This is a genomic window from Acinetobacter sp. 778_lipA, assembly GCF_058242985.1.
In genome coordinates this window covers 1-57158 of sequence record NZ_JBZAYT010000002.1, presented here as the reverse complement: position 1 = coordinate 57158, position 57158 = coordinate 1, and the positions used below count along the sequence as shown (strand labels likewise).

Below are 57158 nucleotides of genomic sequence, written 5' to 3'. Positions count from 1 at the left end.
CTTAGCCTGTTGATTGCTTATATAAGTTTCAGTCTTCACAAGCTTTGCACCAAAACCCAAAGCTTCAAGTTTGGTGGTTATATTTTCATCTTTTTGATTATGTAGAACCTTTAAAGAACGGTTAGGTAAATCAAAGATGAGTTTTTGAACACCATCAATTGAAGATAGCGCCATACGAACCATCTGTTCTTCCGCAGAACAATCCATTTTGGGAACTAAGTATTCACTCATGTAGTGCGAATCTTTTAAAACGTCTTCAGTGCTTAAATTTTCTTTGGGATCAGAACCACAACAGGATTGAGCGGTATCTTCACAACTGTTTGAAGTGTTACAGCAAGGAGATGAAGATTTTTTTTCTTCCTCTTCACCACAACAGCTAAGCGTATTATCACAATTCTTTGAATTGTTTGCTTCTGCAATTGATGGATGATTTTCTTGTTGAGATTTCTTATCTTCGCATGGTGTTTCTTTACTACATCCACAACCACTCATAATTATACCCATTAAAAAAATTATAAACTTTGAATATTAGAATCCCTATAGTTACTATAGAGTCAAGAATCTTTGGAAATACTAACTCAATGCATTTAAAAATTGGTGAACTCTCTAAAAAAACCTCATGTTCAGTATTAACAATTAGGTTTTATGAAAAGGAAGGTTTAATTCCGGAACCGGAAAGAACGGAAGGAAATTACCGCCTTTACGATGTAGGCTATGTTGAGCGAATTAAATTTATTTTGAATTGCCGAACTTTAAATATGAGTTTGAATGAAATTCGTCAATTACTTACCTATAAAGACAAACCTGAGAAAAATTGTTCAGATGTGAATGAATTAATTGACTTACATGTCAGTGCTATCAGAGAAAATATAATCAAGCAACAAAAGCTTATTGAACAACTATCTGATTTAAGAGGTACTTGTGATGGTTTATGTACAATTGACCAATGTGGAGTTTTAAAAAATCTAGCTTGATTATCTAGACCTATGCTTTTTTCAAAAAATCGGCACTGTTGCAAATAACCACGAATGGTAAGCTGAAGACTGTTTTAGCTAAAGGTGCAGCATATGAATCCTTTCCATGGTCGGCATTTTCAGGGCGAAATCATTCTTTGGGCTGTGCGCTGGTATTGTAAATATGGCATTAGCTATCGTGAACTGCAGGAAATGCTGGCCGAACGGGGTGTGAATGTTGATCACACGACTATTTACCGTTGGGTTCAACGTTATGCTCCTGAAATAGAAAAACGTTTACGCTGGTATTGGCGTAATCCTACAGATCTGAGCTCGTGGCATATTGATGAAACCTATGTAAAAGTGAATGGACGATGGTCTTACCTGTATCGTGCAGTTGATCAACGGGGTCATACGATTGACTTTTACCTTTCCGCTAGACGGAACAGTAAATCAGCCTATTGTTTTTTAGGAAAGATCTTCAATACGGTGAAAAAATGGCAAATTCCACGGGTCATCAATACAGATAAAGCAGCGACCTATGGCCATGCTTTATCACGGTTAAAGCGAGAAGGAAAATGTCCAGTAGATATTGAGCACAGGCAGATTAAGTATAAAAATAATGTCATTGAATGTGATCATGGTAAGTTAAAGCGGATCATCAGGGCCACATTAGGATTCAAATCTATGAAGACGGCTTATGCCACAATTAAAGGTATTGAAGTCATGCGTGCACTACGTAAAGGACAAGCATGGTCATTTTATTATGGTCAGCCTCAAGGTGAAGTGTGTCTAATCAACAGGGTTTTCGGTCTCTAAGCACTTTTAAAAAGGAACTTCATCGACTCAAATCTCTATTTGCAACAGTGCCGCGACAACTCAGTTGGATGATTCCCTTGAGGCACCATCGAGTGATACGTGGAACCCCCAGCATGCCTATTTCGAAAGATAAAGCATCGGCCAAGAAGCCACGGCGCGTCTCCCGCAGCCATGCGCCTGGGGACAAATCGAATCTTTTTGGCACCGTCAAATTGGCCGGAGGGAGTGTTTGCCATTTTGGCATGGAAACTTGGTCCGAAAAACGGGTGATTCTGCTCCCTCATACTCCTAACCTGAATTATTCACCACACAAAGGATGAGAAGGCCTATTGTGTGCTAAAATGTTGTTGCAAAACAAACAGTTGCACATCAAACAGGTCTTCTCATGAGCTACCATATCACAACGCAGAGTGTGGTTTTCCAAGACTTGTTTCCCAAGCCGACTGGAAGGCTTTCCTGTGGCGCGGCATCGTTGCCGTCATTCTTGCCGCCCTGGCATGGCTGATGCCCGCTGAAGCGGTCCTAACACTGACCATTGTGTTTGGTGCCTACTCCTTTGCGGATGGCGTACTGGGGCTTTGGTCGGGCTATAAAAACATGCGTCAGGGTGAAAGCTGGGGCTGGTTGATCTTCAGCGGCCTCCTTGGCATCGCAACCGGGCTTATCGTCCTGGTCAGCCCGTTCGTCGCGACACTCGTGTTAACCGTGTTTCTCTGGACGATGGTTGCATTCTGGTCGATCACATCCGGCGTGATGGAGATCGTCGCGGCCTTTCGGCTCCGTAAGGAAATCGAGGGGGAATGGTTGCTCGTCCTCAGCGGTGTCATTTCCATCTTGCTTGGCGCTGCCGTCACATGGGTCTTGTTCACGACACCCGCAGGCAGTATTATGGCCCTCGGTTGGTTGTTGGGCGTCTATGCCGCAATCTTCGGTGTAACCATGATCCTGTTGGCATTGAAGCTTCGGAAAGTCAGCGCTTCGGACGACACGCTGGGGCCGAAACTACAGCCACTTAAAACGCGAGAACGGCGGCCAGGCACGTCACAGGACCTGGCTGCCTTTAAAAAAAGAGAAGCAGCGCTGCGCCAGCCGACCTTTCGTTGCAGAATAATAGGGAGTGCATATAAATGAATTTTTTGAATTTGCAGGTCACACAGGCAGAGCTCCTATCCGGCCTTATTTCCGTTTCCCAAACAGTTGCACAGATTGTGCTCGTCATGACCGTGGCGTGGCTCGTGTCCGCAGTGCTTTCGCGGGCCATCACACGCATCAGCAAAAGAACCCGCACTTCCAAGAGATCTGCAGATGAGGTCAAACGCATTGAAACATCTTTTCGTCTGATCCGTTTCGTCAGTCGGCTGGTCGTGTGGGCCTTGGCCGTGACCATTTCCCTCTCAATCCTTGGCATTTCTGTGGCACCGATCCTGACGACTGCGGGGGTAAGCGGCATCGCAGTGGGGTTTGCTGCGCAGAGCCTGATAAAAGACTATTTTTCGGGTTTGGTCTTGTTGCTGGAAGGGCAACTCCGCATCGGGGATATCGTGGATATTGGCGGTGTGGCAGGCCAAGTCGAAGAGATGACGTTGCGCTATGTGCGCCTGCGTCAACTCAATGGTGACGTGGTCTATGTGCCCAACGGAGCCATCACCAATCTGACAAATAAGACAACGGACTATTCGATGGCCGTAATCGATGTCGGTGTCGCCTATCGCGAAAACCTTCAGGAGGCATTGAACGTTATGGAGAGTGTCGCCCGTGAGCTAGCTTCGGAAACAACCTGGTCAACGAGAATATTAGCCGAGCCAGAGGTCTTTGGGGTCGAAACGTTGGGTGACTCTTCGGTTATCCTGCGTCTTCGCCTCAAGGTCTTGCCAGGTGAGCAATGGTCAATCCGGCGCGAATATCTGCACAGGATAAAACAGCGCTTCGACGAACTTGGCATCGAAATCCCTTATCCGCATCTGACGCTTTATGCCGGCCAGGACAAGGATGGAAAAGCCCCTGCCTTTCGGATCGAAGCTCCGGCTGGTGCCCAATGACACGGCCAAAATATACATATGAAGTGGAAAGAGATTTCTCGAACTGGGATGAAACGATTTTCGAGCGCTGTCTGCGGGATGGGTTCAATGTATTTGGCTCTGGACCAACCCCTATTCTCTTGCGACCCGAAAAGGAGACCGAACCTGCCCCTGACACCCGTTCGCTAGGCAACGACAGCCATGATTAAGAAAGGCCAACCCATGAAGCCACCGGTAAAGACGAGCTTTCGCGGCAGGGACGTCGCCTACCTGGTAATTTCCATTGTTTTAGTGGGCGTAGGTTACGCAGCCTACCGCGGCTTATACTTTGTTGGTGAAAACGTTCCTTTTGCCCAAGAGATGATCCTAGTGTTCCTGGGTGCAGCTGCCACTATCTATCTGACAGCTGTGCTCCTCAATCGCCAGACTGAGCTTGAGTTAAGAAAAGAAGGGCAAGTTCTTCTTTTTCAACAAAAGCATGACACATATATGCGCGTCATCGAAAAGGTTGCTGAAATCGTGGAGCGTGAACGTCATGATTTTGCGCTCATTGATGAACTCAGGGTCATCAGCCACAAGCTTGCCGTTGTCGGCAGCGCGCCAGTTGTCGAAGCGTTCCGACGCGTTCTTGATCTGCTTGTTGATGGACTTGAGGATGGCCAGTTGAACGGCAATGACGCAGAACAGGTGATGCATGCCGTAGCTGAAGTCACGATTGCGATGCGTTCGGACATCAGCAGCGACAACGACCCTGAAGCGCTTCGGTCGGCTGTAGAAACGATCATGGCGAACTCACGCAAGATCGAGCGGCTGGACGACATCGAGCACTCAAAGTCCAAGCCAGACGCAAATGCAGCCAACAATAAACAGAAGAAAGGAGATTCGAAAGATGATGCAAGGACATAACCGCCCGCCATTCGCACCAACAATTCCCGGAACCAACCTTCGTTCTCATGATGTGCCAACCGCCATCATTTACCGACCCGCGCGCGCGGCCGCCACGTCCGCGCCACGATCCCGACACTGGGTTCTGGAGTTCGAACCGTCACGCCCGCAGAACCTTGAGCCCTTGATGGGATGGACGACGTCTCAGGATCCTTACCGGCCTATCAGGATGACATTTCCAGATCGCGACAGCGCTGTCGACTATGCCCTCAAGAACGATTGGCGCTATATCGTGCGTGAAGATCGTCCGCGGCGCATCGGACCAAACCCTTGGGCGGGCACAAGCAGTCATCAGCTTTATCGCGGGGTCGATACTTCCAAGGAAGGGTGGGTTCAGATGGGGCAACCGACGATGTCGGAGCATCACCTCCCAAAAGGATACGGCGCATCCGAAAACACGGGAACGCCGCAGAAATCGGAGGCTGAGTTTCTCGATCCAGTTCTGGAGGCTGCCATCGAGTCCTTTCCAGCCTCTGATCCGCCGGCGTGGATTGGAACGACAGTATCCGGGCGAAGGGGCTGAAGTCGATGCATGGAACCGCCGAATTCCTGATTGCGGGTGCGACCCTGATTTCGGGCGCATTCATTGCCGTTGCCATATGCTCCCGTTTAGGTGTTCCTTCGATCGTTGGGTTTTTGCTTGCAGGCATGGCTTTGGGCCCGCACGGTCTCGAGCTTATTGATGGTGAAGCAACCCTTGGCGCTATCGGTGAATTGGGCGTGATCTTGTTGCTGTTCATGCTGGGGCTGGAATTCTCGCTTGGCAAGCTGATGGAGCTGCGGCGGCTGATCTTCGGTGTCGGTCTTTTGCAGGTCGCCACAACATCCGGTCGAGTATAGGAAGAATAAACACCTATATGAGAGTAATAAAGTTTCATCCTTTGTTGTGCATAAGTATTTGTTTTTATTGGTTCCAAAATTATATTGTATTTATTAAAGTATCATACTATAGGCAGGGCTAGTCTAAATTTAATTCTATCAAAATAAAAAAAGTTTCATACCAAAATTACAAAATACTGAAAATAATGAATATATTTTCTTTATTTTGAAAATTCGTATGAAACTTTATTACTAAGTATGATTATTTATTACCTAGTATTTAACTTTATTACTCAAAAACAGCTTGACTGCTTCGCTGTGCAGATCCATGACCCACTTTCCATCAAACTCCCGGTTGTAGTTCCACAAGCATCTCGCGAGTCTTGCCGGCCCGCTCCACTAACAAGACCACAACATCTCCAACGTTCTTGTCGTCTAGCCGGGCCTGTAATGTGGTGACGTCGTCGACGGCGATACCGTCGATGCTGATAACGCGATCGCCGGGCACGATGCCGCCTGCGGTGACCTTGATGCCGACGAGCCCGGCCCTGTGCGCCACCGAGCCCGGCGTCACGCGCAATACGAATACGCCCTTACTACCGGTCAGCGCCTGCAGACGCGCGTTGAGCTGCTCATCCACCTCGATGCCCAGCGCCGGACGGATGTACTTGCCGGTCTTTATGAGTTGCGGCACCACGCGCATGACGGTATCCACCGGCACAGCGAAACCGATGCCAGCGGACGCGCCCGAAGGGCTGTAGATGGCGGTGTTGATGCCGATCAGCCGCCCGGCCGAATCGAGCAGCGGGCCGCCGGAGTTGCCGGGGTTGATAGCGGCGTCGGTCTGGATCAGGTGATCGATGGCAGGCCCGCCCCCTTCGCCGTCGAGGGTGCGGTCGAGCGCCGAGACGATGCCGGTGGTGAGCGTCCAGTCCAATCCGAAGGGATTGCCGATAGCGAACACTTTCTGCCCGACCTTGAGGTCGGCACTGGTGCCCACCGGCACAGCGGGCGGGCGCTTGAAGCCGACGCCGATCTTGAGCACGGCGATGTCGTGCTCGGGGCTGGCGCCCACCAGCGCAGCCTGATAATCGCGACCGTCGGCCAGTTTGACCGTGGCAGACGATGCCCCCTGGATGACGTGGAAGTTGGTCACCACGTGGCCGGCATCGTCCCAGATGAAGCCGGAGCCGGTGCCGCGCGGCACGGAAAAGACATTGCGCGACCAGACGTCACGCACCAGTTGCGCCGTGGTGATGTAAACCACCGACCCGCGCGATTTCTCGAACAGTTGGATGGTGGTCTGCTCGTCTGCCGCCAGATCACCACGCGGTGTCACCGTGCGCTCGGCCGCTTCGCGCGGACTGAACCAGGCTTCGATGGCAGGCAAGAACTGCCACAGCAGCATGAGTGCGGCGATGCAGCCAGTGATGACGAGCCAGCGCCGGATGAATCGGTCCGGCGCCGGGCGGCTGTTGAGGTCGGGGTAGGTCATGCCATTCTCCTTGTTGAAATCAGCGCCAGACACCGCTGGCGCGCCAACGCGGTGGGCGTGGCGCCAAGGGGATGTCCGGCAGAAATGGGCTGGAATGAAGCGGTTGCGGTGCCATCGAATCAGCCAATTCCCGCAAGCGTTGGATGCGCTCTGTCGTCGCCGGATGCGTGCGCAACCAGGAGGGTTCCGGGTTGCCCCATCCGGGCAGCAACCAGGCGCGACTCTCCCGCTCGATCTTGGCGAGCGCCAAAGCCAATCCCTGTGGGTCGCCGGTCAATTCGGCGGTGAGCCGGTCGGCGTCGAATTCGTGCACCCGCGACAAACCCAGCAGCGCGAGCTGCGGCGAAACGGCCAGCAACAGCAGCGCCGGCCACTGGATAGCGACTGTGCCCCACAGCAAGGCCGGCAGGCTGAAGAGGAGCATGATTTGCCCCAACAAGGCCAGAAGATGGGTGAGCCGGCTGATGGAATCGGCCAGGCCCATGACACGCAAATCCTCGTTCGCAATATGCGCGATTTCGTGGCCGAGCACGCCGGTCAACTCGCGGGGCTCGCCCGTGAACAAGGGCTGCTGGCAGCGGCCACAGTTGGGATGTTCCGATAGCTTCGCAGTCGGTACGCGGTTGATGGACTGGCATGCGGGCAGACGAGGTGAAGATCATTCTTCATGGTTCGCCTCCTTGGACCACAGTGAGGCTGCCGCGCTTCGGGTCACAGACAATGCCGACCAATCAACGCCTTGGAGCCAATCGTTCCCGTCTTTGCTTACTCCGGCCTCTTCCAAATGAGCAGCGATGAACGCTTCGGCCTGCATGAGCCACCTTTGGACAGTATCTTCCTTACTAGGAATCAGCAGGATCTCAGAGACGCTGCTGGCATCCAGCCCGTCCACACGGATAAGCAGAAAAATGCGCCGCCACAAACGCGGCATGTCCTTCAGCAGGTCGAATGCGAAAGCGAACTCGCTCGACCGATCAACTAGCTCCTCCTGTTCCGCGATCGTTGCGGCATCGGGATGCTGACTGTCAGCGATGATATCGGCAAGCCTGAGTGTGTCATCGGGCTGATAAAATTCGAAGACTTCCTCTTCCACCATGGCCTCGGCGACGTCCTGGGCATCCGGTTCGACCGGCGCGTCCAGAGAAACGAATTCGCCAAATTGCCGGCTGTTTGCCACTTCGTGATCCAGGACGGCGAACAGATGTTTCAGAAGACCGAAGTAAGCCGCTTTTTCTTCCGGCACGGATTGCCATTCCACCTCAGCTTGGACAATCGCTTCATCCACCACGTCGCGCAGCGTCGGATAATCGCGCGGTAAATCGCCGACGGCCCGCAGATAAGCCAGCTCACGCCTTGCGACAGCCTCAAGTTTCGACAGTAGAGGCATTCGGGTCACGTTGGCCTCATGGGCGGCTGACGCGGGTTTTGCGGCAATTCGCACCTTGAGCTCGCGCAAGCGCTTGCGTCGTGCTTTGCGCTTGATTTGGTCCTGAGCATGCAGCCGGTCAAAATGCTTCTTGGCCTGACGGAACAACGACTGTGCGAGCATCTGCGCGAGGGGCGTCAGCTCGTCATGTGATGCAGTAACGCTGACAATCTTTCTGCCGGGCAGGTGCATATAGCCACTGGCCAGAAATTGCCGCTTGGTCTTGTCGCGATCAAGGACGATTCGAAGTCGCACTGAATCTTTAGTGTGTTTGTCGAGCAATGGCTTGAGGTCGCGCTCGACCGCATTTCCCAAAGCTCTCTGCCATGGTTCATGAAACTCTTTGTCGACAGCTCGATAGCTATATTGCATCTGCATGTATGACTCCTTTGATGTCATTTCTATGGAGGTATGAATCGAGGATGCTCATATCCATAGATATAGATTTTGGTTTGGCACGCTCTTACCCCAGGCGCGTTTTGCGAAGACTCCAACTAAAGAACAAAAGCGTGACGCCATAGACTGCCGCATGGAAACCCAACAGCCAGCCTGCGGCCACGAATGACTCGACCGGACGGGTAAAAAATATCCACAAGACGATAGCGCCAAGTATAATCGAGAGCAGTCCACTGAGGGCAAGCCAGATTTCACCCTTGATTTCCCGACGCAGCCGAACGGCGGCGGATATCTCCAGCACACCGGTGAAAATCGCCCAGAAGCCCACGCTAGCCCATAAAAAAGAAGCCAAGACTATCGTGGCGACCCAAGGAGCAACCAGGACGACGACGCCCGTAAGTATGCCGACAATGCCGCTGAACAGCAGCCAGCCCCAGCGCTCTTTTTTCTGGATATGGCGCACCGCTGCAAACAAGTTGAACGCGCCATTGACCAAGGAAAATGCGCCGAACATGATGGTCATGGCCAACAGAGCCGATTGTGGTATCCAGAACGCGAGGGCTGCAAAAATCAATGCCAAGACGCCGCGCAACGCAAAAATCCACCAATTTTCGGTCAATGAACACAGTGTTTTGGTGGGCTCATCCGCACTGGAATCGGTGATAGTGTCTATATTCATGCTATATCTCCCAAAGATCTAATGGGGTGAAAAAGCAAACATTCCTGAGCCAAGAGAGGGGCGCGACGCGCCCCTCTTACGCCCTATCCAGCGGTTTCAGAACAACTTGGACAGCTTTGCCTTGATTTCATCGAGCCAGCCTTTTCCGCCGCCTCCCCCAGCCGTCTTTTGCTTGACTTTCTTGAGTTCAGCATACAGGGGCTCAAAGTCCTTCTTCTTTCCATAGCCCAGCAGTTCTGCCATTTCCAACTGCTGCCGGGCTTCGTTCAATAATGTCTCCAGGCGCTCATTGGACGCTTCGCTGCGCTGACCATCTTCTACCAAGGTCTCGGCGCGCTGCAGGAGCAGCTTCGCACGCAGGACGGGCAGCGGAAGCACGCTGCGCTCCTCGACCAGCGTGCTGAGCGCTGCCTGCAGCGCGGCTTTGGCTTCTTCAATCTTGCCCTGATCGATCAGCGGCACGACTGACTTCACGACTGCGGGATAGGACGCCAGAGGGATGTTGGTGACCGTGATCACGATTTCACTGGCCAGCAAAGCCAGCACGTGACGTGCCTGTTGCACCTCGCCATGTTTGAGGGCATCCAGCGCCTCGTCGGTCATCGCCTCAATGATTTCCGTGTTGGCGAACAAGTCGTGCACGATGGTGCGCACATCAACGGGGGCCAGGGCAAGCGTGGGTTCGCGCGCAACGATCAGCTCCAGCTTTCCCGTCACTTCGGCCAGCGATGCTAATGCGCGTGCAGTGTCCTTGCCGTCAAGTGCGGCCAGCGCTGATTTGGTCAGCGACAAGGCCGAGACGGCCTCATCGAGGACTTGTTTACGTTTGTCTGCCGCCTGCGAGTCCGTTTCCTTCTGAACCTCAGGCTGTACCTCCGTGACGACTTCAGGCTTGGCCTCTGGACTGACAGGAAGGCTGCTTACCGCAGCCTGTTCGTTTATTCCTTCGTTCGTCGCATTGGGATTCGGTGTTTGCTCATTCATGGTGATATACCTCGTATGTGATAGTGAAAATAGGCGAATCTATTGGGGCTGAATGCGAACATCGCGAGACTGACCGACAGAGCAGTCAGCCCCTTCATCACCTCAAAGAAGATGACCGCGTGCCCCGCTGTGGGGATAGTGACCGCCAGCGGCACGAGGGTGGCTGCCCATGTCAGCCCGTTGGGGTCGGACACGACAGCCCCCATCGCTCAAGATTCGCCGCCCGCTGACTTCTTCTTGCGCGCAGGCTTGCTCGCGTCGCTCGGCGGCGCCTCAGCCACGTTCGCGGCATCGGGCTTCTCAGGCTCGGCCGGCTTCGCGGGTGGCTCCTGGCGCTCGAAGACCACCCGTTCGGCCTTGTCATCCCAGCGGGCGCTGGCGTGATCGCCCTTGCCGATACCGCCACCCAGCATCTCGCGCGCCAGTGCCGTCTCCAGCTCGCTGCGGATCAGGCGCTTGAGTTCACGCGCGCCGAACTCGGGCTTGTAGCCTTCCTCCGCGAAGTGGTCGATCAAGGTCTGATCGAAGGTCAGCGTCACGCCCTGGCTGGCGGCGTTGCGGGCCACACGATCGAGCTGCAGGCCGACGATATGGCGGATCTCCTCCTTGCCCAGCGCATGGAAGACGATGATCTCGTCGATGCGGTTGATGAACTCGGGGCGGAAGTGTCCGCGCAGCACGTCCATCACCTCGGACTTGGTCTTCTCGTATTCCTCGCCGGCGGCGCTACGGGCCTTCAGCCGACGCTGGATGATGTCCGAGCCCAAGTTCGAGGTGGCGATGATGATGGTATTGGTGAAATCCACCACCCGGCCCTTGCCGTCGGTGAGCCGCCCGTCGTCGAACACCTGCAGCAGGATGTTGTAGACGTCGGGGTGAGCCTTCTCGATCTCGTCCAGCAGCAACACGCTGTAGGGCTTGCGACGCACCTTCTCGGTGAGCTGGCCGCCCTCGTCATAGCCCACATAACCCGGAGGCGCGCCCACCAGGCGTGCCACGGTATGGCGTTCCCCGTACTCGGACATGTCGATGCGCAGCAGCGCACCTTCATCGCCATAGATGGACTCGGCCAGCGCCTTGGCGAGCTCGGTCTTGCCCACGCCGGTCGGCCCGAGGAACAGGAACGTCGCCACTGGCTTGCTGCCCTCGCGCAGCCCCGCGCGCGACAACCGCACGGCATCGGCTACCGCGCGCACCGCTTCGTCCTGGCCCACCAGGCGCTCGTGCAGCCGCTGTTCCAGATGCAACAGCTTCTCGCGTTCTTCCACCGTCAGCTCGTTGACCGGAATGCCGGTCAGGCGCGAGACGATCTGCGCGACATGCTCGGCCTTGACTTCGGCGCTGCCCGAGGCGCGCTCGCGCTCCCAATCTTCGATGAGCTTCTTGAGTTCGGCCTCTTTTGCCTCGATGCGCTTGCCCAGCTCGGCGGCCTTGTCGTACTGCTTGCGCGAGGCCATGTAGTCCTGCTCACGCCGCAACTGGTGCAGTTCGGACTCCAGCTCTTGTACGGCCACTGGGCGAGCCGTGGCCGACAGCTTCACGCGTGCGGCCGCCTGGTCAAGCAGGTCGATGGCCTTGTCAGGCAAAAAGCGCGCGGTGATGTAGCGGTCCGACAACTCGGCGGCGGCGATGATCGCATCCTCGGTGATGCTGACCTTGTGGTGCGCCTCGAAGGTGTCGCGCAGGCCGCGCAGGATCATCATGGTCTGCGCTACCGTCGGCTCGGGCACCATCACCGGCTGGAAACGACGCTCCAGCGCGGCGTCCTTCTCGATGTACTTCTGATACTCGTTGAGCGTGGTGGCGCCGATCAGGTTCAGCTCGCCGCGCGCCATCATCGGCTTGAACACGTTGGCCACGTCCAGCCCGCCTTCGCCGCCACCCTGGCCGGCACCGACGATGGTGTGCACTTCATCGATGAAGAGAATCATCTCGCCCTGGTGCTCGGTCACTTCCTTGAGCACCTTCTGCACGCGCTCCTCGAACTCGCCGCGGTACTTGGCGCCTGCCACCATGGCGTTGATGTTGAGTTCGACCAGGCGCTTGTCGCGCAGCGTCTCGGGCACTTCGCCGGCGACCATGCGCTGCGCCAGCCCCTCGACGATGGCGGTCTTGCCCACGCCCGGCTCGCCGATCAGCACCGGGTTGTTCTTCTTGCGCCGGGCCAGCACCTCGATGGTGGTCTCGATCTCCTGCGCACGGCCGATGACTGGATCGAGTTTGCCCTCGCGCGCCATCTTGGTGAGGTCGCGCGAGTATTTATCCAGCTCGGGCGTGTTGGTCGGCGTCTCGGCGCGGCCATCCTCGGCCCCTTTGCCGACCACCTTGCTTACCTGCTGGCGCAGCGCTTGCGGCGTGAGACCGTAACGGCGTAGCAGGTTGGCCGCCAAACCTTCGCCTTCCTCGGCGAGCCCGATCAGGAAATGCTCCGGCCCGACATAAGAGTGGCCGAGTTCATTGGAGGCCACGAAAGCACGGCTGAGCGCGTCCTTGACCCGGGGCGACACGCCGATCTCGCCCTCGAACGGCTTCTCGCCGCGCTTGGCTTCGGATTCGATCTGTTGCTTGAGGTCATCGACCTTGATCTTGAACTGCCCCAGGATGGTCTTCACCACATCGCTGTCGGATAGCGCCAGCAGCAGGTGTTCGGTATCCACCTCGGCGCGGCCAAATTCGGCAGCGTGTCGGGCGGCCTCCTGCAATAGGGCCTCGGACTGTTCGCTGATACGGCTGGCGAGCCCACTGCCGCGACGGCGCGGCGCACCCGAACCTGCGGCGGCGGGCTCGCCGAACGAGGCATCGACCACGTCATCGGTATCGGCGGCCATCGGCGTCGCGTCGTCGCCGATGCGGAAGAAGTCACTGCCGAGGAAGTCCTCGAACAGGCCGCTGCGCGAGCCGAACAAGGCTTCCAGCGGCGAGACGGTGCGCTTTTGCTGGCGCACCAGTTGACGGTAATGGTCGTCACACAACAGCATGGTGCTGTGACGACCGTTGAGATTGGCTTCCACCCGCACGGTGGCGGGTTGGCTGCAGACCTGGCATTGTTTTCTGTCCATACTGATGCTCCTGTAAAGATTGATCTGACGAGGCACCGACGATCACGGTGCCTCATCTCTTTTTGTTTTTTGAGAAAAACGCGCTGCCCCGCGTCAGCCGTTGATCGGGATCGAGCGTGAAAATCACCTGTAGGTGCGCTTTCATTTCGCCCTCTCCAATCGCGTCGCTTTGCGGTTCCGGCCAAGGAAATCCTTGCAAGACTTTGTAAGACATTGCGCTTACCAGGAAAAAATATCAAGAGTCAATGTACAGCGACTTTGTTGCACAAAGATTTGAAATGCAAAGCGCCCCTAATTGAGCCAAATTTAAGGCGTAACTTGGGTAAGTGGTCGACCTAATTCCGTAAATCTGTTGAGGACTGCTACACGTGCATGAATTTCATTCACCTGACTAGGAAAGCTTCTTGCCATTAATTTATCGCCTAATAATTTGATGCAATGCATCTTGGTTTCCACCAAACGGCACTGTTGCAAATAGAGATTTGAGTCGATGAAGTTCCTTTTTAAAAGTGCTTAGAGACCGAAAACCCTGTTGATTAGACACACTTCACCTTGAGGCTGACCATAATAAAATGACCATGCTTGTCCTTTACGTAGTGCACGCATGACTTCAATACCTTTAATTGTGGCATAAGCCGTCTTCATAGATTTGAATCCTAATGTGGCCCTGATGATCCGCTTTAACTTACCATGATCACATTCAATGACATTATTTTTATACTTAATCTGCCTGTGCTCAATATCTACTGGACATTTTCCTTCTCGCTTTAACCGTGATAAAGCATGGCCATAGGTCGCTGCTTTATCTGTATTGATGACCCGTGGAATTTGCCATTTTTTCACCGTATTGAAGATCTTTCCTAAAAAACAATAGGCTGATTTACTGTTCCGTCTAGCGGAAAGGTAAAAGTCAATCGTATGACCCCGTTGATCAACTGCACGATACAGGTAAGTCCATCGCCCCTTCACTTTGATATAAGTCTCATCCATATGCCATGAATGTAAATCTGTAGGATTACGCCAATACCAGCGTAAGCGTTTTTCCATTTCTGGAGCATAACGCTGAACCCAACGATAAATTGTGGTGTGGTCAACATTCACACCTCGTTCAGCGAGCATTTCTTGAAGTTCACGATAGCTGATGCCATATTTACAATACCAACGAACAGCCCAAAGAATGATTTCACCTTGAAAGTGCCGACCATGGAAGGGATTCATCTGCTGTATCTCGAAATAAATAAGATATTTAGCTTATCATGTCAGCCTATTTGCAACAGTGCCGGTTGAAGATGGAAACTTTGGAGATACTGAACCAGTCGGTGAAGGTGTCTCTGAATTACGTTTCTTCTTTGGACCTGGCTACAGGATCTATTACTGTAAGCAAGGGCAAAGGGTCGTTATTCTTTTAGCAGGCGGAGACAAGTCTACGCAAAGTAAAGATATAAAACTTGCCCTACAACTAGCACAAGATTTAGAGGAGGAGCTGTAAATGGCTATCAAACTTCGTAAATGGGACAGTGCTGAACATCTTAAAACAGAAGAAGATATGCAAGCTTACCTACAAGCCTGTATAGATGAATCTAATGGTGATGCGGCATTCATTGCAAAAGCTTTAGGTAATATTGCTAAAGCTAAAGGAATGGCTCAATTATCAAGAGACACAGGTTTAGGCCGAGAAAGTCTTTATAAAGCACTTTCTGGCGATGTAAATCCAAGCTTTGATACTGTTATTAAAGTGGTAAAAGCGCTGAATTTACGCTTAGCAATTTAAAAAAAACTAGTAAAAAAGGGAGCTTAAAGCTCCCTTTTTTAACTTCATATAACGTGTATTATGTTAATTTTAGGAAATCTTAGTCTTTAGCTAACATAATCTTCAGTTGATATTACTTGAGCATATGCAAATTCAAAAGCGGCCATTAATGTTGCATGGACATGACCAGCAGGTACTTTAACGCCATTAAATTCCAAGTCTAGTGTTGCACGGCTTTGTTGCACAACCCTATCTGTAACGTTTTTTTCAGCGATATAATTTTCAAATGAAGAAGCCTACACACAAAATCTACCGCACAACCAATTGGCCCACATATAACCGAGCACTCATGAGTCGCGGAAATATTGCCATTTGGTTTGATCCTGCTACGCAATGGTATGCGCCATCAAAAGGCAAACAAGGGCGAAATCAAACCTACTCCGACGCAGCCATCCAATGCTGCTTAATGATTAAATCCTTATTCCGTCTGTCTTTACGTATGGTCACTGGCTTTGTGCAAAGTCTGATTAAACTTTGCGGATTAAATTGGATAGCTCCAGATTACACCACGCTTTGTAGAAGACAAAAGCATATTGATATTGTAATCAGCTACCAAAAAAGTAGAGATGGGCTGCATCTACTCATGGACTCTACAGGCATGAAGTTTCTAGGTGAGGGCGAATGGAAACGCAAGAAACATGGACCTGAATATCGTCGCCAATGGCGTAAACTTCATATTGGTATAGATGCTAAAACCCTGCAAATACGAGCAGTTCAGCTTACAACCAATAATGTCAGTGATTCACAGGTGCTTGGTGATTTACTTAATCAGATTCCACAAGATGAGCGGATTGACTCTGTTTATGCCGATGGAGCTTATGACACCAAGCAATGCCGTCAGGTCATTGCAGATCGGCAAGCGCATGCGGTGATTCCACCTAGAAAAAATGCGAAACCATGGAAAGATACAAAGAGTAGCTCGCTAGAGCGAAATGAATTACTTCGAACAATTAAACGTTTAGGCAGGACACTATGGAAAAAATGGTCAGGCTATCATCGGCGAAGTTTGGTTGAAACTAAGATGCATTGCATCAAATTATTAGGAGATAAACTCAGTGCAAGGAGTTTTGATAGCCAAGTGAATGAGATCCATGCACGTGTAGCAGTCCTTAACAGATTTACGGAATTAGGTCGACCACTTACCCAAGTTACGCCTTAAATTTGGCTCAATTAGGGGCGCTTTGCATTTCAAATCTTTGTGCAACAAAGCCGAGCTGAATCATAAGCTTGTTGGGCAATATATTTCATTTCTGGAGTACCCGGATGGGACTGTGGCCCTCATGCACGAGGGACGAAAGCTCAACTACAGCATTTTCAATAAATTAGCTGGGCTACAGCAGAATGAGATCGTTGAGAATAAACGGTTAGGTACAGTTCTGGCACATATTCAGCAACAGCATGAAGAGTTGGAAAAACAGAATAAACGTTCCCGGGCCAAGAAAAGTATGCCGAGTCGTAAAGCTCAGAAAGCTGTTATTGAACAAAGAAATTTAAATCCTGTGCTTGACTCTTGTGGTTAAAAACAGGACATTTTAAATGGTTTATCGCATAGACATTTTAATTGGTGAATAACAGAGAGCTACCAGCTCTCGTTTTTTGTTATGGAAACTGCTAAAATTCAAATACGCCATTGACGTATAAAGAGTCCATGTTATTTATTGAAACCAGCATCTTTACCAAGCAAATTAAAGACCTTGTATCTGATGAGGAATATCGTCAACTTCAGCAAGATCTTTTGGTACAGCCTGATAGAGGTGACCTAATCAAGAATGGCGGTGGTATTCGCAAAGTACGTTGTGCTCAAGGTAACAAAGGGAAAAGTGGTGGGATACGGGTGATTTATTATTGGGTCACCGAGGATGATCAGATCTTTTTCTTAGTGGCTTATCCAAAATCAGTAAAAGATAATTTAACAGATAAGGAAACCGCCATTCTGCGCCAACTCGTGAAGGAGCAATTTCATGGATAACAACTTATTTGATAACTTGGTTGCTTCAATCAAAGAAGCTGGAGCTATCAAACGTAAAGAAGTTAAAGCAAGCCGAGTTACAGAACTCGAATTGCCTGATATTAAAGAAGTACGTGAAAAAACAGGCTTGAGCCAAAATGAATTTGCTGCACGTCTACATATTAGCCCCCGTACCCTGCAAAATTGGGAACAGGGACGACGCTATCCAACTGGACCAGCAGCTACATTGATTCGAATTTTAGATGCTCACCCAAGCCTTATTTGAAAAAATTACTTAAAAAATGGGAGCTTAAGGCTCCCATTTTTATTTCGTATAAGGTGTATTATGTTAATTTTAGCTTTTCTCTATAATTACTATCTTAAGGCCCACTACCAAATTCTGTAATTAGCCAATCAGATTGAGGAGATTGTTTCACAAGAGTAATAAATAAAATATAGTCACCTACTGGACTACCAGCATCATCTATATGGACGACTTTAACTTTTACCATCACTGAAATAATTTTATAAAATTCTTGATAATACTCAGGTCTACTTTCCGCTGAATCATAATTAATCCTTACTACTTCTAAAATTTTTGAGTCTTTGAAAGAGAGAAACCTTTCAGAACTTTTTAAATCTTCATGTAATCGCGCATCTGGCCAAACATATTTGATTGCTGATTCTAGATCATGTTTAGCAAGTGAATTAAAGAAAAGTATTGTTGTCTGTGTTGCCATCTCTTTATCATGATTTAATTTCTGTTTGTATGAATTAATGATTAGAAGTAGACATAGACCTACAAGTAAAATTCCTAATTTTATAAATATTTTAGACATTAGACTTCCTTCATAAATCATTTTTCAATCAATTTAATTGTTTATCTTTCACCCAATCTAAATTGTATATGCCAGCAAGTAAATTAAACCGCAGGTTTAATCTTTTACGACGATTTCTATATACACAAGATAAAATCTTAAAACATTTCATCCTTCCAAATACATGCTCTACTTGAATTCGTCTACGACCAATCTCTCTATTTAACTTTTTTAATTCAGAATCTAGTTTTTCAGTTTTCTTTGCTTTAGATGGCATGAGGCATCCAAAACCCAATTTCTTTATCCCTAAATACCCCTTATCAACGATAAAAAAGGGCTTAAATTTTAATTTCCTCATGCTTTTTTTAAATATTTTAAAATCATGCATGCTTCCATGACTTCCACATACACTCAGTATTTCACCTGTTGTATAGTGCATAGATAACTGAAATTTAAAGGTATGTCGCTTTTTTTTACCGCTATACCATTTCTTCTGTTTTTTTTGGACGTTGAACTAATATTTCAGTTGCATCAATCACAACAACTTCCCAATCCACTTCATCTCGATTAGGAAGTTGTTTTGGCAAGTTAAATTTTCCAGAACGGATTAAGGTATCTTCAATAACACGTATGATACGAATTGCACTCGTTTCAGATACACCGTAACTCATACCAAGATGGAAAAATGTTCGATATTCTCTCCAATATTCTATACATAAGAGCAAACGATCTTCCAACGGTAATTTATGCGGTCGTCCTTTACCAATATGACGAGGTAAATGCTTATTTAGCTCGGCCAACATCAGGTTAAATGTAGCCCAACTAACACCGGTAAGCCTACGAAACTTAACGTCTGATAATTTTTGAATATCTTTGAATTTCATCCAAGGATTATCTCTTGAATTAAATAATTTTGCTGATTAATTTAAGATCAAATAAATTGTACGTTTTTTGATTTATGACGGAAGTCTAATATAATTTCACTTTTATCTTTCGAAAAAACGCATAACCGACTAAAAGACACATAAGCCAAAATAAATAATCAAGAATAAAATATAAAAAAATGAATTGATCTATTCCTATAATAATATTTAAAGGATCTAGCGCTATACTACCGCCTGGAGATATTTCACCATCTACTAAAAACTGTAATGGAAATCCTCCTCCTATAACTTCAACTTTTCCAAGCTTGTCTACAACTATCCGGTCTATCAATGTATATTTCTGATGAAACAAAGACAAATAAGTCAAAACAAAAGATAATATATTGAAATATATTATTTTTTTCTTTAATAATTCTTTAACTTTAAAATCAGTTAAAAATAACCAATAAGACAAGCCTGGAATTAGAGCCATAAAGATAGTCCAAGTGTCGGTATACATCTTCCACCATTCTTTCGAAACTTCTCCTGTATGGCTCCATCCAAAAAGAACAAAAAATGGCATAGCAATAATTAAAGAGCTAATACAGATAGTTAGCAAATTAAGAATACTATAACGATTTAAAAGAATTGAGACCATAAAGCTAAAAGGTACTGTCAAAATACTATAAGCCAAGTAAACAAGACCATGCCCTGCAAAAACCACAAAAATTGAATATAGACTATATTCACGATTCATTATGATAAATAGCAATGCTGTGAAAAAAAGTAGTGGTAAAGGAGCAAGTAATAGGGCTTTTACTATTTTTTCTTTTGAGTATTTCATTAACTTAATTCTCTTATCTACTCAATAACTATTCATACTATACCGATTTTCTTGGAGGTCGTTTGCTTCCATTTAACATAATGGGCGTTATACGAAACGCATATAAAAATAGTTTTATATTTCAAAAAGTTATGTTATAAAAAATCGGGGACGCAAACCCGAAAAGCCGACTTGGAAACAAGTCGGCTTTTTTATGAGCGGTTTTGGAATGTTTTGCCAATAATTTTGACTAAAAATTACGCTTCTCAACTTGAGTGATACAATTTTATGATACATTATTGTATATACAAATTTGAATGTTTTTTATGGAACAGTATTTCGAATGGGATGAGGCAAAGAATCGAAAGAATCAGAAAAAGCACGATGTCTCTTTCGAAACTGCAAGCCTTGTCTTTGATGATCCTCTAAGGATCTCAATCCAAAACAGACACACCGATGGCGAAGAACGTTGGCAGACCATTGGAAAAGTAAAAGGCGTACTAATGCTCTTAGTAGCTCACACCATCTTTGATGAAGATGACTGTGAAATCATACGAATCATTAGTGCAAGGCAAGTCACTAAAGCGGAGCGAAATAAATATGAGCATGGTTAGATACTCACGCAAAGAGCTGAATGAGAAATTTGGTGAGAAGCAAGATGCTGAAATTCAACGCTTGCTTGCTAAAGGCACTGTTCCTGATGATCAGCTAAATCTATCAGATATTCCTGAAATTACAGACTGGAGCAATGCTGTACGCCATAATCAGTTCTACCGTCCAGTGAAGCAACAGACTTCCATTCGTTTAGATGCTGACGTACTTGCATGGTTCAAAGCACAAGGTAAAGGTTATCAGACACGCATGAATGAAATCTTGCGGGATGCCATGCTCAAAGAATTAAAAAATCATCAGTAAAAATGGGAGCTTAGGCTCCCATTTTTGGCTTCGTATAACGTGTATTATGTTAATTTTAGAGAAATTCATAATTCTGATTTTTTAGCTTAGGCCTTTAATGCAAAACTCTTATTCCTCTTTAGAAGAAATTTCATCTCTTGAATCTTTTGTGATAACGAGTCATATAAGTTCATATCATCATAAAATGATGTACGGTTTACCGAAAAATTTTAAAAAAATAGTTAAAAATGATAGTAATGAAGCCTTTAAAATTAATGCTAAGGCGTACCACTCCTCTGTTACAGGTAAATTTTTAACTCATAGATCATCTGCATTATTTGATGACATAGTTGATCATCCAGAAAAGTTAAAAATAGACTCTCAGTTTCTTCAAACTCTTAAATCACTAAAGCTATACCCAAATGATATTTTTCCCGAATGGAATCAGCATATTGAAATATATAATATTTTACGTATCTTGCAATCTTCTTTATTATTGGCGCACTTATTACCATGTTGGTTGAAGGCACTTATTTCAAAGAAGTAACCTATACCAGTTTACTTGCATTGTTTATTGTTGGATTAGGCATCTGTGCACAGAAGTTTAACTGGGGAAAGCATGCTCAAGATAAATCTGATAACACTCAGGCGGACTTGACCAACAATCTGTAATGTAAAACTAATGTCAGATTAAGCAAAATTCAACATACACTAAAACCAATGGCCTCCCAGTGAAAGCCATTGGTTTTTTAGGCTAAACTCAGAAATAAGTTTAATTTTCACTCAAATGTTAGCCGCCGTTTTTATCTATCTTTTTGTATTCATATACTAGAAAACTGTCAGCCTGTTTGATATTGCAGAGCCCTTTCAGAAAAAAATTTTGTATAGATTGCCGCCTCACTTTTAAGTGCTTTCACTATTCCCTTTATTCTAATAATTTTTATATAACACTTGAATAAAAAGCAAACGATTATCATTTACAGATCTCGCTAGTCAGCTTATCATTTCACAAACTTACAAATTCTCCGTATTTTCTTCACATTTAACCTATACATCATTTTAAGGATCTCTTGTGTTACTCCCTCATTTCAAAAAATCAGTCCTCACCCTCTGCTTATTTCCCTCCATACTTTATGCAGCCGATACATACCCTACTGTGACGCTTAACCCGATAACTGTGCAAGCCGAAGGCAACTGGTTAGATGAAGCCAATGCACAGAAAGTACTAAATCATGCTGGAGCGCGTACAGTCATTCAGCGTGATGAGTTGATTAACCGAGGCGTAACTTCTGTCAAAGAGGCTTTACGCACTGTGCCTGGTATTCAAGCTCCTGAAAATGCAGGAACAGCAGGGAGTGATGCATCGTTAAGCATCGGTGTCCGTGGTTTAACGTCACGGTTTTCACCACGCTCACAGGTACTCGTGGACGGTGTTCCACTTTCGTTTGCCCCTTATGGTCAATCACAACTCTCCTTAGCACCCACTAGTTTAGGCAATACTGAAAGTATCGACGTGGTGCGTGGCGCGGGCTCTGTTCGCTTTGGGCCACAAAATGTAGGAGGGATTATTAACTTTAACTCGCGTACAATTCCTGAAACCTTTGCTGGAACGGTAGACCTCACTACAGAAATTGCAGAAAACGGTCATGTAAAATTTAACCCCAACTTATTTGTGGGTGGAACCTTAGACAACGGTTTAGGCTTAGCGCTGTTATATTCTGGCGTTAATGGAGAGGGTTTTCGCGATAAAAATGATGACTCTGACATCAACGATATTCGCTTAAAAGCAGCTTATGCAATAGATGAATATGCAAAAATTGAAGCCAATCTACACCGCTACGATGCAGATGTAGATATGCCTGGAGGTTTAACCCCTGCTCAATTTGCTGAAAATCCATATCAGTCCTTGCGCAATCATGATTATATGAAAGGGCATCGTACTGACGGTTCAGTTAAATACAGCTATAAAAAAGATGACAATGCCTTTGAGCTTTTGGCCTATCACACTGACACCTTCCGTGATGCAGGAATGGAACGTAGTGGATCAAAACTGTACCAAACGGCGCCACGTAATTATAAAGTGACGGCAATCGAGCCACGGTATTCGCATGCGTACCAACTTGGGACTACTGAAAATGAAGTTTCTGTGGGCTATCGCTATCTACATGAAACTAGTGAAGAGGCGGTTAATCGTGCAAGCTATAACACGGTCACAGGCCCTACAAATGAATATGCTTGGACCAAAGCAGACGGGAAAACAGATGCACATGCATTATTCATCGACAACCGCACAGATGTGGGTGCATGGTCTCTGATTCCTGGTGTTCGTTTTGAGAAAATCAAAACCACCGAAAATATGTACAAATTAAATAAAGATGCATCGGTACTCAACGGAGTACATGCTGAAAAATCCTATGATGCAGTATTACCAAGCTTTTCAGTCATGTATAAAGCCAATGATTTGTGGAATATTTTTGCAAACTACGGTAAATCTTTTGCACCACTACAATATAGCCAAATGGCTAATACCAATGCGTCAGGTGCCTATCTGACCATGCAAGGCTTGCAACCTGAAAAAGCCAATAATTATGAAATTGGTACACACTATTTAGACCCATATCTATCCCTAGAATTCACCCTGTTTTATATTGATTTTTCTGATGAATTAAAACGAGATGATGCAACTCAAACTTACTCAAATTTAGGTGCCACTGAACACAAAGGAGCCGAGTTCGGATTTAAATATAATCTCGGTGCAATCAGTGACGAACTCAGCGGTATTTCGCTATATGCCAATACCACTTACACCAAAGCAACCGCATCTGCTGGGGAAAACAAAGGACAAGATCTCGACTTTTATTCACAATTGGTCGGCAATGCTGGAATAGACTATAAAGTTGATCAATGGACACTAAACACTAATTTCTACGGTCAATCTGGTCAAACCGCATCGGGCACCCATGATGCTACTGGACGCTATGGCAACATTCCTGGTTATGGTTTAGTGGGTATTCGGGCATCCTATGATTTTTCCAACACACAACTCAATGGTCTCAAAGTGGGCTTCGGTGTGAAGAACCTATTTGACCGTGAATACTACACTCGTTCAGCGGATCAAGTCGGTGGAATGTATGTAGGTGCGCCACAAACGTATTATCTACAAACCTCATTTGATTTCTAGACACTCAATTCTAGAAAAGCAAATATTCAGGCAGAGACACCTCTCATTCATCTTTGCAAAAGTGATGTCCTCGCCTGAAACAACTTTCCCTTTATTTCTAGACAGCACCGAAAGCTGAAATGGATACTCTGTCTGATAAATGTCAGCCCCTCGGCATAAGTTGCTCAGCTCAACCTACAACCTTCAAATCTAATAAAAGATACTAGGTGTTTAGTCCCAGATTTTAATGGTGCAATATTCTCAGATAAATGGAAGGAAGCACTATGGGACAAGTTCTACACAGCAGCGCCACAACGACACAGGCAGTGCGTCGAGCAATACAAAATAGTCAAGAGAGCTTAAGAACGCTAGCCAAGCGTTACGGCATCAATCAAAAGACCGTCGCAAAATGGAAGAAACGTACTTCAGTAGATGATCTTACAACCGGCCCAAAGAATCCTCGCTCAAGCGTGTTATCGCCTGAAGATGAGGCGGCAATTGTTGCTTTTCGAAAACGCACTTTGTTGCCGCTAGACGATTGCCTTTATGCATTGCAGCCGAGTATTCCTTATCTGACACGCTCGTCGTTACACCGCTGCTTACAGCGGCATGGTATTTCACGACTGCCTGAGGTACAAGGTGATCGCCCTGTCAGGAAGCGCTTCAAGAGCTACCCCATTGGTTACTTTCATATCGACATCGCTGAGATGCAAACAGCACAGGGTAAGCTTTATCTCTTCGTTGCCATTGATCGCACTTCCAAGTTTGCGTTCACTGAATTGCATACTAAAGCCAGTAAGATGGCAGCCGCGGAGTTCATGCGCAATCTGGTTAAGGCTGTGCCCTATAGAATCCATACGGTGCTAACAGATAACGGCATCCAGTTCACGAACCGCACCTGTGATCGCTACGCCTCTGAGCACATCTTTGATCGGGTTTGTACTGAATGTGGCATTGAACATCATCTTACCAAGGTTAAGCATCCATGGACCAATGGACAGGTCGAGAGGATGAACCGAACGATTAAAGAAGCTACTGTCAAACGGTTCCATTACGACGATCACACTCAGCTATGCATTCACCTTGCTGATTTTATTGCTGCATACAACTTCGGCCGCAGACTCAAAACACTCAGGGGCCTGACTCCCTACGAATTCATCTGCAAACAGTGGACAGATGAACCTGAACTTTTTAAAATTGATCCGATCCATCAAATGCCGGGACTAAACACCTAGAAAAAGTGCTACATAATTATTTGAAAAAGTTTAATGTGCAGTCTCAAAAATGGGAGTTCAACAAAACTCCCATTTTTTATTATTGAGTCAGTTCTTAGCCTATGTAATGAGAATTTAATATAATGGAGATTGTATTAAATTTCTTTAATTATCATAAAGATAATATTATTTTTTTTGAATTTCGTATAAGGTGTATTATGTTAATTTTAGAATAATTATAAAGTGTCTACAAAATCGGTAGCTATTCATTTATAAGATTAAAATTACGTTGTTTACACAAAATTTAAGAAATTTTATCTCCAATTCAACTAATATTAAATCTGTATTTAATCAAAGGTATTTTTAAAATGTTCCTAGATTGGCCAGAACATACAGCACATGTCAAAAAATCATTTGGATCTTTAGGAAAAACTCACCCTAAAATGCTTCAAGCTTATTTAGCACTTAATGATGCTGCTGCTGCCGAGGCATTAGATATCAAAACACGTGAATTAATATCTATAGCAGTGGCAATCACTACGCGTTGTGAAAGCTGTATTTCAGTGCATGCAGAAGCAGCAATAAAAGCTGGTGCAACAGAAAGCGAAGTAGCTGGTGCTTTAGCTACAGCAATTCATTTGAATGCAGGAGCTGCATATACATTTGCTTTACGAGCTTTAGAGGCATATGAAGCACAGAAATAATATCTTTATTAGGTATTGAAAAAGATAATTTGACTAGAAAAAGTGCTACATAATTATTTGAAAAAGTTTAATGTGCAGTCTCAAAAATGGGAGTTCAACAAAACTCCCATTTTTTATTATTGAGTCAGTTCTTAGCCTATGTAATGAGAATTTAATATAATGGAGATTGTATTAAATTTCTTTAATTATCATAAAGATAATATTATTTTTTTTTGAATTTCGTATAAGGTGTATTATGTTAATTTTAGGAAAACTTAAATTAATCATGGTCAAATTTGTGAAATTTTAATAAATCAAATCTCAATGTCTGATCATTAATTTTATAAAGTAGATATGAGTCAATTATTTGTGAATAATTATTCTCTAAGAATTGGAATATATCATCAGCTTCTAGCTTTTCTCCTCTTGGTTTTATTGCATTATAGTGAAAATCCCATTCATGTTTTATACCACCAGAATCATAAAGAAAGGCGGTTTTATCTACATTTTTAACAGCATAAACTAAAATATAAGTAACATAATCATTGTAGACTATATCATTGAACTTCTTAGTTATTTTTGAAATTTCCGTATAATTGAAAGCTAATGTTTTATGTGGTTTTGCTTTACACTTTATGATCTTATCATCTGATTCAATATAAATTTCTGCATCCCAAAATTCAGGAAAATATCTGTCTTCACCAAGACTAAGGTGACTAAATTCTTCTGTCTCTACATTCATAGATTCATAAGGCTTTAAAATTAATGGTGGAGAACACTTATGTATTTCCAAGTAATAGTTTTTATCAAAAACAGCAACTATCTTATAAATACTCAAAGGTTTGTCTTTTTTATTTTGAAAAACAATATTATTTATTCTCGTATGAGATGAACCGCCAGATGTAACTGTATAAGTGACATTTACTTTATTCCCTATTTTTTTCAAAGCAAAGAACACAGTAAAGATAGAAGCAGATAAAACTATCACTGGCTTAAACTGTTGATCAAGCCATTCCCAAATTATTGATAAATATTCCAATGATGTCGGTTTCTTCTAATAAAAAATTTATTATAGATATGAGTACTATTATTTTCTATTAAATGACGTATATAAACTCTAGACTTTCACTCCATTTGACATAGTAGCTGTTATACGAACTAGCCATGTAATGCAATTTGCATTACAATATTTCCTGACATTCAATAAATGGGAAAAGTGATGGCTACTGTTAACTTCAGGGTCGATGAAGCCCTTAAAGAAAAATCTTATTCAATTCTTAGAGAACAAGGTATTGCACCTACTGAGTTTTTTACAAATGTCCTTGAATACATTGCAACGACTGGGAAACTCCCTGTACAAAAAGCCTTACTATCAGAAGAGGATACCGAGCTATTAGCGATTGTCCGTAAGCGTATTAATGATCCTAAAGAAATGTTTGAGGAAATTACTTTAGATGACTTATAAGCTTTTACGTCATAAAGACTTCACAGCTGAATGGGAAAATCTTCCTAGTGCTATAAGAGATCAATTCAAGAAGAAACTCGCCAAGGTCATAGAGCAACCACATATTCCTAAGAATATGCTCAGAGGTGACCTCGCTGGCTGCTATAAAATTAAATTATTAAAGGCCGGAGTCCGACTGGTTTATCAAGTCAAAGATGATCAGGTAGTTATCTTGCTCATCACCGTTGGAAAACGAGCTGACAGCATAGTTTATGATGAAGCCAAAAAGCGTATTAAAGACTAAAAATGGGAGCGATAAGCTCCCATTTTTTTCTTCTCATAACGTGTATTATATTAATTTTAATTTTTCTTAATTTTCATTATTCCAACTTGCTCGATCCAATCTGCTAAATTTGGCTATATCCAATGCCATACTAAACTAACTTACCAATCATCCATAAAATGGAGCTATAAAGCCTGCTTTATCTTCCGTAACGATTCATCCGAGCATCTAAATTCATTTTTAAATAATGACTTTTTTTACTAGTCAATATTTTCGATGAGCTTATTTTTTCTCCATTGGCACAAAAATTTGTAAGCTCATAGTACTCTCTATGACCATGAATAGATTCAATAATAACGTCACCTGTTTTCGTTGTATAAACAGGTATTTCTAATTTATGTAGCGTATCCCTCACAGAGGGACGTGGATGTTCATACATATTTTGATAATTACTTGTACAAATAGTGAATCGTACCGGGTTTGTCGGAGAGTCAATATTCTGAGAGACTATCCCGATGACAAAATTAAAATATACCCCTGAAATCAGAGAAAGAGCGGTTCAATTATTGATTGAATCTGAAAAAGATTATCCTTCTACTTGGGCTGCAATCACAGCAATTGCGCCTAAGATCGGTTGTACTCCTGAAACACTTCGTGCCTGGCATCAAAAGCATTTAGATCAGCAAAATCCTATTAAAGTACAAGAGATATCTGATCAAGAAAAAATGAAGCAAATGGAACGTGAAATTAAAGAATTAAAGCGTGCCAATGAAATTCTACGTAAAGCAGCCGCTTTTTTCGCCCAGGCGGAGCTCGACCGCCCACACAAATAATGGTGGATTTCATCCATAACAATAAAGACTTATATGGTGTTGATGCGATTTGTAGGATTTTACCGATCGCAGCTTCAACCTATTACCGAACTTTAGATCTCGCTGACAATCCAGAACATCGAGCGAAACGAGATCTACATGATGAGCATCATGCTGAACAAATTAAACGAATTTGGAAGGAAAGTTCAGGTCGATATGGTGTACGTAAAGTCTGGCAAAAATTAAAACGTGAGGGTTATGTTATTGCACGTTGTACAGTTGCTCGATTGATGCAAAAGCTAGGTATACAAGGTGTTTGGCGTGGTAAGAATAAACAAACCACCCGTAACCGAGATGACCAAAAACGGGCAGATGATTTAGTGAAACGTAATTTTAATGCTGATCATCCAAACCAACTATGGGTGGGTGACTTTACCTATATTCAAACTCATTCAGGCTGGGTATATACCGCATTTGTTATTGATGTGTTCTCACGAGCAATTGTTGGATGGAAAGTATCTACACGGATGAATACAGATATGGTGCTCGATGCATTGGAGCAAGCATTGCACGATCGAGGCATGCCAAAGAATGTGATTCATCATTCCGATAGAGGTGTTCAATATCTTTCTATTCGCTATACCAATCGTTTAGAAGCTGCAAATTTACGAGCATCAGTCGGTACAACTGGTGATTCATACGATAATGCTTTGGCTGAAACGGTGAATGGCTTATACAAAACAGAGGTGATTGAATATTTAAAAGCAGATTGGCAAGGTTTAGCAGATGTACAACTTGCGACACTAAACTGGGTAGATTGGTTCAATAAAAAGCGTGTACACAGTGCACTGGGTTATGTATCGCCTTTTGAGTTTGAAGCAATGTACTATGATAAGATTAACCCGTTAGGTCAGGTGGCCTAACTTAAATAAAAAAGTCTCCGACAAACCTGGTACGGTTCATAGTTATTTTTGGCTTTACATGAGAAAAAAACTTCTTTGTATTTAAGGCACATTCTGCCCCATGATGAGCCAATACTAATACATCAACCTCTTGACATAAGAGCCTGTTTCTTCTCAAAGACGCAGCAATATTTTCATCTTCTACATCACCTAAACTTAAAACATTAAATGATCCAGTTCTAAACATTTTAACTGTAGAATTATCATTGGATGATGTTGACAGCCATTTAGGATGATAAAGAATATCTTTGTATCCAAGTTCCTTTGATGTATCCAAACTTTGTATATAAGGAGGATCTACTTTGACCCTAGATCTTGTAGGGATTTTATACTTCATTATTAGATCTAAACAATCCTGGGCATGATCACAATGAGGATCGTATCCAGGATATTCTATTTTTGATGGTTTAAAGTCGATTAAAATTTCTTCTAAATCAGACTTTTTACAATGATCATTATCCCAACTTGTAATATGTAAAGTATCAATTCTAGTCTTCTCAAAGATGTCCAGCTCTTGCTCTAGACCAGGACGGCTCAAGGGACCTATTCGTGCTTCAATTAAAGTAAAATTAGCATCAGTGGCATATGACATCAAGCTACCAGATTGTTGTAACTTATATGCTCTGAAACGTGTTCGTCTAGGATCCATAAATACTCTTGTATAAAAAAAACAATGGCTTAGGTAATAATTACAAACCCATTCTACTTTTACAAGCTTCGTAACCATGTTCTAAAATCATATCGAACTCTTTTTCCTTTAATTTTCTTAAAGTTGTCGGAAATGACCGTGTAAAAACAGCATTTTTATTATCTATCGGAATTCTTGATTCTTTTATATGTATATATAGTCCTTGTCCCAAATTATTTTTAGAAAAATTAATAAAAGAACGAACACGTAAGGCTCTCGATTGATCAGAGATGATGTCAGTAATGTGTTTTAATCTCCAAGGACTAAGTTGTGAACCGTACCGGGTTTGTCGGAGACTTTTTTATTTAAGTTAGGCCACCTGACCTAACGGGTTAATCTTATCATAGTACATTGCTTCAAACTCAAAAGGCGATACATAACCCAGTGCACTGTGTACACGCTTTTTATTGAACCAATCTACCCAGTTTAGTGTCGCAAGTTGTACATCTGCTAAACCTTGCCAATCTGCTTTTAAATATTCAATCACCTCTGTTTTGTATAAGCCATTCACCGTTTCAGCCAAAGCATTATCGTATGAATCACCAGTTGTACCGACTGATGCTCGTAAATTTGCAGCTTCTAAACGATTGGTATAGCGAATAGAAAGATATTGAACACCTCTATCGGAATGATGAATCACATTCTTTGGCATGCCTCGATCGTGCAATGCTTGCTCCAATGCATCGAGCACCATATCTGTATTCATCCGTGTAGATACTTTCCATCCAACAATTGCTCGTGAGAACACATCAATAACAAATGCGGTATATACCCAGCCTGAATGAGTTTGAATATAGGTAAAGTCACCCACCCATAGTTGGTTTGGATGATCAGCATTAAAATTACGTTTCACTAAATCATCTGCCCGTTTTTGGTCATCTCGGTTACGGGTGGTTTGTTTATTCTTACCACGCCAAACACCTTGTATACCTAGCTTTTGCATCAATCGAGCAACTGTACAACGTGCAATAACATAACCCTCACGTTTTAATTTTTGCCAGACTTTACGTACACCATATCGACCTGAACTTTCCTTCCAAATTCGTTTAATTTGTTCAGCATGATGCTCATCATGTAGATCTCGTTTCGCTCGATGTTCTGGATTGTCAGCGAGATCTAAAGTTCGGTAATAGGTTGAAGCTGCGATCGGTAAAATCCTACAAATCGCATCAACACCATATAAGTCTTTATTGTTATGGATGAAATCCACCATTATTTGTGTGGGCGGTCGAGCTCCGCCTGGGCGAAAAAAGCGGCTGCTTTACGTAGAATTTCATTGGCACGCTTTAATTCTTTAATTTCACGTTCCATTTGCTTCATTTTTTCTTGATCAGATATCTGTTGTACTTTAATAGGATTTTGTCTATCTAAATATTTTTGATACCAAACACGTAGTGTTTCAGGAGTACAACCGATTTTAGGAGCAATAGCTGTGATTGCTGCCCAAGTAGAAGGATAATCTTTTTCAGATTCAATTAGTAATTGAACCGCTCTTTCTCTGATTTCAGGGGTATATTTTAATTTTGTCATCGCGATAGTCTCTCAGAATATTGACTCTCCGACAAACCCGGTACGGTTCAGTTTGGGAAGAATCTCGTTACGCTAGGCATTGCCAACAATCAAGAAGCCTCATGGCACATGAATCAAAACCTTAGATCACCATCGTATTTAACAAAATGGTCTGACTTACCTAGAGTAGGATAAAAACATGCACTTATTTAAATTAACTGACGAACAAATTACTCAACTCCTAATCCCGAAACGATTTGTACCACCTACTCCGCAAGAACATGAAGGCAAGAACATGGTTTATGTTTTTGATAGTGATGATAAGTTTGAACTGACTTATTATGAGCTGGTGGATATCATTAGCAAAGCGAGAATGGCTGGGCCGAAGTTGATACCTGTTTTAGGTACTGTGAATTAGATTGAGCAGAGGCGGCACGCCACTTGAATCATTATTTGATTGGAAGCGGATTTGGGCTGAGAATAATTTAGCTCAAATTTAACCTGACAGGCACACTATAAAATGGGTAACTGTCATATCGAGTTTGGACTACAACACTTTAGCTCAGCGATTTACCAATTTACACTAGTGTCTAAAATCCAGTGACGAAACTGTGATGCTAAAGCTTTTAAATTTCCCCTTTTTAAGATGCTTAGGCTATTTGATCCAGAGTTCATCTTCTTGCATCATTTTTAACATTAAATTAAATATAACCAGCGGAGTAACATTTTTTTTGTTAGAACCGACAACTCTTTGAAAACTAAATTTAACGGTTCGCTCAGGAGCACCCAAATTAACTGGGTAGTTTTGTTTTTCTAAATACAGATGATCTCCTAACATTGGCTCTATACCAGTAATAAAATTAACAATTTGTTGCTCATCACCTTTCATTCGGCATTGAAAATGTAGAAAATTCTTACGCAGTTTTCCAAGTAATAATAATATTTTAAGCGCCTTAAACATGTTCTTTTCTTTCAGTGCATCTTGCTGCCTATCATCTTTATAATGAAAATCAAGGAGAGGAATTATTTCATCTTGACGAGTCAGTTTTTTAGCCTTTTCGTAAAGTTCATCAAACCAACTCTCTTCTAAATTCTTACTATAAACATAATTCGTTTTTAAATTAAATTTTTGGCGATCCATCCATTTATTGCTCATCCATTGACATCGTTGCATCCATTCTTGAGCTTGAGTATCTTCGCTTAAACGACCTTCTCTAAAACTTATCAAACGTTGAAAAGGTGTCAGATTACTCTTCTCGATACTAAACTTCTTTTCTTGTCGGCCAGCAATCGTAACTGGCTGTGTTTGCTGATAAGAATTAAACCATTTCTGCTGCTGAGTATAACGATTTAGGTTTATGTAGTCTGTACTTGACTTCACTGGACTAAAACACTGTTCTAATACTTTTTTTGAAATGATACACGGCGAATTATAAATTCGATCGACTGCTAATAAATCCAAAACATGAAGGTAATTTGAAGCCGTTTGCTCAATACTGCTATGCCCCATCCAAGAGGCGAGCACCTGCCATTTATGTTGAATAATCTCTTCTTGAGCACGTGCTTTCATACCAAACAATAAATCCCTCATCTTTTTTGCTTTTACCCAAGGACAATCTGTGTAGGTCTTGATCATTTCTTTTGAACCGAGCAAAGTTATTGCTAGATAGTTAGCAGCACTGTGGCGTAATGTATGAAAACTAAAGCCATGATGCATACCTAATATTTGACTAAACAAATCTACTGTAATTTTGCTGATACATTGATCAGTTAATACACGATGATTCACACTAAAAAGTAGATCATCCTGCTGATTAACCAAATATTGCTCATAACGATGTTGTATGTAACGTTGTACTACTAAAAACTCATGTTCTGACAATGCAATTTTCAAAGGTATTTGACGATTTGCACTTTGCGTTTTCAGACGGCGATATGAATTGTTCTGAATATGAAGCGTGATATTATTAAAAGCTGTATTTTCTTTTTCTTTACAAAGTAACTCTGGGCAAATAATATCTTGTATTTTAAGACAACGAACTTCATTTAATCGAAGTCCAGTTCTATAACTTAGTAAATACATCAGCTTTAAACAACTCAGATGATCGACCCACTCTGATGCCGTTGGCTCTTGACTTAAATTTTCTAGTTTTTCCAATAATTTGCCAAATAGCAAAGGACTCACTAGCCGTGCATTGCAAATTTGTAAATGCTTAAAACTTGAATTCTGTAACACCAATACCCCTGGAGCATCATAATTCTCTATACAGAATTGATGAAAATCTTTTAGGCGACCAAAACGGTATTCTGCGCTTTGGTGCATCTTACGAGAGGTTTTTCCTTTCACCGAATCTCGTTGAACTGCTTTTTCATCACGTTCACTGCTGTATTTCAATAGCTGCCGATATAAATCCTCATAATCATCAATGGATTGTTGCTTTAAATCTAATTTATTGAGCCAAATCTCAAATATAAATTCTTTACCAAACGATCCTAAGTAGCTTTCAATAGTTGATAATTGAAGCCCTCGTTTTTTTAAATGCATTAACCAGTGAATTAAGCGTAGTTGAGCATCAATTAAAGACTTTTCCTCCGTATTAGCATCAACTATCTTCTCCTCTAACACCCTTCTGGTTTCTTGCCAAAAACGTAGCGTGCGTTCTTCTTTATTCCTCTTTTTATCTAAACGCTCAACTTTTTGACCTTTACGTTTCTTTTGATCAAACAACATCAACTCATACGGAATCGTTTGTAATTTGCTTTGAGCAGTCGGAACTTCCGGAAGTAACTGCTCTTGTTCAAAATGAATAGGGCGACTCTCTTGTTCTGTGACTTGATTGTAATCATTATTCCACAGCAATCTAAATTCGGATGGCCTTAAAGCGACAGTATTAATCTCTTGCTGAAGCACATTACTCAAAAATATATCTAGGCTAAGGTTTGGATTAAATTCGAGTACCATTTGCACATCATTAAATGCACGAAATCCACGGCGTTTAATTTGATATTGCAGATCCCCAAGACTTTTTTTCCTGCCTATCTTACTCAAGCTTTCTAAAATACAATCTTCAACTGAATGTTGCAGACGAAATTCTTTCTGAGTGGCTTTCAACTTTTTTAAATATTGTAAAATGAACTGCGCATATGGGTTAAAAAAAACATGTTTCCATTTGTACAACTTTCCCTGTTCTACATCGTTGCCATATTGAGAGTTTTCAACACGATAATGTAGTAACAATGGATTAGTGATCTTTTGATAATCAGAATGGTATAACCGAAAACAATTCAGATCTGTACCAAGCTCAATGGCATCCTGCAATTGTTTCTGAATAGTAATCAAATGCTGTTCATCTGCACAGCCTGAAATATATATAAAACTTAAGCATAAATTTCCCCATAAGTACTTCGGTTCATCCCAATATTCAAATGAATCTTGCCAATACTGCCTTAATTCCTTGACTACCAAAATATGTAGATGCCCCTGTTCTAATCGTGACTCTGTACTTTCAATTTTTCTAGGCAGTACTATCCGTTTCGTATGTGGATTTAGCTTAATTCTGTATGATTTTTTATCTACATTCTGGTTGAATTGCCTCCTTCTTTTATTAAATTCATCTTCAGTTAATTGCATCAGTTTTGATTGTTCGTCTCGGCTCAACTTTTGACTCAAACAATCAACACTATCTTTAATGTCATGCCATTTTTCAGCGATCTGCTGATCAAGTTTTTGCTGCATGTCTTTCGTCAATACTTCAGGTGAAGAAGGCTGTCTATCTAGCGACTTTTTCACCAATTTATGAATATCAACAAATAGATCATCTAGTTGCGGTTTTATTAGTTCTTTGATTTTTTGCATACAACTATTTTCGCTCTAAGTGTTTAATCGATAAAAATTTGACATTATCTTGCAATTGCTGGCGGGCTTGCTGTACATAGACATTCGGAATAAGTGAAGAATGCGGATGAAAAGCCTCTCGGTCACGTTGATCATGACCATAAAGAGCCTGTATTAAATGGAATGCTAAAGCAGTTTTTTCTTCTTTTTTTTCTTCTTTTTTTTCTTTTTCTTCTTTTTCTTCTGCATACATCAAAAAATTCATATCAAAATGACGTAACCAATTCGAATACATATTCTTTGGAAAGATTCCTTCCATATATAAATTTACCCAGTTTCGAGATAAAGGGATTAACTTAATTTTTCTGCTCTGCCACTCTTTGACAGTTATCGGCAAGATATCTTTACTATCAATGACCTTGCCAAAAAGATCATTTACAGTAATTTTCTTTGTAAAGACTTGTCTAAAAAACGAACCGTACGCTTCAATAATTTGTTCTAAAAAGACTGTGTAATTTTGCAGTGTTTTTATGAAAAAATCAGATAATGGGATAAAACGACCATCTTTTCTTGCTTTACTATTTCTTTTATCATTCACATATAAAAGCTTGAGCTCAACACAATAATCATCCAAATTCCCCAACAGGTTTTCTTTAGGCCGACTTGCCAAACTCAACAAGCTGATATGCCACATCCAACATGCGTATGCATTCAGTTGATTAATGATATGTTGATCTTTTTGAATATTTTCTTGGCAATGTTTATGTAAAAAAGCAAATTGCTCTTTCACAAAACTGGGTTCAAGTGCCAGTTGGCTCCCTATCCTTCCGATAGATAATGCAGATTGCACTTTGAATTGTTGTTGCAATATTTTTAGTTCAGCCGTGTCTTCAGTAAATTCCGAGGAATGTGGTGTAAGTGCTGTTTCTACAAAGGCTAGATATGTGCTACTGAGTTGAGCTTTCGGTAGCCCTCCATAATAGATACCAGGCATGTGATGCTGACTATCCCGCCCAGCAATTACATGAGCTAGATATTCATTATATGTTTCATAATATATATGAAAATATAATTGAGCCTGCAGTTTTTCAACAGTGATCGAACCTACAAACCGATTATCAAGCCAATTCTTAAGTTTTGTATTAATGTCTGTTGAAGAAATTATTGGATTCGATGCTTGTTCTATATAGTCAAACCAAGCAGAAGGTAAATGTAGTTGATGTGTCATCACTTCATTCCATCGCTCATCATTTAAGCTCTTAATCTTCTGCTCTGTAATATTAAGATTTAATTTGAGTAAATATTCGCGACGTCTACTTGAACCATTTTGAATCAACGTACCCTCCTGAATAAGGTCATTAAAATCCATCAGTGCAACGGGTGATAATCCCGTCAATAAAGACAATAAACAGGCAGCAGCGATCGCCGCATTCCTCGGTTGTCCTGATAATTCATCTCTTAGCACATAAACAATTTGCTTCAGTATATCTGGCGCCAAATAATGTGGATTTGTAATAAATGGCGCATGACGGCGTTGGCGATGCCGCGTGTAATACGCAGCATAATCACTAATTAAATGATTAAAATTTTTAGTTTTTTCATCTTCAGAGTATAATTCTACTTCAGTGTCCAATAACTCAATTTCACCATCTTCATCTTTGTAAAGAGAGGCATCATAAAAACTGATCTTTGCGTTATGTCCGATATCTTCATGCTTACCTGATTTTATTTCACGAAATTTTTTGAGTTCATTTTTAGTTGGCCATTCCAAAACTTTGCTTTTTTTTGACTTACGCTGACGATGAACTACACGACGATCATCTAGTCTTTTAAAAATTATTAATAGAGCCGATAAATACTCTATGACTTGTACTTGTTTGAAATCTTTAATATTAAAAAGTTGATTACGATCCTCTTTTTTCAAATTACGTTCGTACGTCACATAGCGATTTAGTAGCTCACTGCATTCTTGAAATAATTCAGCATGATTAGAATCCAGAACATATCGTGATACATAGCGAAAGAGATCACAAACATGTTTTTGCTTATTCTCAGCTTTATCAATCTTTGCAAATTCTTGATACTGCCGATATGTTAAAAAACTCGCTTGCAAAATCAAATAACGTACAGACGACAACTCTTGAGTATTACTAATATTCGGACATGAAAAATAACTCAAAGCAGCCAAAAAAGAATACTTACCGATCTGTCTGGAGCCTGATATATAGCTATAAATTTGTTGTGCTAATTTGTATAGCGCGTAGACTTCTTTATACAAATCATCTGATAGATCAATAAATTGTGTATTCACAACATCATCATGTAACAGACAATAATCTTTTTGGAATTTTTCTGCTAAATCTAAAAAGTGCTCTTCTGCGTCAATCTTCGGCATATTCATTTTCGCTTAATTTTTTATCACATTGCATTGTCTAAATTCATTACGATCTAAACAATTTTGTAAAAGTTGATCTTTTATTGAATTCTTTGTTAGCTTAAAAAATCGAGCAAAAAATTTAGCATCCAGCTCTTTCTGAGCTTTCCTTTCAAAGCACAAGTGTTGCTGTGATTTTTCGATAAAATCATCAAGATTATGTATCAGCTGTAAGATTGCAACATAATTAGAATGCACACGTAAGCCAGGCTCCGTTTGCATCAATAGCAAGATTTTTTGCCAAATTTTGACGTAGATTGCTTTGAACTTTGCTTGTACTACGGCTTTCTGACTCTGTTTAATCTTTCTGATTTTCAGTAATTCTGAGTTGATTTTTACTATCTCAAGTTGAACATTTTTTCGACCAAAGCAAAAGGGCAATATAAATTGCCCCATAAAAATCTCTATATTTTTTACTAAATAGTCAAATTTTAACATTTTTATCGATATAAAAAATGAGCATATCTTTGTATATGAAAATTCATTTAATTAATCAATCAAATCTTCTTAAAATTACAATTATCAACAAATACATAGGTTTTTCTTATTAAAGTTGATCTAAATTTCAAATATTCTTCCACTTTTTTTTAGTTTTCTGTTATTAGAGTGATCGATGACCATGTTTTTCAACAGATATGGGAAAATACGGTGTGCAAGATTAGGCTTACTGGTATTGGGTTTTGGATACAAGGCATGTATTCCCATCAAGCGCATTAAACGTCGGACTTTACGCCGACCTATTTGATGTCCTTGACGCTGTAGCATATCTCGTATCATTCGACTGCCCATAAATGGGTAGTCGAGATGAATTTCATCGATTAGACGCATCCAACGCAAATCAGTTGATGAAATCTTTTTGGGCTTGTAATACAACGTACTGCGATTGATTTGAATCAATTGCGATTGTTGTCGTACCGAAAGTTGATGGGTCTTATCGATCATTTTTTGCCGCTCAGCTGCCCTATTTTTCTGAGCGCACCTTCTAAAAAATCAATTTGCAATGCCTGATGTCCTATCTCGGCATGTAGAGCTTTGAGGTCAATCTCTGGTTCTTTTTGTGCTGTTGGTCGTGAAAAAATATTGACTGATTGCTCAAGCAGTTGATTTTTCCAATCAATGATTTGGTTTTGATGTAAATCGAATTGAGTAGAAAGTTCAGCGATTGTGTGGTCGCCTTTAATTGCTGCGAGAGCAACTTTAACTTTAAACTCTGCTGAATGATTACGACGTTTTCTTCGTGTCATGGTTGACTCCAAAAACAAGCATTTCCCATGCTTATTGGGGAGTAGATTATCACTTATAGGCGTGGTCTAAAATCCTAGAACCACATCAATGGATAGATGCAGACCAAACTCTGGATACCTACCAACACGAGAAATATGTCGCAATTTTGCATAGACATGAATTTGATAAAATCAGCCCAGAAAGCCAGAAAGTCATAAAAACTATTTCATCAATCCCCTATAACTTAATCACGTTCATGGTCGATCTTAAATCTTGCGAAAAGTACTCATGCTGACCTAGCCAAACTGTAAAACTCATGTATTCATAGCCTTTAAATGAATCTTTCAATCGGTATCTTTAAGGTAAAAACTAGTAATCAGAAGTTATTATCATCCCCATATAAAACAAGCATCAAATTAAAAACAATAACTTAGTGAATTATTCTTCCATTTTTTTTATATTTAGTGTTATTAGTTGCCACGAACCTCCCCCTGAAGCTGAATATTCAACTTCCACAAAAACAGCTTTATATGCAATAATCCAATAATGGTTACACTGAGTACATGAAAGATTTTTAGCCATGTGTTACCCTGCACCAAAATAAATTTGAAATTGATATATGTAAAAAATTAATGAGTGGAATAAACTTTTTCGGGATTGAGATCGGCTTTACCTAAAATCACATTGAGCAATGACACGCTAATAATCAAAATTACTCCAAATATCTGCGCATTGGAAAGCTGTACATTGGCGAACAGGCTGGCAAGAATGACTGCTGTTAATGGTTCAAAAATAGTATAAATAGAAGCTTGTGATGCCTTTAAATACTTCAATCCATAGGTATATAAAGCAAAAGGTAATAACGTCCCAAACACAATTAATAAGATACAGGCAATCACAATATTGAAGTCTATATTCGAGACCAGACTTTCAATTTCTTGGAAGTGAATAAAGGGAAAAATCGCAAGCGCACTAACCATCATTGAACTGAACAATAAAAAAGTCGGGCTATAGTGGTCAATAATATCTTTACCAATCACCCCATAAGCAGCATAACAAATGCCTGAGGCTAAACCAAATAGAACCCCCGTCATATTGAGCTGATTATCACCAAGCATCATACATGCAACACCACTCACAGCCACAAGAGTGAGCATCATTGACTTTAACGTTATTCGCTCTTTCAAAAAAATAAAAGAAAGTACCACACTCCAAATAGGAGCAGTATAAAGCAATGCTACTGCTATAGCTGGTCCTACATGTTGTACCGCATTAAAATAACAGAAAGTCATTCCAAGCATACCGAGTAATGATTGAATGACCAATTTAGGAATATCTTGAAATTGCAGTGTTCGTAAAACCTTATAAAGAAAAGGTAAAAAGGCCAATAAACAAATAAATGTACCGACAATCCGCAATCCTGTTACTGAACTATTACTCAAGCCTGCATTTGCCAATTGGGTACTGGCAATGCCTAAAGTCCCCCAACCAACTGCCCCCATAATGACCAATAAAGCACCAAGCCATTGTGATTGTGTATTCATATTTTTGTTCCCTATAACAAATTTACAAAGGTCTCATCCAAGAGGATTAGACCGTGACAAGTTTCGCTTTATTGCTCTGAACCAATACGCTCATGCTAAATAAGGCAATCACAATTAAAATAAAGGCTGGTGCTAAAGTACTGCCTGTACTATGAATCAACCATGTTGCAAGTAGTGGAATCGTACCGCCCAGCAGTGCATTCGCTGTATTAAAACTAAATGCAAAACCGGTATAACGCACATGCACAGGGAAAAGCTCAGTGAGGTATGCAGGCAAACTGCCATCATTCATCGCAAGTAGGCTACAGAAAACCAATTGAATGATAATCATGCCAATAAATGATGTATCAGATAAGAAGTAGAACAGTGGGAAAGTTAAAATTATAAAGCCTATACATGCCATAGCTAACATTTTATTGCGGCCCATACGGTCAGAATATTTACCCATCATAAATACAATGCCGATGTAAAATGCTAAAGAAATAGCGCCTGAAATAAAAGATTCGGTTTTATTTACCCCTAATTCAGTCGACAAATAATTTGGCATATAGCTAAAAATTAAGTAGAACGCAGTCGCATTTAAAGATGCGATTGCAAACGCTTTAAATAATGGCTGACGGTATTCTGTAAATAATGCTTTAATCGGGAAAGTTTCTTTATGGCTCGTTTTTTGATGTGCCAGAAATTCGGGGGTATCTTCAAGTTTTAGACGAATGAAACGACCAATTAAACCCAGTGGCGCAGCCAATAAGAATGGTATTCTCCAGCCGTATTCATATAAGAATGATTCTGACATCCATGCAAACATGGCAGCTGACATCAATGAACCCAACAATAAACCTGCGGCTGTACTGGCTGGCACTAAGCTAGTATATAAGCCCTTTTTATTTTTAGGGGCGTATTCAGCTAAAAAGTTAGATGCACCAGCATACTCACCTGAAGCGGAAAAGCCTTGAATCATCCGAAAGAAAAGCAATAAAAGTGGTGCAAATATTCCAATAGAAGCATAATTTGGTAAGAGCGCAATACACATAGTTGCCAATGTCATAATCATAATTGACCAAGACAGTGCATGTTTTCGCCCATATTTATCACCAATATATCCCCAGAAAATTCCACCAAAAGGCCGAACAATAAAGGACAAAGCAAAGATGGCGTAGGTTGACATTAATGCAACTACAGGATCACTACTTGGAAAGAAAACCAAAGCAATCACAGTGGCTAAAAAACCATAAGCAGCATAATCAAACCATTCAACAAAGTTACCAATAAAACTTGCAGTAGCAACGCGTTTTAAAGTGTTTTGATCAGATTTAGCTTTTTCATTCATATTATTTTCTCCACCAAAAAAGGCATCCCGATTTGGGATGCCTTGTGACTTATGCCTTGATAATGTTGTGCTCAGGGCCATAAGGGAATTTAGTGATATTTTCAGTGCCTGATTCAGTCACCACCAAAATGTCGTGTTCACGATAACCGCCCGCACCTGCCATACCTTGTGGCAACATAAGCATAGGTTCCATTGAAATCACCATTCCAGGTTCAATCACGGTATCAATATCTTCACGAAGCTCTAAACCAGCTTCACGACCATAGTAGTGGGAAAGTACGCCGAATGAATGTCCATAACCAAAAGTACGGTATTGAAGCAAACCTTCTTCAAGGTAAATTTCATTTAATTCGTTAGCAATATCGCAGCACCGTGCACCAGGTTGAATCAGTTTCAAACCTGCCTCATGCACTTTGACATTCGCTTGCCAAATTTTTAATGAAGCATCATCACAGTGGTCAAAGAACTGAGTCCGTTCAAGTGCAGTGTAATAACCCGCGATCATTGAGAAGCAGTTCAGACTTAAAATATCGCCTTTTTGCACTTGACGAGTAGTCACAGGATTGTGTGCACCATCAGTATTAATGCCTGATTGGAACCAAGTCCAAGTATCCATTAATTCTGAATGCGGAAAACGTTTAGCAATTTCACGCACCATCGCTTGTGTCGATGCCAACGCGACTTCGTGCTCGTGCACACCTTCTTTGATAGCCGCAGTTAATGCAAAACCGCCAATATCACATACGGCTGCGCCTTGTTTAATGTGCGCAATTTCTTCGAGAGATTTCACCATACGCAGCTTCATACAAGTGGCACTAATATCGACAAACTCAACATTTGGCAAGAATGCTTTCAGCTTGTTTAATCGCTCAATCGGCAGATGGTCAAACTCAACCCCTACACGACCTTTGTTGGGAATTTCTTGTGCAACAGCACGGAAATAGTTATCACGCTGCCAATCGGTATAGACCACATTGTAGTCACCTACTGTACGACGCCAAGGTTGACCACCATCAATATTTGCAGAAATACTCACCACTTTTTGATCTGTAACTACTACACCAAAAAAGCGACCAAATGAGCAATACAGGAAATCAACGTAATAGTTGATGTTATGCATAGAGCTGAATAAAACTGAATCAACTTGTTGATCCGCCATCATTTGACGTAATTTTCTATGACGGTTTTCATATTCTTGTTTTGAGAAAGTTGACTGCACTTTTTTACCATTTTCAATCGTTAAAAGTGCAGGTAACGTATCTTTCACCATATTTGCTTGAATATTCATCACTAATACCTTTCATGTTGTGTGTCTGTATGAATCAAGCATAGGTATTTTTGAAACGTTGTTTTTTTCCAAAATCGCTAAAAAATTGTCAAAATTCGACAAATTAAAAAGCTAATTCCAAAATGCCACGTTCATTTTTCGGAGAATAATTAAATTGGTTTTTATAGGCTTTATTAAAACTAGACGCATTAGCAAAACCGCAGGCTAATGCTACATTAGAGACGCTCATAGAAGATTGTTTCAATAAATTTTGTGCATGTGTTAAGCGTATATTTAAATAATATTCTTTGGGAGAACAGTCGAAATGCATTTGAAATGAGCGTTCTAACGTTCGTGTTTGACTATGAATCAAATGACAAATTTCTAAAATATTTAATGGTTCATTAATATTATTTTCCATTAAACGAATTGCCTCTTTGACAAGAGGATGAATATCTTTACCCTGCTTCGAGATGGGTTGGTGTTGAATATCCGTATTTTCACGCAAGTGATGTACAATAAATTGTTCACAAATTCTCTTGGCTAAATTGGCATTGTAATGTTGCTCCACGAGTTGCGAACACATATCTATGGATGCAAGCCCCCCCGAGCAGGTAAATCGGTTCCGATCCAAACTAAAAATATGTGGATTAAAATTAACTTGCGGAAATTCTTCTTGTGCAGCTAAAGAGTTTTCCCAATGTAAACTCGCTTGATAACCATTCAATAGATCTGCACTTGCCAACACATATGCACCAGTACAAATCCCACCTAAAGCTATATTCGCCTGATCTAAACGCTTCAAAAAAATTTTATGTAATGGGTTATTCAACTTAAAAAGCTGAAAACCACCGCAAATAAACACAATATCCATTTCAAAAAGATGCTGTATTTTGCAAGTATGCTGCACCTGCAAACCATTGCTAGCACAAGTATGATGCCCATCTAAACCTGTCACATTCCATTGATATAAATGACTTTTTTCAACATAATTTGCCATTCTAAAGACCTCAACAGCATTTGAAAATGCTATCATTGAAAATCCATCAAGAAGTAAAAAACCAATACGCTTTGCTTGAAATGAAGTCTTCATTAAAGAAATCTCTTTAAGAGCTAATTTTTTAGTTAAGCAAATTACGTACCAAATAAGATGATTTTACATAATTAATAATTTCAGCCGATAAATTATTTTAAAGTAGACTTGAACTTAATTCTCAATGACTTTATTCCATAATGTTATCTAAGCATCTCCTTACATGTTTCCTCTTTACACATGCAATATCATCAGAGCTACAATACTCTTACAATATCAATCATTAAAGTCTGCATCACACCAAACATGATCCGCAGACTGAATATTTTAGGTCTTAAAAAGATAATCTTTAAAATAAAAAATAACGCTGAGCCATTGGTAATACCTCTGCTGGCTCACAAGTTAAATGCACGCCATCTGCCCGTACTTCGTAAATTTCTGGATCAACTTCCATCACTGGTGTATAGGTGTTGTGCTTCATGTCAGCTTTGGAAATATTACGCGTGTTTTTACATGCAGAAATGATTTTCTTCAGACCTAATTTTTCCGCTACGCCATTGTTAATTCCTGCCTGAGACAAGAAGGTAATACAGGTGTTATGTGCACCGCGCGCATTTGCGCCAAACATTGGACGGTAATGCACAGGCTGTGGTGTTGGAATGGACGCATTGATGTCACCCATTGGCGCTGCTGCAATCATACCGCCTTTAATAATCATGGCAGGTTTAACACCAAAAAATGCAGGTTTCCACAGCACCAAGTCTGCCAGCTTGCCTTCTTCGACCGAGCCGACTTCATGACTTAAACCATGGGTAATCGCTGGATTAATTGTATATTTCGCAATATAACGTTTAACCCGTTGATTATCGGTATGTGGCGTATCACCTTCTAGTGGTCCGCGCTGCACTTTCATTTTATGTGCCGTTTGCCATGTACGAATAATCACTTCTCCTACACGTCCCATTGCCTGTGAATCGGACGACATCATGGAAATTGCGCCCAAATCTTGCAAAATATCTTCCGCGGCAATGGTTTCACGGCGAATTCGGCTTTCGGCAAACGCAACATCTTCTGAGATTGCAGGATCTAAATGATGACACACCATCAGCATGTCCAAATGCTCATCAATGGTATTGACGGTATAAGGACGGGTGGGATTGGTTGAAGATGGTAACACATTGGCTTGACCAATGGCTTTTAAAATATCAGGGGCATGCCCACCACCTGCACCTTCGGTATGATAGGTGTGAATGGTACGCTGTTTAAATGCCGCCAGCGTTTCTTCCAAGAAGCCACTTTCATTTAAAGTATCGGTATGAATGGCAACCTGAACATCGTATTCATCGGCAACCGTTAAACAGTTATCGATGGCAGCGGGTGTGGAACCCCAGTCTTCGTGCAATTTCAAACCCACCACACCCGCTTCAATCTGCTCGCGGACAGGATCCGGTAAACTCAAATTTCCTTTGCCCAATAGTCCAATATTCATGGGTAAATCATCGATGGCTTGCAACATGGTCGCAATATGCCATGGTCCCGGTGTTACCGTGGTGGCGGATGTTCCCGCTGCTGGACCTGTTCCACCACCAATCATGGTGGTTGTACCTGACATGAGTGCAGTTTCCACTTGCTGCGGGCAAATCCAGTGAATATGCGTATCGATGCCACCTGCAGTGAGAATTTGACCTTCCCCTGCAATCACTTCCGTGGCAGCTCCCAACGGAATGGTAATATTGGGTTGTATATCTGGATTCCCAGCCTTGCCAATTTTCCAGATACGACCATTCTTTATACCGACATCAGCTTTCACAATGCCCCACCAATCGACAATAAGTGCATTGGTAATAACGGTATCAGCAACATCATCTGCCAACAATTGGGACTGTCCCATGCCATCTCGAATGACTTTACCACCACCGAATTTAACTTCTTCACCATAAGTGGTCAGGTCTTGTTCGACTTCAATAAACAGTTCCGTGTCCGCCAAGCGAACACGATCTCCTACTGTTGGTCCGAACATTTCCGCATATGCACGACGTGACATTTTCATCATAGATTACTCTAAATTCTTAAAAGATTTTGATGGCCCGACTTAGTCAAGTTTCCCCATCACTCGACCCGAAAAGCCATACACTTCACGCTTTCCAGCTAGTGCCACCAACTCGACATCTCGGCTCTGACCTGGCTCAAAACGTACTGCGGTGCCTGCTGCAATATTCAAACGGTAGCCTTTGGCACGCTCGCGCTCAAATTGCAAAGCATCATTGGCTTCATAAAAGTGAAAATGTGAACCAATTTGAATCGGTCGATCCCCAGTATTCGCAACCGTTATTTTTAGGGTTTCACGTCCAACATTTAACTCAATATCGCGATCTGGCGTAATTACTTCACCTGGAATCATCTTTATTCCTTATTGTTCTTTACATAATCGGTTGATGTACAGTCACCAGTTTTGAGCCATCTGGAAAGGTTGCTTCAACTTGGACTTCAACAATCATTTCTGCAATGCCATCCATCACATCATTGCGGCTCAGTAAAGTCGTGCCGTAGTGCATCAACTCGCTTACGCTCATGCCATCGCGTGCACCTTCAAGCAAGGCAGCAGAAATATACGCAATCGCTTCAGGATAATTCAGCTTTAAACCACGTGCTTTACGGCGCTCTGCAACCAAGCCCGCAGTAAAAATTAAAAGTTTGTCTTTTTCTGTTGGATTTAATTCCATATCTTTTACCTATTTAAACGTGGAGATGCTTTGCTCATGAGCCGTGCATGACCAAAATTGCGTTGTATCATTTTGTCTTGAAATTACAGGCTAAAATGACTTTAAGTTCTCCAAATACGTGGAAATTCTTCATCCAGATCGTACCAATAGCGTCTTAATCTAGCTCTGATGGCAGCAAAGGCATCATGACATTGCCGAACATCATTCCCCAAATAGCGCGCACAAATCACATCATCCAAAACCGTTAAGGTGACAGGTACATCCATACGCATCATCAGTTCACGGATTAAATCCAAATACTGTTCTAAATCTAAACTGGCACGATATTGCATGGGGGGCACGGCCCAGAAACTCCCCATCACAGATTGACCATGCATGCCTAGGCATGAACTTAACCAGCGGTCATTGCCCTTAAAACTTAAAGTATCTGCCACCAACAAAGTTTGATTACGGAACAATTTGAACTGGTTGCTATAGGCACCATCACTAAATTGCTCTTCACGTGCTTGGCGACCAATGACCAACATGTCCCAACCAATAAAACTGGCTGCATGATCCAAATGAATGATGGTTTCTGAATGCGCATTCGCACCATTAAACAGCATGGTTTCTTGCGGCAGCCATTCAAAAATAGCATCAGCATTCAAACAAATATTGATATGCTGATAGGCCTTTTTACCATTGGTTTTGTACCATTTACCTGCGCCCGGGGTGGTCACTAAGGCATGAGCCTGCGCATCGACAGACATATCAAAAGTCAGGTGATCCCCACCCGCAATGCCCGCAGGTGGATGCACAATAATGGCATGGCAAACCCCTGTTTTTTCAGGCCAAAGCATTTTTTGTACCCGAACAGGACCATAATGTTTGCGGTGATGTAACACCGTGCATTCAGGCTCTTTTTGAGCCTGAAAACCGAGTTCCAACTTGGCAAACCATAATTGAGCATCATGCGTTCGACTGACGGTTAAATCCTGCATGCTTCCTCTGCGTGATCAATACCAATAATTTTCTGTGCTGAAATTTGTTCATCAAAACGACCTAAAAATCATTAAGCCAAACCAATCAATGCAACAACTGCGGCAATTCCACCGACAATTTTCTTACCATGTGGCACATATTTTTGTACCAATGCACCTAAACCCAAGCCACCTGCGTAGATACAAGACATAGCAACAACCATGCCGAAGACTAAACCGATCACATGACCTGAATGACTCAATTCGGCACCATGCGCCATACCATGAAAACTTGCTAAAACCATAGTCGCAACTGCAAACAGTCGATTGGCTTTGGTCCATAGGGCAATGGCAAGAACAGATAAGGAGAAAACAATGCCGTATTCAGCAATATTCGCAGAAACCATATGCAATTGTCCAAGGCTAAAACCTGCAATCATGGCAATAACTAAACCCAACAATCCACCTACTTTCCAACGATTAGCCGCTGACCACAGCAGCACACCAAAAGCGATCGCCATCGTGAGGTGATCAATTCCAGTAAAGGGATGAATAAAGCCCGTTAAAAAACTATTCTGTTGTTCATGACCAGGATGTGCCATTGCCCACATTGGAAAAGCTGCGGCGAAAGTGGCTAAAGTTCTTTTTAAATAAGTCATTGTGTTTCCCCGAATTACGCTTTGAATAGACCTTGTTTTTCAATGAACGAAATAATAATTTCCAGACCTTCTTTGGTTTTCATATTGCTAAACAAGAACGGCTTATCCCCACGCATGCGTTTAGCATCTTTGTCCATTACACTTAAATTTGCTCCGACCATAGGTGCCAAGTCTGTTTTATTGATAATCAACAAATCAGATTTGGTAATGCCCGGACCACCTTTACGTGGAATCTTTTCTCCCCCTGCCACATCAATCACATACAAGGTTAGATCTGAAAGCTCAGGACTAAACGTCGCCGCCAAATTATCCCCACCACTTTCAATAATAATCAGCTCAAGTCCATCAAACTTTTCACATAAATCATCAATTGCCGCGAGGTTAATAGACGCATCTTCACGAATGGCGGTATGCGGGCAACCACCCGTTTCTACCCCGACAATACGCTCTGGAGACATGGCTTCATTGCGGGTTAAAAAGTTTGAATCTTCTTTGGTATAAATGTCATTGGTGACGACCGCCATATTATATTTTTCACGTAAGGCCTGACATAAATTCAAGGTAAGTGCCGTTTTACCTGACCCGACTGGTCCACCAATTCCTACACGTAATGGGCTACGTTGTGACATGTTTTATCCTCTTAAAATTATGATCTGAATAGTCTTGAATATTGGGTCTCGTGGTGCATACTTAGCATGGCATATTGCGGTAAGGCACTACTGATTTCAGTGTCTTGCAGCTCCAGTGCACGCGCAATTGCTTCGGGAATAAGCGCATGTAAATGCCACAAAATACGCTGACCACTCATTTGCCCAAGTGGTAGGGTTTTGACTGCCGCCAAGACCTGATTTTCTAAAACGGTAAAGGTATACGCTGTAAGTACTTCGGATTGATTTAGCCCCAAGGTGCCACACAGGCTTCCATACACTGGAACAAAGCCCAGCTGTTTTTTCACTTTAATGGGTTGCTTTAATACGTCTCTAATCCATGCATTTAAAGAAAATGCCAACTGCTTCGATTCCGCCAGTAACTCTTTACTCTCACGGCTGGCGCGGTAAAAGTTTGCCCAGTAAGTAAAATTTTCTTCGTCATCACTGTATTGCATTAAACGTTTCAACACAGGTAACTCAAAACGAACCAAGAGCATTTCCAACACTTCTTCAAAATAAGCAATGCTGGAGGCTTCATCATGAATCAGCCCTCGATCAATAGCACTTTCCACACCTTGTGAATAGCAATAGGCTCCTATCGGTAACGCAGTTGATGACAAGGTCAACAGGCTGAGTAGTTGCGATAGATTAGTGATGGACATGATGTAAAGTCTTGATTGGGCTTAAGCGATGATCATGTTGATGTTGTGCATAGGCACCGCTTTCAGGTTCAAAAGGATGATCTACCTCTGCAACGTTTAATCCCAAACCCACTACCATTTCAGCCAGTACATGATCTGGTTCGAAATATAATGCTGTTGGCGTCAACATTAAGGGAACGTGACGATTGCCGAGATGATATGCAGCTTTTAATAAATCAAACTCTTGCTGAGCCGAAACTTTCATCAATTTTTCTGGTTTCGCTTCAACTTTAAGAATATTTCCGCTCTCCGTCGAAATATATGATCCACTGCGTAAAATGCCTGTACGCGGCAAATCTGCACCAATATCTACCCCATTTTTTAAAGTTGCACGAAAACGGCTCTTTTGGCGCGTATCGAAAGTCAGCTCAATGACATCAAAGTCACAATTTTCTGTAACTACTTCTAATCGTTGAGTATAAATTTCCATTTTTTCTCCATGCTTGACTTTGTTTTAGGACTGCTTTTGATCCAAATTGATTCAAAATATAAATCGCTTTCACAAAATGCACCACCTCAACGTTCAAAGCAATTATTGCGCCAATTTTTCTACATACACCACATTTAAGCGTATATATTGCTCAGAAACTCCAAATGAAAACTTCAAGAAAATATGATTTCTCATTTAAATGATGTCAGGACATTTAAGACAAAAATAGCAGCTGTCGGGTTATTCGAGATGGATGTTGTATCCACTCTTTGGATTAGAATAGATTTTTCCGCACTTTTTCTAGAGTTTTCCCAATAAATATTAAAAAACCCTGATGCAAAATCATCAGGGTTTATGATTTGATCGAAATTGAGCTTATTAAAAAGCAGATATCTGAAAAATCATTTATTTTTCCAAAGTCTTACATAGAGAACAAATAACACCTTTGTGCTTATGTGAATACATAATATCAGGTCTTTCATAATCTTCATCACATGACACACAATGATAAACTGTTGCTATAGGTAGCCCAGTAGCATCATAACGTGATTCTTTTACCCCATCATCTGTAGCTTTAATATAATATTTTCCTTTCGTAATTAAACCCATGATTGGAGTCAAAACAAAGCCCAAAATCAGAGCAATTAAAGGTGAATATGGCATTAGAAATTCACCACACTTTGTGAATCAATCATGATAAAGCTCGTTTGTTCTTTGCGTCCATTGCTGATACGGGCCTCGCCAACTACATTTTTTTAAAGCTTGCTCAAGTATGCTAGGTTCAGTTTCTGAAGACTTTTTTTCCAAATCGAGAAGTAATAATGCACAGTGCTTTTAGGTGGGAAGTCTCGAGGAAGCATACTCCATTTGCATCCACTTTTTAGAATATAGAGCAATGCGCAAAATACTTCATAGACATCAACGACTCTTGGACGTGTTTGTTTTCTTCCGCTCAATAGTAACGGTTTAATTTCTTTAAAGGCTTCTCGACTAATGTCGCTGGGATATGGTTTTCTCATGGGGGAAATTTAACAAATTATTTTTTCAATTGCTAAAAAAGAATGAAATTAATATTGGATAGGCTCTTATATAAATTTTCCTAATTACAAAAAAATAGTGTAGCAAGTTGCTACACTTTTTTTACTTTATTTTTCTAACATTCGTTTTAGGAAAGCTTCTAATTCTTGTAAATTTTGATCATCGAATTGGCCGATTTTTAAAGATACCTTTAATGTATTATGGTCAAATTTGATATTACCAGCAACTTTCCCATCATATTCAATTTTATGTACAATTGAAGTTTGAATTACTTCTTCCGTTTCTTTTGATTTAAAGATTTTTTCAGCTAGTGATGTCAGTTTTGTCTGTTCAACTTCTTTTTTAAGCAATTTTGACCATGCTTCGAATAATGCTTTTTTAGCATTTTCATGGTTTTCATCATGATCTGATAGAAACTTTTTCACTGCTGTAGCAGCGGTCCGTGCTAATAATGAGGGCTGTTTTTCCAAATCTTCAATCAACTCTCCAGGTAATTTTTCAAAAGATAAATATTTATACATATCCTCACGATTCATACCTAATGACTTTGCTAACTTCTGCTTATTTTTTTTTAATTTTTCATCCAAAGAAGTTAATCCAACATATATTTCATAATCTGTCAGATCTTCTCGCTTTAAATTTTCAGCTAATGTTAATAAAGCAACTTCTTCATCCGATGCATCAATAATGATTACTTCAATGGTGTTCTTATTGAGAAATTGGTGGGCTTTCAATCGTCTTTCACCAGCAATCAACTCATATTTATCATTTATTCTACGAACGGCAATTGGTTGTAATAGCCCAATTTCCTCAATTGATGCTGCTAAATCTTCAATATCTTGTTGATTAAAGAGTTTTCGAGGCTGGTTAGGGCTAGCCTGAATATCTGTAATTTGTACATTACGTCTTAGCTCTTTGACATCATTAATATGCTCTTTTTGGGCATGTTGATGCTTTTGAGTATTTTGCTGAAGACGTTTAGCCAATATCTCTTTATTACTTACCATAGTATTTCCAGAATTATATTATTTGACACGCTGAACAATTTCTTGTGCTAAAGTTTCAAAAGCTTTTCGAACTTTTGAGTTTTTATCAACAGATAATAAAGGTTGTTGCAAAATTGCAGCTTGATTAACTTTAGTGCTCATTGGAATTGTGGTATGCAATAATTCTCCAACTTGATTAAATGCTTCATCTTTTATTAATTTACATACATTCTGACGCTCATCATGTTTAATTAATAAAGCACCTAAGAGTTCTAATTCAGGGTTAACTCTTCTAATTTTACTTAAGTGATTAATTAAATCAGTAACACCATAGAGACCGTATTGTGAACCAGATTCAATTGGAACAATAACATGTGTCGAAGCGGCTAAAGCATTGCTAGTTAATAATTTTAAGCTCGGAGGGCAATCAATAAGAATGTAGTCATATAATCCTTCTAGAATTTCCAATTTATTTGAAAGTTCCTCGGTTGGTCTTGGTGCATCATCTTTCAATTGATCTTCAGTTTTACCAAGAGTTAATGAGCCATATATTAAGGAAACATTTTTAAATTTTGTTTCTTCTTCTAATGCTTCCGATAATAAACTTATATCACCAATGAGTAATTCCGCTGATGTAGTTTCAACTTCGCTAGGGTGTCTTAATCCTATATGTAAACTTGCATTTGCTTGTGGATCCAGATCAATTACTAAGACCTTATTTCCTAATTCAGCAAGTTCTGAAGCAAGATGTACTACAGTAGTTGTTTTCCCGCAACCACCTTTATGATTAGCTACAGCAATGATTTTAGTTGACATATTTGTCTTAAGGAATTTACTTTGATTTCATTTAATATAAAGATATTTGTAGCAACTTGCTACAGTTCCTTTGTCATATTTTTATCTTTTGAATTCAAAAGATGTGGAAAAAACATTTCTTAACTTTTTTTAAAAATATAGCTAGCTAATTTTAATTAGTATTAATTAGTATTAATTAGTTAATTATAATTAGACAAATTTTATTTCTTTAAAATCAAATAGATAGGATTCTTAAAGTGGAAGGCGTGTCACTAATAAGTGGAAGGCCTGTCATTGATAAGTGGAAGCCCTGTCACCTATAAGTGGAAGGTTTGTCACTAATTAGTGGAAGGTCTGTCACCGATAAGTGGAAGGTTTGTCACTATGGTGGAAGACTTGTCATTGTGATTTATTTTAATGTGGATTTTTTAATTTAAAACAAAACAATTCAACTGCTTGTGATGTTGATAAGTTTGTTTTTATTGAAATAAAGGTGGAAGACTTGTCATTAGATGTTTTTTATTCTGTGGATAAACTATTTGTATAAAATTTAATGGATAACATGATGTTTAATAGTCAAGAATATCGGAATGGTGGAAGGCTTGTCACTTTAACAGTGGAATGTGTGTTGATTAATTCCACTTTAGTGGTGCTGTAGGCTATTCCTATTTTCAAATTGATTGCTTTAGCGACACGGATGAATTATCAAAGGTGGAAGAATTGTCACTTAAAAGTGTTTAATTTTATATTAATTCCACCATAAGACTAAATAGTATCAAAATTGCACTTTAATAGTGACACTTCTTCCACTCTTAAGGTGTTTGATGGGCATAAACTGAGTTAATTTAATGTAAGGAAGAGAAAATAGTGAGCGGTTTGCATCTTCTTCCACTTTTGTGTATAATATGTAGAAAATATTTTAATCTTTCCACTTATGAGCAATCACAACGAACCAGAAGAATTAGAACATCTACCTTATTGTATTGGTAATATTCGACATAATGGAGTAGTCAGCACTAGTAACCGTCTGATTAGACCAATTGAATTATCATCTAATGAGTATAAAGCTCTACTTTATGCGATGGCTGTTGCGAATTATGGTGAGAAGAATAATCAAGATCGTGAAATTACAGAGCAAACTTATATTTATTTGCATAAAGATGATTTAGGCGAACTATTAGGATTAGATAAAAAGAATTCCATTAATGTTGCTATTGATCGTATTTATAAAGAATTATCATCACGAGTAGCCCATTTTGTAATTGAAGAGTCCGTGGATGATAATAAGCGTAAAGTTAAAAAAGTACACTCAGTAGTACCAATTATTCGTGAACTCCGTTGGGAAGATGATGCTAAAAATGCTTTGCAGATACGTTTCACCAGTGAAGTACTTCCATATTTTACTCGTTTAGCAAATGGAAATTTTACAACCTATCAATTGAAAGATTTATTTGCTTTGGACTCTGTCACCAGTATGAGTTTGTATTCATACTTTATCAAAAATGAATTTAAGTATGCTAATCAAGATTCTTATGAGGTTGAACTTTCACTTGAGAATATCAAAGCATTAATTGATATTGGGGAGAAAAAATACGATCGTTGGGTTGATTTTAGACGATACGTTTTAGACAAAATTATTGAAGAAATTAATGAAAGGACTAGTCTTCAATTAGAATACGATACCATCAAGAAAGGTCGACCTATTGTCGGAGTTCGATTTAAAATTCTTAATAGGCATGCCACGGAAGTTGTTGTATCTAATACTAATGATAAGACTCAAATCTATTTAGATGTCAATTTTGATGATAATGCGCTTGTTAAAGAATTAGGTGCGAAGTTCGATATGACCGTAAGGTCTTGGTACATCTATGCGAACGACCCAAATTATAAACAGTTTAGTAAGTGGTTTAAGACAGAAGGGTGCTTAACTGAATCTCAAGCAAATGTGATAGTTAATGATATTATGTTCCAAATGGATTTTGCTGTAGCTGGCAGTTCAATGAGTGAATTTAAGAAAGAAATGAAATATAAATTGAAAAATAATCCAAATTTTGTAAAAGAAAATAGAAAACGATTGAATGAAATATTTGGAAAAGAAGTTATATGACAGTGTAGCAACTTGCTACACTGTTTACGATAATGTGTAAAATAAGCTTGATATCAGTTTAGGTTATATTTTGATAGCTAATTAATAGACCTATGAACTCATAATCCGTTGGTCGACAGTTCAAGTCTGTCTGGGCCCACCAAATTTTATAATCATATGCACTCATATGATACTTAAACCCTTAATTCTAAAAGAGTTAAGGGTTTTTTATTGCTTTGTTTAAACTTATATAACTTCGTATGGGAACACGCTCTGTGTATCCTTGTTTGTATCCTAAATTTAAAATATAACTCAGGGATACACCAAGGAAAAAATTACTGGAGATTCCATAAGTTATGAATGTTTTTGATGTTAATACTCACGATGATATTCGTCTAAGATCTGTATCGCAGAATACAAAGGTTCGCCGAAAAAAAAGTGTTGAAGAAATTTATAAAACACTTAAACCCAAAGCGAAAGAATATCGTGAGCCTACTGATATTCCAGGTTTGTATTGTAGGGTTAAACCGAATGGCAAAAAACATTGGCAATATCGATATAAGAATGATCAAGGAAAATGGGCATGGATAGGATTAGGTAGTTATCCATCTGTAAGTTATGCGCAAGCACGTGAAAAAGCAGAGGCCATGACGCTAGGTGAAATACTAATTCAAACACAGGTTGAGATTAAGAAAATTCAGCTTGAGGAGGAAAAGGCTTTATTCTCGCATCTTATTTATGAGTGGTTAGAGCGAAAAAAGCAGACTTGGGCTGCTGATACTTATAAAAAGGAAAAACAATCGGTTGAACGACATTTAATTCCTGTCTTTGGACATCGACCATATAAATCAATTACACCAGCAGAATGGTTGGAGTTTTTTACTAACAAGCAAATGAATGAAGGAATTTATAACAGAATTGAAAAGCTTATTTCATGTTGCTCAGGTGCTTATGGTTTAGCAAAATTTAAAAAAGGTATTTTATATAATCCATTGGAAGGGATTGGTGATTATTTAGCGAAAGGGGAATCTCAAAGTATGAAGCATGTAGCTATTCAACAGCTTCCAGAAATGATTTCATTAATTCGAAATTCCTCATCCAGACCGATTGCAATAGGCTTAGAACTTTTAATACATATGTTTCCTCGTCCAGGGGAATTGCGACAGGCGAAATGGGAGCAATTTGATTTTGATGAGGCGGTGTGGATACGTCCCTCAAATATAATGAAAAAAGGTATCGAACATGGGATTCCTTTGTCCAAGCATGTCATTAAATTATTGATGGAGCTAAAGAAAATTTCACCTGAAAGTGAATACTTATTCCCAAGTCGCGATAGCATTAATAAGCCAATTTCGAATTTAACATTTAATGCGGCATTGAATCGATTAGGTTATCGAGGAAAACAAAATCCACATGGATTTAGACATATTGCATCCTCCAATTTGAATAAACGCTATAGTGACAAATGGCAGGTGATCGAATCAGCATTGGCTCATTTAAAAACTGGGGTCAAGGGAGCATATGATAAAGAGGCACACTTAGAAGAACGATATGAAATCATGGAGTGGTGGAGTGGTTATATTGAGTCTTTACTTAAGCATTAATTTAAAAAAGTGGAGACTTTTGTGAGTTTTTGAACGGATGGGATTTGAATTGTTCATTTTTGCTAGGATGGTTTCTCTATTGTTAAATGAGGATCCTCAGTTGGATCATTTTAAAGCGCCTACATCACATACTCGTCGAAGTATTGTACGTACTGTTCAAAAAAATGATGATTTAGATATACCTGTTGGTTATCAGAATCTGAAGCCTCTTCGCTTAAAATACAATCAAGTTTGTGAGTTGCTTAATGTCACCCGAGATTGCTTGCGCAAAATTATCGAAAATGATCCTACTTTCCCAAGATTTTTGAAAGAAGGGGCTTCTCGCCAAGCAGCGGTCTATTTTGATACTGAAGAAA

Annotated in this window: 56 protein-coding genes, 11 pseudogenes and 2 other annotated features (1 of these 69 running past the window's edge); of the genes and pseudogenes, 28 read left to right on the top strand and 39 right to left on the bottom strand. The window is 41.3% G+C overall.

Annotated elements, in window-relative coordinates; all coding sequences use genetic code 11:
* Positions 1–492, bottom strand: partial view of a cation efflux transmembrane domain-containing protein gene (locus tag AC4CUY_RS21415; RefSeq protein WP_005093338.1) — the 5' end (the start) only. The gene continues 789 nt to the left of window position 1, outside the view; the window shows 492 of its 1281 coding nt (coding positions 1–492); the start codon lies at positions 490–492; its stop codon lies beyond the left edge, outside the window.
* 89 nt (positions 493–581) lie between these two features.
* Between AC4CUY_RS21415 and cadR the strand changes: the two genes are divergently transcribed.
* The 7 genes from cadR to AC4CUY_RS21380 all read left to right on the top strand — a co-directional run bounded on the left by cadR (position 582) and on the right by AC4CUY_RS21380 (position 5575).
* Positions 582–974, top strand: a complete 393-nt coding sequence (gene cadR, locus AC4CUY_RS21410; RefSeq protein ID WP_000550240.1) for a Cd(II)/Pb(II)-responsive transcriptional regulator — start codon at positions 582–584, stop codon at positions 972–974.
* A 93-nt stretch (positions 975–1067) separates the two neighbouring features.
* Positions 1068–1772 (top strand): IS6 family transposase, encoded by a 705-nt coding sequence (locus AC4CUY_RS21405; protein ID WP_032490696.1) that lies wholly within the window; start codon positions 1068–1070, stop codon positions 1770–1772.
* Positions 1773–2105: 333 nt separating this feature from the next.
* Positions 2106–2903: an HdeD family acid-resistance protein gene (locus AC4CUY_RS21400; RefSeq protein ID WP_004642064.1), complete on the top strand. Its 798-nt coding sequence runs from the start codon at positions 2106–2108 to the stop codon at positions 2901–2903.
* A complete protein-coding gene (locus tag AC4CUY_RS21395; RefSeq protein WP_004733146.1) occupies positions 2900–3811 on the top strand; it encodes a mechanosensitive ion channel family protein in 912 nt (303 codons plus the stop codon). The genes AC4CUY_RS21400 and AC4CUY_RS21395 overlap by 4 nt, the downstream gene beginning before the upstream one ends.
* Positions 3812–4012: 201 nt before the next feature.
* The gene (locus AC4CUY_RS21390) at positions 4013–4696 is read left to right on the top strand and encodes a hypothetical protein (protein WP_004733147.1); all 684 of its coding nucleotides are present in this window, start codon (positions 4013–4015) and stop codon (positions 4694–4696) included.
* The gene (locus AC4CUY_RS21385; protein ID WP_004637113.1) at positions 4680–5258 is read left to right on the top strand and encodes an NADH dehydrogenase ubiquinone Fe-S protein 4; all 579 of its coding nucleotides are present in this window, start codon (positions 4680–4682) and stop codon (positions 5256–5258) included. Before AC4CUY_RS21390 ends, AC4CUY_RS21385 begins: the two co-directional genes overlap by 17 nt.
* Positions 5259–5263: 5 nt before the next feature.
* The gene (locus AC4CUY_RS21380) at positions 5264–5575 is read left to right on the top strand and encodes a cation:proton antiporter domain-containing protein (RefSeq protein WP_004637114.1); all 312 of its coding nucleotides are present in this window, start codon (positions 5264–5266) and stop codon (positions 5573–5575) included.
* A 322-nt stretch (positions 5576–5897) separates the two neighbouring features.
* Here the strand turns inward: AC4CUY_RS21380 and AC4CUY_RS21375 are convergent, their stop codons facing one another.
* The 9 genes and pseudogenes from AC4CUY_RS21375 to AC4CUY_RS21335 all read right to left on the bottom strand — a co-directional run bounded on the left by AC4CUY_RS21375 (position 5898) and on the right by AC4CUY_RS21335 (position 14811).
* Positions 5898–7049, bottom strand: a complete 1152-nt coding sequence (locus tag AC4CUY_RS21375; protein WP_004637115.1) for a S1C family serine protease — start codon at positions 7047–7049, stop codon at positions 5898–5900.
* Between the two features lie 19 nt (positions 7050–7068).
* Positions 7069–7718 (bottom strand): annotated as a pseudogene (locus AC4CUY_RS21370) (M48 family metalloprotease).
* Positions 7708–8853, bottom strand: a complete 1146-nt coding sequence (locus AC4CUY_RS21365; protein ID WP_004637117.1) for a hypothetical protein — start codon at positions 8851–8853, stop codon at positions 7708–7710. The pseudogene AC4CUY_RS21370 and the gene AC4CUY_RS21365 overlap by 11 nt, the downstream one beginning before the upstream one ends.
* A gap of 85 nt (positions 8854–8938) precedes the next feature.
* Positions 8939–9550 (bottom strand): heat resistance membrane protein HdeD-GI, encoded by a 612-nt coding sequence (hdeD-GI, locus tag AC4CUY_RS21360; protein WP_004637118.1) that lies wholly within the window; start codon positions 9548–9550, stop codon positions 8939–8941.
* Between the two features lie 96 nt (positions 9551–9646).
* Positions 9647–10534, bottom strand: coding sequence for a heat resistance protein YfdX2 (gene yfdX2, locus AC4CUY_RS21355; protein WP_004637119.1), 888 nt, complete (start codon positions 10532–10534; stop codon positions 9647–9649).
* A 209-nt stretch (positions 10535–10743) separates the two neighbouring features.
* Positions 10744–13593, bottom strand: coding sequence for a heat shock survival AAA family ATPase ClpK (gene clpK, locus AC4CUY_RS21350; RefSeq protein ID WP_151982546.1), 2850 nt, complete (start codon positions 13591–13593; stop codon positions 10744–10746).
* 52 nt (positions 13594–13645) lie between these two features.
* The gene (locus AC4CUY_RS21345) at positions 13646–13807 is read right to left on the bottom strand and encodes a hypothetical protein (protein WP_004642278.1); all 162 of its coding nucleotides are present in this window, start codon (positions 13805–13807) and stop codon (positions 13646–13648) included.
* Between the two features lie 92 nt (positions 13808–13899).
* Positions 13900–14052 (bottom strand): annotated as a pseudogene (locus tag AC4CUY_RS21340) (IS5/IS1182 family transposase); the annotation flags it as partial.
* 54 nt (positions 14053–14106) lie between these two features.
* Positions 14107–14811, bottom strand: coding sequence for an IS6-like element IS1008 family transposase (locus tag AC4CUY_RS21335; protein WP_004733335.1), 705 nt, complete (start codon positions 14809–14811; stop codon positions 14107–14109).
* A 64-nt stretch (positions 14812–14875) separates the two neighbouring features.
* On the opposite strand from AC4CUY_RS21335, the pseudogene AC4CUY_RS21330 reads away from it, so the two are divergent.
* Together AC4CUY_RS21330 and AC4CUY_RS21325 are read left to right on the top strand one after the other, a co-directional pair.
* Positions 14876–15082, top strand: a pseudogene (locus AC4CUY_RS21330) (type II toxin-antitoxin system RelE/ParE family toxin); the annotation flags it as partial.
* Entirely contained in the window at positions 15083–15364 is a 282-nt protein-coding gene (locus tag AC4CUY_RS21325; protein WP_000985610.1) for an addiction module antidote protein, read from the top strand.
* Positions 15365–15450: 86 nt separating this feature from the next.
* On the opposite strand, the gene AC4CUY_RS21320 is transcribed toward AC4CUY_RS21325, so the two are convergent.
* Positions 15451–15588, bottom strand: coding sequence for a hypothetical protein (locus AC4CUY_RS21320; protein ID WP_490774694.1), 138 nt, complete (start codon positions 15586–15588; stop codon positions 15451–15453).
* Between the two features lie 41 nt (positions 15589–15629).
* On the opposite strand from AC4CUY_RS21320, the gene AC4CUY_RS21315 reads away from it, so the two are divergent.
* The 4 genes and pseudogenes from AC4CUY_RS21315 (at position 15630) to nadS (ending at position 17637) form a co-directional block, all read left to right on the top strand.
* Positions 15630–16562, top strand: coding sequence for an IS5 family transposase (locus AC4CUY_RS21315; RefSeq protein ID WP_490773756.1), 933 nt, complete (start codon positions 15630–15632; stop codon positions 16560–16562).
* A 37-nt stretch (positions 16563–16599) separates the two neighbouring features.
* Positions 16600–16923, top strand: a pseudogene (locus tag AC4CUY_RS21310) (ISNCY family transposase); the annotation flags it as partial.
* 128 nt (positions 16924–17051) lie between these two features.
* A complete protein-coding gene (locus AC4CUY_RS21305) occupies positions 17052–17372 on the top strand; it encodes a type II toxin-antitoxin system RelE/ParE family toxin (protein WP_039253786.1) in 321 nt (106 codons plus the stop codon).
* Positions 17365–17637, top strand: coding sequence for a NadS family protein (nadS, locus tag AC4CUY_RS21300; RefSeq protein WP_062034273.1), 273 nt, complete (start codon positions 17365–17367; stop codon positions 17635–17637). Before AC4CUY_RS21305 ends, nadS begins: the two co-directional genes overlap by 8 nt.
* A 94-nt stretch (positions 17638–17731) precedes the next feature.
* Here the strand turns inward: nadS and AC4CUY_RS21295 are convergent, their stop codons facing one another.
* The 5 genes and pseudogenes from AC4CUY_RS21295 to AC4CUY_RS21275 form a co-directional block, all read right to left on the bottom strand.
* Entirely contained in the window at positions 17732–18190 is a 459-nt protein-coding gene (locus tag AC4CUY_RS21295) for a hypothetical protein (protein ID WP_005804943.1), read from the bottom strand.
* Between the two features lie 28 nt (positions 18191–18218).
* Positions 18219–18611: pseudogene (locus tag AC4CUY_RS21290) on the bottom strand (transposase family protein); the annotation flags it as partial.
* 37 nt (positions 18612–18648) lie between these two features.
* The gene (locus AC4CUY_RS21285) at positions 18649–19053 is read right to left on the bottom strand and encodes a transposase family protein (protein WP_490773745.1); all 405 of its coding nucleotides are present in this window, start codon (positions 19051–19053) and stop codon (positions 18649–18651) included.
* A gap of 85 nt (positions 19054–19138) precedes the next feature.
* The gene (locus tag AC4CUY_RS21280) at positions 19139–19435 is read right to left on the bottom strand and encodes a hypothetical protein (RefSeq protein ID WP_490774698.1); all 297 of its coding nucleotides are present in this window, start codon (positions 19433–19435) and stop codon (positions 19139–19141) included.
* Positions 19436–19465: 30 nt separating this feature from the next.
* A pseudogene (locus tag AC4CUY_RS21275) lies at positions 19466–19876 on the bottom strand (hypothetical protein); the annotation flags it as partial.
* A 305-nt stretch (positions 19877–20181) separates the two neighbouring features.
* On the opposite strand from AC4CUY_RS21275, the gene AC4CUY_RS21270 reads away from it, so the two are divergent.
* The 7 genes and pseudogenes from AC4CUY_RS21270 to AC4CUY_RS21240 all read left to right on the top strand — a co-directional run bounded on the left by AC4CUY_RS21270 (position 20182) and on the right by AC4CUY_RS21240 (position 25827).
* Positions 20182–20469, top strand: a complete 288-nt coding sequence (locus tag AC4CUY_RS21270; RefSeq protein ID WP_176538634.1) for a BrnT family toxin — start codon at positions 20182–20184, stop codon at positions 20467–20469.
* Positions 20456–20770: a BrnA antitoxin family protein gene (locus AC4CUY_RS21265; RefSeq protein WP_176538635.1), complete on the top strand. Its 315-nt coding sequence runs from the start codon at positions 20456–20458 to the stop codon at positions 20768–20770. The genes AC4CUY_RS21270 and AC4CUY_RS21265 overlap by 14 nt, the downstream gene beginning before the upstream one ends.
* A gap of 97 nt (positions 20771–20867) precedes the next feature.
* Positions 20868–21296, top strand: coding sequence for a hypothetical protein (locus AC4CUY_RS21260; protein WP_002124576.1), 429 nt, complete (start codon positions 20868–20870; stop codon positions 21294–21296).
* A pseudogene (locus AC4CUY_RS21255) lies at positions 21215–21421 on the top strand (GABA permease); the annotation flags it as partial. The gene AC4CUY_RS21260 and the pseudogene AC4CUY_RS21255, both read left to right, overlap by 82 nt.
* A 400-nt stretch (positions 21422–21821) precedes the next feature.
* Complete coding sequence (locus AC4CUY_RS21250) at positions 21822–23930, top strand: TonB-dependent receptor family protein (RefSeq protein WP_490774693.1); 2109 nt, start codon at positions 21822–21824, stop codon at positions 23928–23930.
* Positions 23931–24193: 263 nt separating this feature from the next.
* Complete coding sequence (locus AC4CUY_RS21245; protein ID WP_490774692.1) at positions 24194–25144, top strand: IS481 family transposase; 951 nt, start codon at positions 24194–24196, stop codon at positions 25142–25144.
* A 347-nt stretch (positions 25145–25491) separates the two neighbouring features.
* The gene (locus tag AC4CUY_RS21240) at positions 25492–25827 is read left to right on the top strand and encodes a carboxymuconolactone decarboxylase family protein (RefSeq protein WP_490774691.1); all 336 of its coding nucleotides are present in this window, start codon (positions 25492–25494) and stop codon (positions 25825–25827) included.
* Positions 25828–26086: 259 nt separating this feature from the next.
* On the opposite strand, the gene AC4CUY_RS21235 is transcribed toward AC4CUY_RS21240, so the two are convergent.
* Positions 26087–26845, bottom strand: coding sequence for a hypothetical protein (locus AC4CUY_RS21235; RefSeq protein WP_077164718.1), 759 nt, complete (start codon positions 26843–26845; stop codon positions 26087–26089).
* A gap of 180 nt (positions 26846–27025) precedes the next feature.
* Between AC4CUY_RS21235 and AC4CUY_RS21230 the strand changes: the two genes are divergently transcribed.
* The 3 genes from AC4CUY_RS21230 to AC4CUY_RS21220 all read left to right on the top strand — a co-directional run bounded on the left by AC4CUY_RS21230 (position 27026) and on the right by AC4CUY_RS21220 (position 29268).
* Positions 27026–27271, top strand: a complete 246-nt coding sequence (locus tag AC4CUY_RS21230; protein ID WP_077164719.1) for a type II toxin-antitoxin system RelB/DinJ family antitoxin — start codon at positions 27026–27028, stop codon at positions 27269–27271.
* Positions 27261–27554: a type II toxin-antitoxin system RelE family toxin gene (locus tag AC4CUY_RS21225; protein ID WP_077164720.1), complete on the top strand. Its 294-nt coding sequence runs from the start codon at positions 27261–27263 to the stop codon at positions 27552–27554. The genes AC4CUY_RS21230 and AC4CUY_RS21225 overlap by 11 nt, the downstream gene beginning before the upstream one ends.
* A 494-nt stretch (positions 27555–28048) precedes the next feature.
* A protein-coding gene (locus tag AC4CUY_RS21220) for an IS3 family transposase (protein WP_490774690.1) occupies positions 28049–29268 on the top strand; the annotation gives its coding sequence in 2 pieces (ribosomal slippage) (positions 28049–28325 and positions 28325–29268; 1221 coding nt in all).
* Positions 28324–28440 (top strand) — a sequence feature (AL1L pseudoknot). It overlaps the preceding gene by 117 nt.
* Before the next feature lies 1 nt (position 29269).
* Here AC4CUY_RS21220 and AC4CUY_RS21215 read toward each other — a convergent pair.
* Complete coding sequence (locus tag AC4CUY_RS21215) at positions 29270–29956, bottom strand: ComEC/Rec2 family competence protein (protein WP_490774689.1); 687 nt, start codon at positions 29954–29956, stop codon at positions 29270–29272.
* 349 nt (positions 29957–30305) lie between these two features.
* Positions 30306–31525 (bottom strand): IS3 family transposase gene (locus tag AC4CUY_RS21210; RefSeq protein WP_490774688.1). Its coding sequence is split into 2 segments (ribosomal slippage): positions 30306–31249 and positions 31249–31525, totalling 1221 coding nucleotides; the frame shifts between segments, so codons are not numbered across the junction.
* Positions 31134–31250 (bottom strand) — a sequence feature (AL1L pseudoknot). Its footprint overlaps the gene before it by 117 nt.
* A 48-nt stretch (positions 31526–31573) precedes the next feature.
* On the opposite strand from AC4CUY_RS21210, the pseudogene AC4CUY_RS21205 reads away from it, so the two are divergent.
* Together AC4CUY_RS21205 and AC4CUY_RS21200 are read left to right on the top strand one after the other, a co-directional pair.
* A pseudogene (locus AC4CUY_RS21205) lies at positions 31574–31699 on the top strand (DUF4113 domain-containing protein); the annotation flags it as partial.
* Between the two features lie 4 nt (positions 31700–31703).
* The gene (locus tag AC4CUY_RS21200; RefSeq protein WP_000550046.1) at positions 31704–31922 is read left to right on the top strand and encodes a hypothetical protein; all 219 of its coding nucleotides are present in this window, start codon (positions 31704–31706) and stop codon (positions 31920–31922) included.
* 237 nt (positions 31923–32159) lie between these two features.
* On the opposite strand, the gene AC4CUY_RS21195 is transcribed toward AC4CUY_RS21200, so the two are convergent.
* From AC4CUY_RS21195 to AC4CUY_RS21100, 20 genes and pseudogenes are all read right to left on the bottom strand, one after another.
* Positions 32160–35360 carry a tyrosine-type recombinase/integrase gene (locus AC4CUY_RS21195; RefSeq protein WP_314340329.1) on the bottom strand — a complete coding sequence of 1067 codons (3201 nt, stop codon included), beginning with the start codon at positions 35358–35360 and terminating at the stop codon, positions 32160–32162.
* 4 nt (positions 35361–35364) lie between these two features.
* The gene (locus tag AC4CUY_RS21190) at positions 35365–37734 is read right to left on the bottom strand and encodes a hypothetical protein (protein ID WP_490769262.1); all 2370 of its coding nucleotides are present in this window, start codon (positions 37732–37734) and stop codon (positions 35365–35367) included.
* A gap of 12 nt (positions 37735–37746) precedes the next feature.
* Positions 37747–38211, bottom strand: a complete 465-nt coding sequence (locus AC4CUY_RS21185) for a hypothetical protein (protein ID WP_490774687.1) — start codon at positions 38209–38211, stop codon at positions 37747–37749.
* A gap of 162 nt (positions 38212–38373) precedes the next feature.
* Positions 38374–39017, bottom strand: a pseudogene (locus tag AC4CUY_RS21180) (IS3 family transposase); the annotation flags it as partial.
* A 609-nt stretch (positions 39018–39626) separates the two neighbouring features.
* Complete coding sequence (locus AC4CUY_RS21175; RefSeq protein ID WP_001097154.1) at positions 39627–40541, bottom strand: DMT family transporter; 915 nt, start codon at positions 40539–40541, stop codon at positions 39627–39629.
* A gap of 46 nt (positions 40542–40587) precedes the next feature.
* Entirely contained in the window at positions 40588–41871 is a 1284-nt protein-coding gene (locus AC4CUY_RS21170) for an MFS transporter (protein WP_005199772.1), read from the bottom strand.
* 49 nt (positions 41872–41920) lie between these two features.
* Positions 41921–43159: a M24 family metallopeptidase gene (locus AC4CUY_RS21165; protein ID WP_005199774.1), complete on the bottom strand. Its 1239-nt coding sequence runs from the start codon at positions 43157–43159 to the stop codon at positions 41921–41923.
* 103 nt (positions 43160–43262) lie between these two features.
* Positions 43263–44231: a GlxA family transcriptional regulator gene (locus tag AC4CUY_RS21160; RefSeq protein WP_005199781.1), complete on the bottom strand. Its 969-nt coding sequence runs from the start codon at positions 44229–44231 to the stop codon at positions 43263–43265.
* Positions 44232–44520: 289 nt separating this feature from the next.
* A complete protein-coding gene (ureC, locus tag AC4CUY_RS21155) occupies positions 44521–46221 on the bottom strand; it encodes an urease subunit alpha (protein WP_026057473.1) in 1701 nt (566 codons plus the stop codon).
* Between the two features lie 42 nt (positions 46222–46263).
* Positions 46264–46572, bottom strand: a complete 309-nt coding sequence (locus AC4CUY_RS21150; protein ID WP_004637154.1) for an urease subunit beta — start codon at positions 46570–46572, stop codon at positions 46264–46266.
* Between the two features lie 19 nt (positions 46573–46591).
* Positions 46592–46894, bottom strand: a complete 303-nt coding sequence (gene ureA, locus AC4CUY_RS21145; RefSeq protein WP_000422459.1) for an urease subunit gamma — start codon at positions 46892–46894, stop codon at positions 46592–46594.
* A 101-nt stretch (positions 46895–46995) separates the two neighbouring features.
* Positions 46996–47874, bottom strand: a complete 879-nt coding sequence (locus tag AC4CUY_RS21140) for an urease accessory protein UreD (protein ID WP_004637156.1) — start codon at positions 47872–47874, stop codon at positions 46996–46998.
* A gap of 71 nt (positions 47875–47945) precedes the next feature.
* Positions 47946–48512, bottom strand: coding sequence for a HupE/UreJ family protein (locus tag AC4CUY_RS21135; protein WP_004637157.1), 567 nt, complete (start codon positions 48510–48512; stop codon positions 47946–47948).
* A 14-nt stretch (positions 48513–48526) separates the two neighbouring features.
* Positions 48527–49141 (bottom strand): urease accessory protein UreG, encoded by a 615-nt coding sequence (gene ureG / locus AC4CUY_RS21130; protein WP_004637158.1) that lies wholly within the window; start codon positions 49139–49141, stop codon positions 48527–48529.
* A 17-nt stretch (positions 49142–49158) separates the two neighbouring features.
* On the bottom strand, positions 49159–49824 hold the full coding sequence (locus AC4CUY_RS21125) for an urease accessory protein UreF (protein WP_004637159.1): 666 nt from the start codon (positions 49822–49824) through the stop codon (positions 49159–49161).
* On the bottom strand, positions 49811–50293 hold the full coding sequence (ureE, locus tag AC4CUY_RS21120) for an urease accessory protein UreE (protein WP_004637160.1): 483 nt from the start codon (positions 50291–50293) through the stop codon (positions 49811–49813). The genes AC4CUY_RS21125 and ureE overlap by 14 nt, the downstream gene beginning before the upstream one ends.
* A gap of 405 nt (positions 50294–50698) precedes the next feature.
* A pseudogene (locus AC4CUY_RS21115) lies at positions 50699–50980 on the bottom strand (allantoin permease); the annotation flags it as partial.
* Positions 50962–51312, bottom strand: a pseudogene (locus AC4CUY_RS21110) (transposase); the annotation flags it as partial. The pseudogenes AC4CUY_RS21115 and AC4CUY_RS21110, both read right to left, overlap by 19 nt.
* A gap of 126 nt (positions 51313–51438) precedes the next feature.
* Positions 51439–52338: a ParB/RepB/Spo0J family partition protein gene (locus AC4CUY_RS21105; protein ID WP_004637170.1), complete on the bottom strand. Its 900-nt coding sequence runs from the start codon at positions 52336–52338 to the stop codon at positions 51439–51441.
* Positions 52339–52356: 18 nt separating this feature from the next.
* Positions 52357–53133, bottom strand: coding sequence for a ParA family protein (locus tag AC4CUY_RS21100; RefSeq protein ID WP_004637171.1), 777 nt, complete (start codon positions 53131–53133; stop codon positions 52357–52359).
* Positions 53134–54046: 913 nt separating this feature from the next.
* On the opposite strand from AC4CUY_RS21100, the gene AC4CUY_RS21095 reads away from it, so the two are divergent.
* From AC4CUY_RS21095 to AC4CUY_RS21085, 3 genes are all read left to right on the top strand, one after another.
* Positions 54047–55219, top strand: coding sequence for a replication initiation protein (locus AC4CUY_RS21095; protein ID WP_004637173.1), 1173 nt, complete (start codon positions 54047–54049; stop codon positions 55217–55219).
* A gap of 335 nt (positions 55220–55554) precedes the next feature.
* Complete coding sequence (locus AC4CUY_RS21090) at positions 55555–56802, top strand: tyrosine-type recombinase/integrase (RefSeq protein ID WP_004637174.1); 1248 nt, start codon at positions 55555–55557, stop codon at positions 56800–56802.
* A 100-nt stretch (positions 56803–56902) separates the two neighbouring features.
* The coding region (locus tag AC4CUY_RS21085) for a hypothetical protein (RefSeq protein WP_490774686.1) at positions 56903–57158 on the top strand (256 nt) is incomplete at its 3' end.

What these genes read in the sequence shown, in the direction of transcription:
- cadR (WP_000550240.1), top strand. Translation starts at nt 582, where the DNA reads ATGCATTTAAAAATTGGTGAACTCTCTAAAAAAACCTCATGTTCAGTA.
- AC4CUY_RS21405 (WP_032490696.1), top strand. Translation starts at nt 1,068, where the DNA reads ATGAATCCTTTCCATGGTCGGCATTTTCAGGGCGAAATCATTCTTTGG.
- AC4CUY_RS21395 (WP_004733146.1), top strand. Translation starts at nt 2,900, where the DNA reads ATGAATTTTTTGAATTTGCAGGTCACACAGGCAGAGCTCCTATCCGGC.
- AC4CUY_RS21390 (WP_004733147.1), top strand. Translation starts at nt 4,013, where the DNA reads ATGAAGCCACCGGTAAAGACGAGCTTTCGCGGCAGGGACGTCGCCTAC.
- AC4CUY_RS21385 (WP_004637113.1), top strand. Translation starts at nt 4,680, where the DNA reads ATGATGCAAGGACATAACCGCCCGCCATTCGCACCAACAATTCCCGGA.
- AC4CUY_RS21380 (WP_004637114.1), top strand. Translation starts at nt 5,264, where the DNA reads ATGCATGGAACCGCCGAATTCCTGATTGCGGGTGCGACCCTGATTTCG.
- AC4CUY_RS21375 (WP_004637115.1), bottom strand. Translation starts at nt 7,049, where the DNA reads ATGACCTACCCCGACCTCAACAGCCGCCCGGCGCCGGACCGATTCATC.
- AC4CUY_RS21365 (WP_004637117.1), bottom strand. Translation starts at nt 8,853, where the DNA reads ATGCAGATGCAATATAGCTATCGAGCTGTCGACAAAGAGTTTCATGAA.
- hdeD-GI (WP_004637118.1), bottom strand. Translation starts at nt 9,550, where the DNA reads ATGAATATAGACACTATCACCGATTCCAGTGCGGATGAGCCCACCAAA.
- yfdX2 (WP_004637119.1), bottom strand. Translation starts at nt 10,534, where the DNA reads ATGAATGAGCAAACACCGAATCCCAATGCGACGAACGAAGGAATAAAC.
- clpK (WP_151982546.1), bottom strand. Translation starts at nt 13,593, where the DNA reads ATGGACAGAAAACAATGCCAGGTCTGCAGCCAACCCGCCACCGTGCGG.
- AC4CUY_RS21345 (WP_004642278.1), bottom strand. Translation starts at nt 13,807, where the DNA reads ATGTCTTACAAAGTCTTGCAAGGATTTCCTTGGCCGGAACCGCAAAGC.
- AC4CUY_RS21335 (WP_004733335.1), bottom strand. Translation starts at nt 14,811, where the DNA reads ATGAATCCCTTCCATGGTCGGCACTTTCAAGGTGAAATCATTCTTTGG.
- AC4CUY_RS21325 (WP_000985610.1), top strand. Translation starts at nt 15,083, where the DNA reads ATGGCTATCAAACTTCGTAAATGGGACAGTGCTGAACATCTTAAAACA.
- AC4CUY_RS21315 (WP_490773756.1), top strand. Translation starts at nt 15,630, where the DNA reads ATGAAGAAGCCTACACACAAAATCTACCGCACAACCAATTGGCCCACA.
- AC4CUY_RS21305 (WP_039253786.1), top strand. Translation starts at nt 17,052, where the DNA reads ATGTTATTTATTGAAACCAGCATCTTTACCAAGCAAATTAAAGACCTT.
- nadS (WP_062034273.1), top strand. Translation starts at nt 17,365, where the DNA reads ATGGATAACAACTTATTTGATAACTTGGTTGCTTCAATCAAAGAAGCT.
- AC4CUY_RS21295 (WP_005804943.1), bottom strand. Translation starts at nt 18,190, where the DNA reads ATGTCTAAAATATTTATAAAATTAGGAATTTTACTTGTAGGTCTATGT.
- AC4CUY_RS21285 (WP_490773745.1), bottom strand. Translation starts at nt 19,053, where the DNA reads ATGAAATTCAAAGATATTCAAAAATTATCAGACGTTAAGTTTCGTAGG.
- AC4CUY_RS21270 (WP_176538634.1), top strand. Translation starts at nt 20,182, where the DNA reads ATGGAACAGTATTTCGAATGGGATGAGGCAAAGAATCGAAAGAATCAG.
- AC4CUY_RS21265 (WP_176538635.1), top strand. Translation starts at nt 20,456, where the DNA reads ATGAGCATGGTTAGATACTCACGCAAAGAGCTGAATGAGAAATTTGGT.
- AC4CUY_RS21260 (WP_002124576.1), top strand. Translation starts at nt 20,868, where the DNA reads ATGCAAAACTCTTATTCCTCTTTAGAAGAAATTTCATCTCTTGAATCT.
- AC4CUY_RS21245 (WP_490774692.1), top strand. Translation starts at nt 24,194, where the DNA reads ATGGGACAAGTTCTACACAGCAGCGCCACAACGACACAGGCAGTGCGT.
- AC4CUY_RS21240 (WP_490774691.1), top strand. Translation starts at nt 25,492, where the DNA reads ATGTTCCTAGATTGGCCAGAACATACAGCACATGTCAAAAAATCATTT.
- AC4CUY_RS21230 (WP_077164719.1), top strand. Translation starts at nt 27,026, where the DNA reads ATGGCTACTGTTAACTTCAGGGTCGATGAAGCCCTTAAAGAAAAATCT.
- AC4CUY_RS21225 (WP_077164720.1), top strand. Translation starts at nt 27,261, where the DNA reads ATGACTTATAAGCTTTTACGTCATAAAGACTTCACAGCTGAATGGGAA.
- AC4CUY_RS21215 (WP_490774689.1), bottom strand. Translation starts at nt 29,956, where the DNA reads ATGGATCCTAGACGAACACGTTTCAGAGCATATAAGTTACAACAATCT.
- AC4CUY_RS21200 (WP_000550046.1), top strand. Translation starts at nt 31,704, where the DNA reads ATGCACTTATTTAAATTAACTGACGAACAAATTACTCAACTCCTAATC.
- AC4CUY_RS21195 (WP_314340329.1), bottom strand. Translation starts at nt 35,360, where the DNA reads ATGCAAAAAATCAAAGAACTAATAAAACCGCAACTAGATGATCTATTT.
- AC4CUY_RS21190 (WP_490769262.1), bottom strand. Translation starts at nt 37,734, where the DNA reads ATGCCGAAGATTGACGCAGAAGAGCACTTTTTAGATTTAGCAGAAAAA.
- AC4CUY_RS21185 (WP_490774687.1), bottom strand. Translation starts at nt 38,211, where the DNA reads ATGTTAAAATTTGACTATTTAGTAAAAAATATAGAGATTTTTATGGGG.
- AC4CUY_RS21175 (WP_001097154.1), bottom strand. Translation starts at nt 40,541, where the DNA reads ATGAATACACAATCACAATGGCTTGGTGCTTTATTGGTCATTATGGGG.
- AC4CUY_RS21170 (WP_005199772.1), bottom strand. Translation starts at nt 41,871, where the DNA reads ATGAATGAAAAAGCTAAATCTGATCAAAACACTTTAAAACGCGTTGCT.
- AC4CUY_RS21165 (WP_005199774.1), bottom strand. Translation starts at nt 43,159, where the DNA reads ATGAATATTCAAGCAAATATGGTGAAAGATACGTTACCTGCACTTTTA.
- AC4CUY_RS21160 (WP_005199781.1), bottom strand. Translation starts at nt 44,231, where the DNA reads ATGAAGACTTCATTTCAAGCAAAGCGTATTGGTTTTTTACTTCTTGAT.
- ureC (WP_026057473.1), bottom strand. Translation starts at nt 46,221, where the DNA reads ATGAAAATGTCACGTCGTGCATATGCGGAAATGTTCGGACCAACAGTA.
- AC4CUY_RS21150 (WP_004637154.1), bottom strand. Translation starts at nt 46,572, where the DNA reads ATGATTCCAGGTGAAGTAATTACGCCAGATCGCGATATTGAGTTAAAT.
- ureA (WP_000422459.1), bottom strand. Translation starts at nt 46,894, where the DNA reads ATGGAATTAAATCCAACAGAAAAAGACAAACTTTTAATTTTTACTGCG.
- AC4CUY_RS21140 (WP_004637156.1), bottom strand. Translation starts at nt 47,874, where the DNA reads ATGCAGGATTTAACCGTCAGTCGAACGCATGATGCTCAATTATGGTTT.
- AC4CUY_RS21135 (WP_004637157.1), bottom strand. Translation starts at nt 48,512, where the DNA reads ATGACTTATTTAAAAAGAACTTTAGCCACTTTCGCCGCAGCTTTTCCA.
- ureG (WP_004637158.1), bottom strand. Translation starts at nt 49,141, where the DNA reads ATGTCACAACGTAGCCCATTACGTGTAGGAATTGGTGGACCAGTCGGG.
- AC4CUY_RS21125 (WP_004637159.1), bottom strand. Translation starts at nt 49,824, where the DNA reads ATGTCCATCACTAATCTATCGCAACTACTCAGCCTGTTGACCTTGTCA.
- ureE (WP_004637160.1), bottom strand. Translation starts at nt 50,293, where the DNA reads ATGGAAATTTATACTCAACGATTAGAAGTAGTTACAGAAAATTGTGAC.
- AC4CUY_RS21105 (WP_004637170.1), bottom strand. Translation starts at nt 52,338, where the DNA reads ATGGTAAGTAATAAAGAGATATTGGCTAAACGTCTTCAGCAAAATACT.
- AC4CUY_RS21100 (WP_004637171.1), bottom strand. Translation starts at nt 53,133, where the DNA reads ATGTCAACTAAAATCATTGCTGTAGCTAATCATAAAGGTGGTTGCGGG.
- AC4CUY_RS21095 (WP_004637173.1), top strand. Translation starts at nt 54,047, where the DNA reads ATGAGCAATCACAACGAACCAGAAGAATTAGAACATCTACCTTATTGT.
- AC4CUY_RS21090 (WP_004637174.1), top strand. Translation starts at nt 55,555, where the DNA reads ATGAATGTTTTTGATGTTAATACTCACGATGATATTCGTCTAAGATCT.